The organism is Thalassotalea sp. LPB0316 (genome assembly GCF_014898095.1).
Lineage (GTDB): Bacteria > Pseudomonadota > Gammaproteobacteria > Enterobacterales > Alteromonadaceae > Thalassotalea_G.
Genome location: NZ_CP062946.1, coordinates 1153429 through 1211099 on the forward strand (window position 1 = coordinate 1153429; position 57671 = coordinate 1211099).

Genomic DNA, 57671 nt, shown 5'->3' on the forward strand with positions numbered 1-57671 from the left:
CAACTAGGCCAGAGATTGCACCCATGGCAAATACACCGGTATACGAGCCCCCTTTTTGCTTGTTACTCATTTCATTGAGTTTATTTTGCCAACTTGATGGCAGAGATAAGTTGAACAACCCAAACATCGACAGTGCGAGGAAAATAAACAATACGCTTAGCACTATTAAAACAACGGGATGCTGGAACATCGCTTGAAATTGCGCACCGGCAAGCGCAACAACAACACCTAAAGCGGTGTAAGTTAACGCCATGCCTTGAACATAGAAAAATGACAAACTAAAAGCGCGTTTGGTTGATAACCCTTCACCTTGGCCAACAATAATCCCCGTTAGAATAGGATACATTGGGAACACACAAGGGGTGAATGACAACAACAAACCACCAGTAAAAAATGCCAATAAGGTGATCAGCAAACTCTCGTTTTTGAGCATATCTAATAATTCAAATTGCTCTGAGCTTTTCGCTGCATTAACTTTTTCTGTGGGTTCTTGCTCTGCTTGGCTAGGTGAGTTTGAGCTCAGCGCAGCCAAAACATCCTTGGTCGAGTGTTCAACCGGATCGAGTTCAATCGTTTTTACTACCGGTGGGTAGCAAAGGCCTTTTTTCGCACAGCCTTGATATTTTACCTGTAGTGTTGCGCCCGCTTTTGCTTCTTCAATATTGATATTGAATTTGAGCGAATCAGGGTAGATTTGCTGAAGCCCAAAAAATTCGTCTTCGTGTTCAATACCTTCGGGTAGGTTAACGGGTGAAATTGAGCTATTAGTTGGCGTGAACTTGAATTGATGGCGATAAAGGTAGTAGCCGTCTTTGACATTAAAGGTGATCTCTAATTGATTATCCTTTTGGTAGTAATCAAAAATAAAGGCTTCATCAACTTTTAAAAACTCATTATCGTTGCTAAAAAGCGATACATTAGAGGTGTCAAAAATAGGGTTTTGTGCCACAGCACTCGAACAACTAACTGTTAATGCTAACAGCCAAATCTTAATAATATTTTTCATACAGCTACTTTAAAGACTCAGTAATCCAGTTTAAATATGCGTGATTGCCAGTGTCGATATTGATGGCAATGATCTCAGGTACATCGTAAGGATGCAACTGCTCAATAGCCTGTGTTAGATCGCTCACTTTACTCGCTAAGGTTTTGATGATCAGTTGTTGCTCAATATCTTGGTGAACTTCACCTTGCCACATATAAACCGAAGTCATTTGCGGAATAATATTTACGCACGCCGCGAGCTTTTTGTTCACTACCCTATGCGCCACTTCTTTCGCTACTTCCTGTGACGGGCACGTACACAATACAATTTGATACATTTTACGTTAAACCTTTGGCTAGCCTATCTGCCTTAATTTAAAGGTATTTTACACAGCTAACGGCTTTTTACTATGCTCATAAATTGGCCTAGTGGTTGAAATAGACCTGTAAAGCCTCATATTTGTTTCAGGTTAAAGGAGTTTTTATGTTTCCCATTTTATTTTTGTTGTTCGTTCTTGTTCCTATTATTGAAATAAGTGTGTTAATTCAGGTCGGCAGTATTATTGGTACTTGGCCAACCATCGCGATAGTGATTTTAACCGCTTGGCTTGGGGCAAAGTTTGTTAAACAACAAGGTATTGCAACCTTGCGTAGTGTTCAGGAAAAATCGGCGCGTGGTGAAGTGCCGTCAGAAGAGATCATCAGCGGCTTTTTACTGTTAATTGCCGGTATTGTGCTAGTGACGCCGGGATTTGTCACCGACGCGATTGGCTTATCATTGCTAATTCCAAGTGTTCGCAAAGGCTTAATTAGTAAAGTTCAACAGCAAATTCAGGTACAGGCAACCAGCCAATCAAGCTTTCATGCGCACTTTCATCAGGGCAATACCTACGAGCACGACCCTTTTGAAGAGCAAAGCTTTAATCAACGCAATTCAACTAAACCGTCGCAAATAGGCCAAACGATAGAAGGCGAATATGAGCGCAAAGAATAATTTTTTTGCGCCATGACTTGTATTGTATTTTTTTGCCCACATTAAATGAATCAAACAAATTTTTTATTTAACACTAACCATTCTCGGAGAGAACTAAATGAGCATTCGTCCATTACACGATCGCGTAATTATCAAACGTAAAGAAGTAGAGTCAAAGTCTGCTGGCGGTATTGTATTAACTGGTAGTGCTGCTGAAAAATCTACTCGTGGTGAAGTAGTTGCTGTAGGTAACGGTCGCATCTTAGAAAACGGTGACGTGCGTGCGTTAGACGTAAAAGTTGGTGACCAAGTGATCTTCAACGAAGGCTACGGCGTGAAGACTGAAAAAATCGACGGTGAAGAAGTACTGATCCTTTCTGAATCAGACATCTTAGCAGTTGTAGAATAATAGCATAAGTATAGAACGTCATCCTCGCGAAGGCGGGGATCTCACACTAGAGATTCGACACTAAATTAGAAAGAATTTAAGGAATTAGAACAATGGCAAAAGACGTACTATTTGGTAACGACGCTCGCGCTAAAATGTTAGCGGGTGTAAACATTCTTGCTGACGCAGTAAAAGTAACATTAGGCCCTAAAGGCCGTAACGTGGTTTTAGACAAGTCATTCGGTGGCCCAACAATCACTAAAGACGGTGTTAGTGTTGCAAAAGAGATCGAATTAGAAGACAAGTTCGAAAACATGGGCGCGCAAATGGTTAAAGAAGTGGCGTCAAAAGCAAACGATGAAGCCGGTGACGGTACAACAACGGCAACTGTTTTAGCACAATCAATCGTTAACGAAGGCTTAAAATCAATTGCCGCGGGTATGAATCCAATGGATCTTAAGCGCGGTATCGACAAAGCTGTTGCGGCGGCGGTTGAACAGTTAAAAAACATCTCTACGCCATGTGCTGACAATAAAGCGATTGAGCAAGTAGGCACAATTTCAGCAAACTCAGATTCATCAGTCGGTGAAATCATTGCAACTGCAATGGATCGCGTAGGTACTGAAGGTGTTATTACCGTTGAAGAAGGTCAGTCGTTAGAAAACGAATTAGACGTTGTTGAAGGTATGCAGTTTGACCGCGGTTACTTATCGCCATACTTCATGACCAACCAAGAAAACGGTACGGTTGAGTTGGAAAATCCATTCATCTTATTAGTGGATAAGAAAGTATCTAATATCCGTGAATTACTCACCACATTAGAAGGTGTTGCAAAAGCCGGTAAGCCATTATTAATCATTGCAGAAGATGTTGAAGGTGAAGCCTTAGCAACATTGGTTGTTAACAACATGCGCGGCATCGTTAAAGTTGCTGCCGTTAAAGCGCCTGGTTTTGGTGACCGTCGTAAAGCAATGTTACAAGACATCGCAACATTAACAGCCGGTACGGTAATTTCTGAAGAAATCGGTATGGAATTAGAAAAAGCAACGTTAGAAGACTTAGGTCAAGCAAAACGCGTAGTCATTTCTAAAGACAACACAACGATTATCGACGGTATCGGTGAAGAAGCTGACATTCAAGCACGTGTTGCGCAAATTCGCGGTCAAATTGAAGAATCTACTTCTGACTACGACAAAGAAAAACTTCAAGAGCGCTTAGCTAAATTAGCTGGCGGTGTTGCGGTAATTAAAGTTGGCGCAGCAACTGAAGTTGAAATGAAAGAGAAGAAAGATCGCGTAGACGACGCATTACACGCAACTCGCGCAGCGGTTGAAGAAGGTGTAGTTGCCGGTGGTGGTGTTGCACTAGTTCGCGTTGCTGACATGATCAAAGACCTTAAAGGCGACAACGAAGATCAAAATCACGGTATCAACGTAGCACTTCGTGCGATGGAATCACCACTTCGTCAAATCGTCTCAAACTGTGGCGACGAAGCATCAGTTGTATTAAATGAAGTACGCAACGGCGAAGGTAACTTTGGTTACAACGCAGGTAACGGCACATACGGCGACATGTTAGAAATGGGTATTCTAGACCCAGCGAAAGTAACGCGCAGTGCATTACAATTTGCAGCGTCAGTTGCAGGTTTAATGCTAACAACTGAAGCAATGGTTACTGATTTACCTGCTAAAGATGCACCAGCAATGCCTGATATGGGCGGCATGGGCGGCATGGGTGGCATGGGCGGCATGATGTAACCCAACACTTAAAAAGTTGATTAAATCTGGGAGCTCAATGAGCTCCCTTTTTTTATTCAAAGGATATCTAAATACATATAAAGGCTACGAAAGGTCACCTTTGAACATTATAGCCGTTAGCACTTACGATACTCGCGAATAGTTATCTATTTGATTGAGCATCCGAGAGTCGTTGTAAATTTTGACTGAGCGCTAGTTCTAGCTCGGGTAGTAACGCGGCATGTCGTTCACCAATAATGTGATAGGCATTGAACTGGTCAATTAGGTAGCTTTGAAAATTAAGCGCAATTTCTGGCGCTAATTGATTACTCGGTTTGTAATAAATACCGTAGCTACCACGTTTTCTTTTGATGAGTTCTGGAATTAAAGCTAAGTGTTCTATTTCAATAACTTGACCAGAAAAGTCGGTCGGTAGATACGACTTCAATAAATGCGCTGTGCGTTTCGAGGCAAAGATATCAGGGCTAGTATGTAGCACACGCTTGTCACAGGGCACATTTGGCGCGCATATTAAATACATATCAGCTTTAGTTAATTTGGGCTTTACTAATATCACTCCTTCAATTTCTTGAACCGATTTATCAACGCGAATTAAATCACCATCGATTAACCCTGAACTCACTGACAAAAGACCTCGCTCCGAGGTCATATTGATGAACTCAACGTCAATACCAATATCGTTATAGGTTTTTATGATGAGTGGTTTATAAGTTTCTGCATCAGGGTGTGAAATATAGCTGATCAACATTTGCTCGGGTTTTTCAACCGCAAATGTTTGCCATGTAAAAGCGCTTAAAATCAAAATAAAAAAGACAGAGCGCATCAGGAGTGTGTTTGTGTATTGACCATATCATTAAAAATAGTCAATGAATCAAAAAATAGAAAGGGCGATTGCTCGCCCTTAGCCCCTATATGGTATTAATCATCACTCTTGTGTTTTATATTTTTCAAACCAAGCGAGTGTATTTTCTATTTTCGCTATCATGCGTGATGGCTTGCCTGCAATGCCATGTGGTGCACCCGGTACCTTAACTAAAACTGTATCAACTTTGCGTAGCTTTAACGCCTGATAAAACTGTTCAGTCTGCGCCATTGGCGTACGTAAATCTTCTTCACCTGTCATCAGTAATGTCGGGGTTGTGACATTGCCCACTAAAGACATAGGTGAGCGTTGCCAGTAGTGCTCCACGTGTTCCCATGGCATGCCTGGGAATTGTGTTGGTATTTGGCCTAAACCACTATCGGCCGTTAATACCTTGCTCAACCAGTTAATCACAGGTTTTACTACTGCAGCTGCGGCGAAACGGTCGGTTAAACCAATCGCGTATGCAGTAGCAATACCACCGGCGCTGCCACCAGCGATAAATAAGTTCTGCTCGTCGATAAAACCTAAATCAACCATGGCATCAACGCCTGAGTTGTGATCGGCAAAATCTTCTTTTGAACTGTACTTATATTTTAATAACATGGCAAAGCGCTCACCGTAAGAGCTACTACCGCGGTGGTTGTCGTAAAACACCACGTAACCTTGCGCGGCAAATCGCTGTAATTCAGCGCTAAAGTGCGGGCCATAAGCTAAGTGAGGACCACCGTGAATTTCTAATATTAGCGGATATTTTTTGCTTGGATCAAAATCGGGTGGTGTGATGTACCAGCCTTGTATAGGCTCACCATCAAATGAAGATTTATAGTTAATTTCATGAACTTTACCAAGCTGCTTGTGAGCAAGTAAGTCTTCATTGAGTGCGGTTAGCTGGGTTACTTTTGCTTTGGTGTTAACGAACGCTATATCAGCTGGGCGCTCCGAACTACCATGGGTAAAAGCAATTTTGCCAGATTCGTTGGCACTAAATGAACCACTGATATACGGACGACCTAATGTAGTGCCAGAAAGTGAATCGGCTAAGTCTTTTATTTTGCCTTTGTGGTTGATTGTCGCAACTTTACGCTTGCCAAAATCATCATAACTAAAGGCTAAACTGTTTTTTGAAATCCACTGTGGATTAGTGACTGAGCGATCAAAATCTTTAGCCAGTTCTGTTACCTCTTTCGACGACCACTGCATGATGTGTAATTTAGCATTGCGGTAAGGATTTAACGCGTTTGAGGTTTTTAAATAGGCGAGCTTTTTACCATCGGCTGAAAAAGTTGGGTTGTACTCTCGGCCCGGTGCATCGGTCAGTTGGCTTATGTCACCCGTTTTAACATTGACCGAGAATAAATTACTTTCGAGAGTTTGATATTCCCAGTCGTCAACGCGATTTGCCGAGAAGATAATTTCTTGGCCTGAAGTATGCCATGCAAGCTTGCCGCGATGATGATAATTGCCACTCGTTAATTGACGCGGTGTGCCGCCTTCACTTGGAATCACAAAAATATGATCATAGCCAGGTTTTACTAAACCTTGGCCGTCGCGTTGGTAGTATGCTTTGTCGATAACAATAACTGGCTCGGCCCACTTTGCCCCTTTAGGTTTAGCTGGCATGCTCGCTAATTTAGTCGCTTTATCCTTGACCCGTTGACTAAACGCCAACCATTTACCATCTGGCGACCAAGTTAAGCTCGAAATACCACCTTGTAATTGGCTAACTAATGCCGTTTTGTTTTCGCTTAGATAGTGAACGTGAATTTGCCAACTACCAGATAGGTTACTGACAAACGCCAACTTCGTGCCATCTGGTGACCAACGAGGCTGTGAATATTGTTTGTCGTCTGAAAACAGTGGTAACTGTGACTGTGACTTAGCATCAATTAACCACAAATTACGGTTTTTGTTGTCGGTCATGATGTCGTTGGAGTTGCGAACATAGACAACTTTTGCGCCGTCAGGCGATAATTGAGGATCGCTTGCGTACTCTAAATTAAAAATATCCGTTGCTTGAAATGTATCCGCAGCGTTGGTTTGCGCGGTAAAAAGAATCGCACCCAAAAGTGTTAGTGCGACCAAAGGGTTTGTCATTGGTTTGCTCCCAAAAAATAGATGGCGCTTATTATTGTAGTGCTATTGGTTTATTTTCCTAGCGTATTAACCGCAAAAAACATTCTGTTGAACGTGCAAGCTATTGGTTTATTTTGTTTTGTTATTATCCATGGTGTTTTGGGTTACACTCTTTTACACTTCGATAACAAAGTTAAAAGAAATGCCCGTGGTATTTTTTGTCAAATGTCATGATAACTCAATTTATTAGGGATAGCAGGATGCACTACAAAGCAATGATTACAGGCGTAATGGTAATGTTGGTCGTTGGTTGCAGCCAAACGACGGATGTGGTGCAGCAGACTCAGGCAAACCAATTGGCTATTTCGAGCGTAAAAGATGCGCCGTTTTATTATCCCAGTGGTGCGCGTTTTGCCATTGAGCCTAGGTTTGTCACTAGTGAGCTTGTCAGCCAAGCGCAGCAGCAAGCGCTTTATCAGGCGACCAGCTTATATCTTGAACAGGCGTTACGCGAGCGCGGGTTTATTTTAGTTTCGGCTGAACAATCGCCTGATTTTGTTGTCAAATTTGCCGTTGCGTTGGCAAAAGATTTGTCTGACGAATCAATTAGTGAACATTTTGGCTTGACCCCCGGTCTCTCTAACAATGAAGCGCTTAACAAGGCAAGCCTGCTAATTGCGATTGACGACGCTAGCAGTGGCCAGCGTTTTTGGCGCGGTGCAGCTCAAGGCTTTGCTAAAGAAGATGCGAGCAAGGCTTATCGAGCAGAGCGATTAAAGGCAGTTATTAACAAAGTATTAATGCAATTTGAAACCTAGCATTTACATTTGAATACAGATTTTCTGCCAAATTCTGTTTTAATGTGTAGTAGGTTAACGAGGTGAATGAAATGAAAAAATTAATCACAACTTTATTAGCAACTGTTGCAATAGCAGCGTCAGGCGTTGTATTCGCTGGTACTGCAGAGGTTACGTGGACCGAGCCAGATAAATACACCGATATGCGTCCTGCCAATGAAACCAAAGGTGGCTTTATCAAGCGTACAACGACGAGCTTAGAGAAGCACATTACTAAAATGGCTGGTAATTTACCTGAAGGTTATACCTTAAAAATGGATATCACTGATGTCAATTTAGCGGGTGAAGTTCAGTTGCGTCGCACGCAACTTATTCGAGTGGTTGATCGAGTATTTATTCCAAGTATGGCATTTAGTTATCAATTAACCGACGCTTCAGGTGAAATCGTCAAAGCAAGTGAAGAAGTAAAAATTAAAGATATGAACTTTATGGATTCGCAAGCTGCAACTACTCGCTACCGCAATCAAAGTTACAGTTATGAAAAAGCAATGTTAGACAAGTGGTTCTACGATGAGTTTTCAGATGTAATCGTTAAGTAGTTCGAACGTTACGCGATTCATAAAAAAAGCTGTGTTAAACACAGCTTTTTTTGTGGTTGTTTTTCAGGCGCTTAATAAAGCCATAACTAGTTCGCGCTATAACTCTCTTCAAAATTGGCCAATACTTGAAACAGTTGCTCAATTTTTTTCACCAGTGAAATCAGCAATTGTTGATCTTGGCTTTGTTGCCACTTTAATAAGTCATCCGCTACTTCTTCAACATACGGCTGAAAGGTATCGGCCTTGGCGTTAAAGCCAGCATCTTCGGTAAATATGGCACTAAAACCGGCTTTTTTCTGTTCGCGTAAATCTGCTAACGTGGCATCTGCGGTGAGTGACTTTTTTAAAATAATTGAAATATTATCGATAAGTTGTTGGTTGATAGCTGCTGTCATATTCTGCATCATCTGGGGGAAGTCTGTGCGGTATTATGCCAAAACTAATGACAAAGTGTTAGTTTGACCTGTGAATGCGCCGTGGTCGTCATGTTTTTGCAGTCATCGAAAAAAATCTCTGCTAGGATTGAAATAAGCCATTAATTTAGAAAGTTAATTTATGTTATCGATCAGTCGTTGGGTCATCTTTTTTTCGCTTTTTTGCAGTTCCTTTGTACTCATAGCAAAGGAACAATCAGATGTCTCACTCAAAGAGCTATTAAATAAACCTGAGACAACAATATCACAAGATAGTGCGACACAAGCGGATGACGTTGTGCTTGATGACTATCAACGCGGTCAACCACAAAGCTCGTTGAGTGGCTTTTTATCTGCGTTGCAGCAATATGACTATGAGTTGGCGACTCATTATATGGACTTTCGCAATTTATCGCCCGACACCAAAGCAATAGCGCCTGAAGAACTCGCTAAAATGTTTCACGTGGTGCTGCGTCGAACGATCTGGATTGACACAACGGCAATAAGTGAAGAGCCGTTGGGTAATTTACAAGATGGCTTGCCGTCCTATCGGGAGCTGTTTGGCACTATCGCTACCCCTTCTGGTGATGTTCGCCTGTACTTGCAACGCATTCCAAGAGCGTCAGATAAAGCGAGAATTTGGAAAATCTCGAATGCTACTGTCGATAAAATCCCGTATTTGAGCCAACAATATGCCTATTCTGAATTTGGTGAGTGGCTTTCTGAACACACACCAAACTATGATTTTCTGGGTGTTGAGCTATGGCAATGGTTATATTTTTCAGCGGCGTTAATTTTTTACTATTTTGTTTCTCTGCTGATCACTTGGTTGGTAAGCAAAGGGATTTCACGGGTGCGACCTAATACCCATCAAGAGTTTTATCGTTTTTTACGTGGTCCAGTGACCATATTATTAACGATTGAGCTATCGCGTTTATTTGTTGCCCAATCAAACATCACAATAGCCGTACAAGCGATCATGGACGGAGCAACCTTACTCGTTTTTGCTTGGATTTGGTTATTTGTGCGTTTGATTGATTTATTCAATATAAAACTTAAGGCGCGATTTTTAGCGCAAGATAAACCGCTAGCGATTTATTTGTTAAGACCGGCAAGTACGGTCGCGAAAATAATAGTTGTGATCACCGGTTTATTGCTTTGGTTTGAAAATTTAGGGTTTAGCGCTACCACTTTACTGGCCGGTTTAGGTATTGGTGGTTTAGCTATCGCGCTTGCCGCGCAAAAAACGGTTGAGAATATTATCGGCGCAATTACCTTATATACCTCAGCGCCTGTTAAAGTTGGTCACGTTTGTCGGTTTGGCAATGTTTTTGGTGTGGTTGAAGAAATCGGTTTGCGCGCGACAAGGATTCGCACCCTAGATCGCACAGTTATCCATATTGCCAATGCTCAATTTGTCGACTTACAACTCGAAAATATTTCTGAGCGAGAAAAGATAGCCTATCGCCCTGAAATTATCCTCAAGCCATCTGCTTCTGCGCAGCAAATTGAACAGCTACTGAGTCAAATCAAAAACTTACTAATAGCGCACCCAGAAATCGCCGACGAGCCACTTCGCGTGGTGTTTAAAGGCTTTAGTTTGCAAGGGCTACAACTTGATATTTTAGCGTATGTTAGCACGACTGATTACGATCAATATTTAGCCGTAACCAACGAGCTAAACCTCGCGTTGACTTCGGCTTTAGCCGATTGCCATTGTGAGCTTGCCAATATCCAGATGGTCGATGGGCAGGCATAGTAACGCCTCAATATGAGGCGTATTAAGCTTAACTAAAATTAGCGAAGAATGAGCGCCAGCTAAACTTTAAACGTCCCGCCCATTATTAACTTGTGAGGTGCTGGTTATTCGCAGCCACCTCCACCATCATCGAAAAAGCCACCTGAACTATTGCTACCACCTGAGCCCCCAGTTTCAAAAATATTTATGCTGAAAATGATTTTTAATACAATAACAAACAAGCAAAAACCGACAATCAAAGGGGCTAAAACACTTTCAAATAAACTATCAGAATTTAAATCAACAGCTTCGTAAGATAGACATAAACTAGCAAAGATAATTAACCAAAACTTCATTTATTCTTCCTCCATGATTTTGGCACTATAAGCACCTAACAATAGTAACAATAGTAACAATAGTAACAATAGTAACAATAGTAACAATAGTAACAATAGTCATATTTATAAGGAAAACGGAGTTTTACTGGGCTCGCCGGCAATTTCACTGACCACTTTAGGCATTAGAAAGCCCGGTAAAATTGCCATGGTTTGCTTGATGATCGTGCGAACTTGCTCGGTGGTTAAGTCAAAGTGAGCCGCGCCTTGGACTTTATCGAAAATATGCAAGTAATACGGCTGAATGCCAATATCAAATAAGTCTTCACTTAACTGACTTAAGATCTCTGCGCTATCGTTTACGCTTTTTAGCAAGGTGCTCTGGTTAAAGACCGGAATACGCGCATCAGTAAACTTAGCGACGGCTTTAGCCAGTGCCAAATCAATTTCATTACTGTGATTGATGTGCAGAACAACCGCAACTTTAAGGCGCGATTTTACCAAGCGTTCAACTAACCCAGATGTTACCCGCGCAGGGATAACAACAGGTAAGCGCGTGTGAATGCGCAAGCGTTTAACATGTGAAATCGTTTCTATTTCACTAATTAACCAAGCCAAGTGCTGATCGTTAGCCATTAGTGGATCGCCACCACTGAATATCACTTCATTGATTTCACGATGATTTTTAATGTAATCAAGGGCTGACTGCCAGCGCTGTTTATTTGGGCTGTTATCTTGATAGGGAAAGTGACGGCGAAAGCAGTAGCGACAGTTAACCGCACAACCGGCTTTGACTATCATTAACACGCGGTGTTTGTATTTGTGCAGTAGCCCTTCGGCAACGGTATCGTGCTCTTCAAGCGGATCAGCAAAATAACCTGTTTGCTCAATAAATTCATCACTACGGGGCATGACTTGTGCGAGTAAAGGATCGTCAATTTGGCCTTTTTCCATTCTTGAGATAAAAGGCAAGGGCACCCGTACAGGGAAAAGTTTGCGCGCGCTAAAATGTTCTCGATAACTTTCAACGTCTAAATCAAGCATTTTTAACAGCTTTTGTGGATCTGTCACCACATTTGCCAATTCTTTTTGCCAAGAAGTGTGCAAATCACTGTTAATTTGAGTTATTATCTCGGGCATTTGAAAGACATCTCCGTTTAAATTACGAGAACAATTATGGCGACTTTTAGTACAAACCAATTTAAAGCCGGGCTTAAGATAATGCTTGACGGCGAACCATGCAACATTCTTGAGAACGAATTAGTAAAACCGGGTAAAGGCCAAGCGTTTAACCGCGTTAAAATTCGCAAGTTAATCTCAGGTAAAGTATTAGAGAAAACTTTTAAGTCAGGTGAAAGTGTCGATGGCGCAGACGTAATGGACACAGATTTAGCGTATTTATACGCTGACGGTGAATTCTGGCACTTTATGAACAACGAAACCTTTGAACAAATTGCCGCTGACGACAAAGCCGTAGGCGACATGGAGAAATGGTTAGTTGAAGGCGACGTTTGTACCATCACATTATGGGACGGCTCACCCATTGCGGTAACGCCACCAAACTTTGTTGAGTTAGAAGTGACTGAAACAGACCCAGGCTTAAAAGGTGATACCGCTGGCACTGGTGGTAAACCTGCAACGTTAAGTACTGGTGCTGTTGTCCGTGTACCGCTGTTCGTACAAATTGGTGAAGTGGTTAAAGTAGATACCCGCTCAGGCGAATACGTTTCTCGCGCTGGTAAACAATAATAGATACACAATATATTGATAAAAGCCTGCAGTTAGCAGGCTTTTTTGTTATTTGCTACGTAGAGTTATCCAATATTAAAGTTTGTATGATAGGTATTACGTATCATTGAAAAGCGAAACTTTGCCCATACCTATAGGCATACACTATTGGCATGCTTCGATTGCTGTGAAAGCTGAGGTTTAAACTATGCAACCCGCATTAGAGATCACTGGATTAGAAAAAGTATACAAAGGGGGCTTTAAGGCCCTTAAAGGTATCGATTTATCTGTCGCGCAAGGCGACTTTTTTGCTTTGTTAGGGCCTAATGGCGCCGGTAAATCAACAACGATTGGTGTTATTACCTCGTTGGTCAATAAAACGGCGGGCGAAGTGAAAGTCTTTGGTCACAGTATTGATAACGAACTCGAAGCGGCGAAAAGCTATATTGGCTTGGTTCCTCAAGAGTTTAACTTTAACCAGTTTGAATCGCTGACGCGAATTTTAGTCAACCAAGCAGGTTATTATGGCGTGCCGCGAGATTTAGCGCATCAACGCGCAGAAAAATATTTAAAGCAGCTCGATTTGTGGGATAAGCGCGACAACGCTGCCCGCATGCTCTCAGGCGGTATGAAGCGCCGCTTAATGATCGCACGGGCATTAATGCACGAACCCAAAGTGTTGATCTTAGATGAACCAACCGCTGGCGTTGATATCGAGCTGCGCCGCTCAATGTGGGAGTTCTTAATTGAACTCAACAAGCAGGGTATTACTATTATTTTAACCACGCATTACCTCGAAGAAGCGGAAATGCTTTGTCGCAACATTGCGATTATCGACAGCGGTGAAATCGTCAAAAACACCTCGATGAAAGCGTTATTGGCGACGTTAGATATTGAAACTTTTGTTTTAGATGTAGAACAACTGCCCGAGTCATTATCACTTGAGGGCACGTACCGCGTGGTTGATGGCAACACTATTGAAGTTGAAGTATCGAAAGCTGAGTCACTCAACGGTGTCTTCGCTCAGCTTTCAACACAAGGCGTTGAAGTTAAAAGTATGCGTAACAAAAGTAATCGCCTAGAAGAGTTATTTGTTCGATTAGTTAACAGCAAAGAAGGAGCGCAATAACATGCAAAATCAAAACAACTTTATTGCGCTTAAAAGCATCATGCATAAAGAAGTACATCGCTTTATGCGTATTTGGGTGCAAACATTAGTACCTCCAGCAATTACCATTAGTTTATATTTTGTAATTTTTGGCTCGCTGATTGGCGCTCGTATTGGTCAAATGGGCGGCTTTGATTACATGACCTTTATCGTTCCTGGCTTAATTATGATGAGTGTCATTACTAACTCATACTCTAATGTTGCCTCATCATTTTTTAGTGCTAAATGGCAGCGCAATGTTGAAGAAATGCTGGTTGCGCCAGTACCTAACTGGGTCATTGTCGCAGGCTACGTTGGCGGTGGTATGGCGCGTGGTATCTTGGTTGGTTTGATTGTCACTGTCATCGCCATGTTTTTTACTGATATTCAAATTCACAATATTTGGGTGATTTTGATAACCGTGAGTTTAACCGCAGCCGTTTTTGCGTTAGGTGGTCTAATAAACGCTGTTTTTGCTGGCAGCTTTGATGATATCTCGATTATTCCTACCTTTGTCTTAACGCCGTTAACCTATTTGGGTGGCGTGTTCTATTCTTTAAGCTTGTTACCGGAGTTTTGGCAAGGGGTGTCCAAGCTTAACCCAATCGTCTATATGGTGAGTGCGTTTCGCTACGGCTTCTTGGGTTATCAAGATGTTAGCTTAACGACATCATTTATTGTGATTGGCGTGTTTATTGTTAGCTTATACGCGATTGCGATGACGTTAATTTCACGTGGCATAGGACTGAGAAGCTAATGAGTTTTGGTGATTCTAAAGCGATTGTTTCAAATCAAGAGGGGATTCACGACAAACTTGAAGAAATCGTGAAAAAGCACTTGAGTCACACGTTTGAAAAGCCCTATTCACAGCACACGTTAGCGGTTTTCAATGCGCTTGATAAGGAAGTAAAACAGTTTGACGGCGAGGTTATTCTAGATGCTTGTTGCGGAGTTGGCCAAAGCACGCGTATTCTGGCGAAACGCAACCCACAAGCTTTAGTCATTGGTGTCGATAAATCAGCCCACCGTATCGAGCGCAACGTTGATGAGCACATAGATACGAGTTTGGCTAATTTACCCAATGTACGCTTGGTAAGAGCTGATTTGAACGACTTTTATCGCTTGGTTGCGCAGGCTAATTGGCCAATAAAGCAGCACTATATTTTGTATCCCAACCCATGGCCTAAAGCAAAACACATCCAGCGTCGTTGGCATGGCAGTGCAGTTTTGCCGCAAATACTCGCCATTGGTGAGCGCATAGAGCTGAGAAGCAATTGGCCGCTATACTTGCAAGAGTTTGCCAAGGCTGCGGAATTCGTTGGTGGTTTTGAAACTGAGTTTAAGCAAGTGATAGATGATGAGCCGATAACGCCATTTGAAGCGAAATATCGGGCGAGTGGCCAAACGTGTTTTCAACTGGTATTAAGCCGACAATAAGCGGTTAAATTCACTAATATTTTGTCAGTTTAGCAATGTTATTCGTTATGTGTCGTTAAAGCTGTTGCGAAATTTTATTAAAATCAATCGGTTATAAGTTGGCGTGTATTTTGATTCTCTGTTATATGAATTAAGGAGAGAATCATGCAAACACAGATAAAAAAACATGTATTAAAAAATGCACTTATCGGCTTGTTAATGTTGGAAATGATGTTGATCATCAGCGTTAATTTCATTCGTTAGTTGATAAAAAAAACAAGACTTTTTATCAAAATTTTATTACAGTGCCGCTCTTATAGATCAAATGTATTGTAGCTATTTAGCGATGTAACCTAAGTAAGGATACTTTTTAGAAAGCTTGTTGGTAAGTTTTCGTGTCGCTTATCAAGGTATACCAATTGAAATATTGATTTTTATTGGTATCAAACAAGGTTTTAATTAGTTTTGCGTACTGTTTTAAATAAAATGAACCCTACGTCGCGCCGAGCAAGTGCGTCGCAAGAATCATTACATAGAATTTTCACCATTCCTGAAGCGCCAGATTCAACGCTTGGCGTGATCGAAAAGGAAATGTCTGAAAACTTATTAGGCTTTCTTGGTCAGCATATTGTCGCTGTTGAAAAGCCGCTTAATGAGATCGAAAAAGACTTTGCCTGTTCTGCATTGCCAGAAGAGCCCGAGTTTGTTTCCGATCATATGCATCACTTACTTGAAAAACTTGTTGCTCAATCAGTTCATACCTCAAGCCCTAGCTTTATTGGGCACATGACTTCAGCCTTACCTTATTTTATTTTACCATTGTCAAAGTTGATGGTTGGTCTCAATCAGAATTTGGTCAAAATCGAAACCTCAAAAGCCTTTACCCCGCTTGAGCGTCAAGTGCTTGGTATGATGCATCGTTTGGTTTATGGCAATCATGATGAGTTTTATCAGCAATGGATGCACAGCGCCGATCACTCACTTGGTGCTATGTGCTCAGGCGGTACGGTAGCGAACCTCACCGCGTTATGGGTTGCTCGCAATAACTTACTCAAAGCGGATGGTGACTTTAAAGGCGTTGCTCGCGAAGGTCTATTTAATGCATTGAAGCACTATCAATATGACGGCTTAGCAATTTTAGTGTCTGAGCGCGGTCATTATTCCTTGAAGAAATCGGCTGATGTTCTCGGTATTGGCCAAGATAGCGTTATTGCTATTCCAACCGATGAAAACAACAAAATTGATCTGCAAAAACTCGAGCAAAAATGCCAAGCGTTAACCGATAACAACATTCGAATTTTAAGCTTAGTCGGCGTTGCTGGTACTACTGAAACTGGCAATATCGATCCGCTTAAAGAAATGGCAGCAATCGCTCAACGTTTTAACTGTCATTTCCATGTTGATGCTGCTTGGGGCGGCGCAACGCTATTATCGAATAAACATCGCGGTTTAATGGATGGCATCGAACTAGCGGATTCGGTCACCATTGACGCGCACAAACAAATGTATGTGCCTATGGGCGCGGGTTTGGTGGTCTTTAAAAACCCTGCATCGGTGGCTGCGATTGAGCATCACGCAGAATATATTCTGCGTAAAGGCTCAAAGGATTTAGGTTCTCATACCTTAGAAGGCTCGCGACCAGGTATGGCGATGTTGGTATACGCGAGCTTGCATATTATCAGCCGCCAAGGCTATGAAATGCTGATCAACCAAAGCATTGAAAAAGCCCATTACTTTGCCGAACAAATTAATAATCACCCCGAGTTTGAGTTGGTTACCTCGCCAGAGCTGTGTTTATTGACGTATCGTTACGTGCCAAAAGAAGTACAAGCCATGCTTGAGATTGCTTCTGACGAACAGGTTGAGGTGATCAATAGCTTATTGGATAAGCTCACTAAGTTTATTCAAAAGCGTCAGCGTGAAAATGGTAAGTCATTTGTTTCGCGTACGCGTATTGAAGTGAGTCGCTACCAAGGCAAGAAAGTACTGGTTTTTCGGGTGGTATTGGCAAACCCATTAACTACGAAAGAAATTCTTAACGATATACTTGCTGAGCAATGTGAGTTGGCAAAAGAATCACAGCAATACTTACCTGAATTACTCGCCCACGTAGCAAATACATAAAGCTTGAAGGCGATAACGCTAAAAGGCTGTAACCTATACCGCCATTCCGCTTTATCGCATTCCGGCCTTCCCGCCTTCCAGCAGTTCTATTATCAGTTGCGAGTAAACTGAATATTGTCTATGAGGCGTGCTTTACCGCAGTGGGCAGCTGCTAAGATAACTAGATTGTTATCGTCGTCGCTTGCTGGGTTTAAGGTACGAGCGTGACACACGTGAATGTAATCGGTTTTCATACCGCTCTCATCAATCTTTCTCGCAGCTTGTCTTGCTAAACCAATAAAATCGGTATCTTCTCTTGGTGCTTGTTTGATTTGCTCAACTAACCAGCGCATTTGCTGGTTGAGTGTCGGCGCAATGACCTTTTCTTCAGCTGTTAAATAGTTATTGCGTGAACTCATCGCTAAGCCACTTGCTTCGCGTTTTGTTTCAACAGGAATGATCTCAATAGGCATCGATAAATCTTCGACCATCGTTTGGATCACTTGGACTTGTTGATAGTCTTTTAAGCCAAAGCAGGCGATATCGGGTTGCACTAAGTTAAACAGCTTACACACCACCGTTGAAACCCCGCGAAAATGACCGGGGCGGCTCTCACCACAATAACCTTCAGAAACGTTAGGTACTTCAACAAAACTCTGTTTATCTAAGCCTTTCGGGTAGATAATTTCAGGTGTCGGCGTGAACAGTAAATCGGTGCCTTCGGCAATCAGCTTCGCTTGATCGTCTGCTAGTGTGCGCGGGTAAGAGTCGATATCTTCATTAGCACCAAATTGCATCGGGTTAACAAAAATACTCGCAACAATTTTATCAGCGTGCTTTTTCGCTTCGGTTACTAATGAAATGTGGCCTGCGTGCAAGTTGCCCATCGTCGGGACAAAACCGATTTTTAAGCCTGCTTGGCGCCACTGACTGATTTGCTCGCGCAATGCTTCAATACTAGAAACTGTTTTCACGATTTTGTCTAACCTTTAATTTTTTCTTAAGATTTTTATTTAAAAATGTGCTCTTCACCAGGGAAGTTACCGTTGCTGACTTCACTGATATACAACTCTACAGCCTTTTTAATATCGCCGGTATCAACGAGGAAGTTACGTGAAAATTTCGGCATATAACTGCATGAAATACCTAAGGCGTCGTGCATCACCAATATTTGACCGTCAGTGTCTTTACCTGCGCCTATACCGATGGTTGGCACAGTTACCGCTTCAGTAATCGCTTTGCCTAAATCGGCTGGTACACATTCAAGTACAATTAACTGTACGCCCGCAGCTTCGAGTGCTTTTGCTTCCTCAACCATAGCTTGTGCTTGTGATTGCTCACGGCCTTGTACTTTAAAACCACCAAAGACATTGACCGACTGTGGCGTTAAGCCTAAATGCCCACAAACTGGAATGCCGCGCTCAACTAATGCTTTAATTGTGTCGGTTAGCCATAAACCACCTTCCATTTTGACCATGCTCGCGCCTGCTTGCATGAGTTTAGTTGCATTTTCAAATGCCATTTGTGTTGTCGCGTAGGTCATAAACGGCATATCGCCAATGATCAGCGTGTTCTCAACACCAGCGCGCACACAACGGGTGTGGTAGGCCATATCGTCAATCGTTACGGGTAAGGTGTCGTCTTGGCCTTGTAAGACCATGCCGAGCGAATCTCCAATTAAGATAGCGTGAATACCAGCTTGATCAAAAAGCTTTGCAAAGCTTGCGTCATAAGCCGTGATTGTTGAAATCTTTTCACCTTGTTCCTTCATTTTTAACAAGGTAGACGTGGTGATTTTTTTTGCCATTGGAATTTGCCTTAAGCCTGTAGATTAAATCTGGCTGTTATTGTAATTAAATTCGGATTAATTGCTACTGAGAATTGTTAGCCCATTGCGCTCAATCTTGTCACTAAATGTTTGTAACTTGCTGCCATCGGGTAGTATAAGATCGGGTGCTATTTCAGCTAAGGGCAGCAGAACAAACTCGCGTTCACACATGCCGTAATGGGGTACAACAAGGCGCTCGGAATTGATAATTAAGTTATCAATTAACAGGATGTCTAAATCGAGTACGCGCGCGCCCCAGCGATTACCCTTAATACGTTCACGGCCAAATGCGAGTTCAATGGCTTGCAGAGCATCGAGTAGGGCAATGGGCGTTAATGAGGTTTCAAGCGCAACCACCGCGTTGACATAATCAGGCTGATCTTGCGGCCCCATCGGTTTACTACCGTATAAGGAAGAGCGTTTTACCAACTGCGTGTGCTCAATAGTATTGAGCGCTGTGATCGCTTGTTCGACTTGGTCGATTGGCGCGTTTAAATTACTGCCAAGTCCGATGTATACCCTAGCCATTACGATTCACTTGTTGATTTGCTATTCGGGCGGCGTTTGCGTCGCATTTTCCGGCGCGGCTTCGCACTTCTACCTGTTGTTTTGAGCATCTGGCTTTGTGTCGCTTGTGGTGCATCTTGAAAGTCAGTCCACCATTTAGCTAATTCTTTTACTGAGTCGTCAGCAAATTCAGCGCGTAGTAACAGGAAATCATAGCCGGCTCTAAATTTAGGGTGCTCTAATGTTTTATATGCGCGTTTTGGCTCTCGCTTTTCAAAGCGCTCTTGTAAAATCCAAATATCTTTAATGACTAATTGAAAACGCTTGGGTATGGCCACTGATTGCTGCTGCTCACTCATTAACTCGTGATAGGCTTGGAAGAAGGCATCTTGTGGCAAGATATCACTTGCGGCTTTAATTGAGGCAATGCGCTTTTGTAGCGGGAACCACAAAATAGCTGCAAACAAAAATGCCGGTGTCACGCGTTGCTCATTGGCAATGCGAATATCTGTGTTTTCTAGTGCTTGGAGAATAAACTGGGCGATTTGCTCGCTCTCATCGAGAGAGAAATTATCGTTTGCACAAAGCGCTCGTTCTACCGATGGGAAGAAGTGTTCGAATAAATCGTACTCGCGCAACATATGATAGTTAGCGACGGCTTTACCGCTAACAAATAACTTTAAAAACTCTTCAAACATCCGCGCCGCGGGAATGTTCGACAGCAGTGATGCAAGCGGTTTGATCGGTGCATGCGTTTCTTCGCTTATGGTCATATCCAGCTTGGTCGCAAAACGAATCGCGCGTAACATGCGCACAGGATCTTCTCGGTATCGCGTTTCAGGATCGCCAATTAAACGGATCACGCCTTGCTCGATATCGTGAACACCGCCAGCAAAGTCGTAAACGTTAAAATCTTTGGTCGAATAGTACAGGGCGTTAATGGTGAAGTCTCGGCGCTCGGCATCTTCATCGATTGTTCCGTAAATGTTATCTCTTAATAACATGCCTTGATCACTTTGCTTAGAGATCTTTTGGTTGTTACCTGAGTTATCATCGTGATGACCACGGAAAGTTGCGACCTCTATAACTTCGCGACCAAAAACAATATGCGCCAAGCGAAAGCGTCGGCCGATCAATCGGCAATTGCGAAATAGCCCTTTAATTTGCTCAGGCGTTGCATTAGTGACAATATCAAAATCTTTTGGCGCTAGGCCCAGCAAAATATCACGCACGCCACCGCCGACAAGGTAGGCATCAAAGCCGCCTTTATTCAAACGATAAAGCACTTTCAACGCATTGTTACTGATCAGCTGGCGTGAAACAGGGTGCTGATCTCTTGGGATAACAATCGGTCCTTGAGAAAAATCGTGAGCTACTTTGTCGTTGGTTGAGTTGAGTAGCTTTTTGCAAAAATTGATAACGCTTTTAATGAGATAAAACCTTGCTTTTGAGGCGATAAATTACGCGCAATAATATACTAGCTGGCTAAAAAATAGAATGGTTAATCACGATTTCTTGTTGCTTGGGAATGGCAGTAAACTGAAAGTTTTTGACAGACCATGCAACAATTTCTTCCGGCGACAAATCTTCCAAGCCTGTTTCTACCGATTGACCAAGGAATTGCAACGCTTGAATAAGGACGGATTGTGGTCGTAAGTTATTAATCGCCGGCGCTTTATTTTGTTTGCTCAGCTTATAACCTTGCTCGGTTATTGCCAGTGGTATGTGACCAAGTACCGGAGGTTGATGGCCAAAAGTGGCAAACAGACTAAGTTGTCGAGCACTGGGCTCGAGTAAATCACAGCCGCGAATAATATGGCTGATTTGCTGATAAATGTCATCAACGACGACGGCGAGTTGGTAGGCAAAAAGGCCATCTTTGCGAAATAAGATGCAATCTTCACTGGCTAATTTGTTATCAATTTCCACTCTACCTTGAAATAGGTCGTTGAATTGGTTGATTTTGTAGTGATTAATATAGCGAATCGCACTATTGTGCTTACTGTGATTGAGTAATTTACAGTGACCGTCGTAAATACCGCCGCGTTGTTTGATTTGAGCGCGAGTACATTGGCAGTAATAGCTCAGGTGTTCAGCCTTGAGCTGTGATAAGGCGTCGAGATAATAATTTGATTGCTGGCTTTGGTAGAGGACTTGCTCGTCCCAATACAGGCCATAGGTTTCTAGTGTTTTTAAAATTGCCTCACTCGCCCCTGCTTGCTCTCGAGGAGGATCGATATCTTCTATCCGAACGAGCCATTGACCATGGTTTTGTTTGGCGTGAAGGTAACTGGCTAGCGCGGTAACTAGTGAACCGAAGTGAAGTAAGCCTGACGGCGAAGGCGCAAAACGACCACGGTAATTACCCTGTGGTCGTTCAGGTAAAGCTAGTTTCATTGAAACTGGATTAGCCGGCGAGTTGACGCTCTTTAATTTCTGCTAACGTTTTACATTCAATACACAAATCAGCGGTTGGGCGTGCTTCTAAACGGCGAATACCGATTTCAATGCCACATGAGTTACAGAAACCAAAATCATCTTCTTCGATAAGTTGTAATGTTTTTTCAATTTTCTTGATGAGTTTGCGCTCGCGGTCACGAGTGCGCAGTTCTAAACTGAACTCTTCTTCTTGTGCTGCGCGGTCTACAGGATCAGGGAAGTTTGCAGCTTCGTCTTTCATATGAGTTACGGTGCGGTCAACTTCTTCGCGTAACTGAGTGCGCCAAGCTTCTAAAATGAGTTTGAAGTGCTTTAACTGTTCTGCACTCATATATTCTTCATTTGCTTTTTCTTGGTATGGTTCAACACCAGCTAGCGCTAAAATACCTAGAGCTTTTTTGTTTGGCATGCGTAATCTCCTAATGCTTCATAGCCCTTAAGGTTGCTTCACAGACCCCTTAAGGTTGCAATTGCCAATAAAATACAGGCTTAAATTATTTAAAACGCCTATATTGTGCTTGTTTCACAACAATTCAAGTCTCTGGAGAACTTTTTTATTATTAGTTTTTGTTGCAAGGAACAAGGTTTTTATCAAGTAAACTGCATGTTCGTCAACTCTAATCGACAATAAATTTATTTTTATCTTTTAAATCAATACGGTAACTGGTGCAACCTGTTCAATTGAAATCGCAGCATTAGATTCAGCGAAGTGGGCTTTATAGGCAATGATTTGCACGCCTGCTTGGCTAGCCTGTTTTATTAGCTGTCCGTAAATCGGGTCAATATGGCATGCAGGCTTCACATTCTTGATCCCGTTGTGCATAACAAAGAATAGTAAACAAGCTTGGTGGCCAGCTTCGACCATAGCGATGAGTTCTCGCAAATGCTTTTGACCACGCGTCGTTTTGGCGTCAGGGAAATAACCCTGGTCATCTTCTAGTAAGGTTACGCTTTTAACTTCAATATAGGTTTTTTGCCCCCTTTTATTGGTAATTAAAAAATCTATTTTGCTTTTTTCTTCACCGTACTTCACTTCGCGTTCAATAGCTTCGAATTCGCTAAACTCCTGAATTTGGCCTGTTTTTAACGCCTCATCAACAAAGTCATTGGCTTTGTGGGTATTTACACAAATTAAATCGCCATTGGCTTTTTCGGTAAATTCCCAGCTAAACGGGTATTTTCTCTGCTTGTTACTTGAAGTGCTATACCAAATGCGATCGCCTTTTTCGGCGCAACCTGTCATTGCGCCTGTGTTGGCAACATGAATTGTGGTTGTCGTGTTATCTGCGAGCGTCACGTCGGCTAAAAAGCGCTTATAGCGTTGAATTAAAGTTGCTTGTTGCAGGGAAAGAGAAGTCGTCATCATTACTACTTTTGGTTTTGATTAAGAATTGGCTATTTGGAATAAACAAGTTAGGTAATTCGCAGGTGCTAGCCTAATTGTTTTTTTCGATTATGTGAATCTAATTAATTAATTTTCTAAAATTTCAATCGCTTCCTACACTGAAAAGGTTCTAAATCGACGTGTTTTAAAATTTTAGAAAAACGGTAAACGACAACTGAGTTGACTTACCTAATAAAAATACAACTTAAGGTGAAAGTTATGAGTAAAATGTCGAGTATTAAAAAAACCGTGTTAGCAAGCTCGCTAACACTGGTCTTTGCTTCTGCAAGTTTGTACGCGGGGCAAGAGATTTCAAAACCTAAAGGCGCTAAAGGCAGTGGCCATGTTGCTATGGGCCAAGCTAAATCAAACCAGTTTTGGTGGCCAGAGCAACTCGATTTATCGCCACTACGCTCACAAGATAGCCGTTCGAATCCACATGGCGCTGACTTTGATTACGCTAAAGCTTTTAGTGAGCTTGATATGGCGGAATTGAAGAAAGATCTCAATAAGTTATTAACCACTTCACAAGATTGGTGGCCAGCTGACTGGGGTAACTATGGACCGCTATTCATCCGTCTTGCTTGGCACAGTGCGGGTACCTATCGTACGTTAGATGGTCGCGGTGGCGGAGATGGTGGTCAAATGCGTTTTGATCCACTCAATAGTTGGCCAGATAACGGCAACCTAGATAAAGCAAAACGCTTACTTTGGCCGTTGAAGCAAAAATACGGTGCAAGCATTTCTTGGGGCGATTTAATGATCTTAGCTGGTACTGTTGGCCTAGAAAACATGGGCTTTCAAACCTATGGTTTTGCCGGTGGTCGTGCTGATGATTGGGAACCAGACTTAGTTTACTGGGGCCCAGAAGTTGAAATGTTAGCCAGTGATCGCGAAGAAAAAGACGGTAAATTACAACGCCCGTTAGGCGCGACTCATATGGGGTTAATTTACGTTAATCCTGAAGGCCCTCGCGGTAAACCTGATCCTATTGGTTCTGCGAAAAACATCCGCATTGCCTTTGGTCGCATGGCGATGAGCGATGAAGAAACGGTTGCCTTAATTGCCGGTGGTCACACATTCGGTAAGATGCACGGTGCTCATAAACCTTCAGAATGTGTTGGTAAAGAGCCCGGCGGCGCAGCAATCGAAGAACAAGGTTTAGGTTGGAAAAATAAATGTGGTAAAGGTCATTCTGAAGATACCGTTACTAGTGGTTTAGAAGGGGCTTGGACTCAAGCGCCAACGCAGTGGACAACCCTATACCTACAAAACTTACTTAACTTTGAGTGGGAACAAACTCGTAGCCCAGCTGGTGCAATTCAATGGATCCCAACTGATGAGTCATTGCGCAAATCGGTACCTGATGCCCATGTTGAGGGTAAGTTTAACTCACCTGTGATGACGACAGCTGATCTAGCATTAAAATATGACCCGGCGTACAAGAAAATTGCTGAGCACTTCTTAGCAAACCCTGAAGAGTACCGCTTAGCATTTGCTAAAGCATGGTATAAGTTAACTCACCGTGATATGGGCCCGCGAGCGCGCTACTTAGGCGATAACGTACCAACTGAATCGCTTATTTGGCAAGATCCAGTACCAAGTGTTACTCACAAGCTGATCAATGATAAAGACGCGAGTAAGTTGAAAAAAGAAATTTTGAAAACAGGCTTAAGTGTTGATGAGTTAGTACGTACAGCTTGGGCGTCAGCGGCAAGCTTTAGAGCATCAGACATGCGCGGCGGTGCTAATGGTGCGCGCATTATGCTAGCGCCTCAAAAAGATTGGGCGGTAAATAACCCTAAAGAACTTGCTAAAGTATTAGGCCAGTTAAAGTCAGTACAGCAGAAGTTCAATAAGTCATTGCCGAAAGGTAAACGTGTTTCAATGGCTGATGTTATTGTGCTAGCAGGTGCTGCTGGTATCGAAAAAGCCGCAAAAGACGCGGGCGTTAAGGTTTCAGTGCCATTTACTCCAGGTCGTACTGATGCAACTCAAGCGCAAACAGATATTAAGTCGTTTGATTTACTTGAGCCAAAAGCAGACGCGTTTAGAAACTACTTCAACCGTGACGAAAGCTACCGCTCACCAGCAGAAATGCTAGTTGATAAAGCTGACCAGTTAAATTTAACAGTGCCTGAAATGACCGTGTTAGTTGGTGGTTTACGTAACTTAGGTGCGAATGCTCAAGGTAGTACTCACGGCCAATTAACCGACAAAGTTGGTACATTATCAAATGACTTCTTTGTTAATTTGTTAGATATGTCAACAACGTGGAAGCGCTCAAAAGTTGAAGGTTTATACGAAGGCTTTGACCGTAAAACGGGCAAGAAGCTATATACAGCAACTACCGTTGACTTAATCTTTGGCTCTAACTCTGAATTACGCGCAATTGCAGAAGTTTACGCTTACGATAATGCGAAGCAAAAATTTGCTGAAGACTTTGTTAAAGCGTGGCACAAAGTGATGCAGTTAGACCGCTTTGATTTACGTCATCAGCTGTAAACGCTAATTCGTTTATCAAGCCAAAAAAACGCATACCTAGGTATGCGTTTTTTTATTTCTTAGAATAAGTCGTTTACGGTAAAACCAAGGCCAACCCGCGTTTGATTGTGATTGTAATCAATTAAGCTTTCACCATAACCGGTAAAGACATTAGCGTAGCCTTTGAGTTTGCCATAAATAGGGAAGGTCACACCAAGCTCGCCCGAGCCGTTGTGAGTGGCAAAGTTATAACGGCCAATAAAACCAAAAGCGAGAGTATTCCACTGGTAACTCATCGCTAGCTCATAATGCCCCATATAGTCGAGAATATCAGGGTTGTCGTCGCCATCGGGATCTAAAATAAATTCCTTTTCTTTTTCTTTAAAGCGATACCAAGGTCTTAGCGATAGCGCAAAATCATCTTTTTCCCATAGGAAGTTCAGATAAGCCCTGTTCCAACTGCGAGACAGCAACTGTGATTTACCATTAGATTGATGTTCAACCCCCACGAGTAGCAATGTGTTACCACCAAAAGGTTGCCAGTCTAACGGTAGGCCGTAAAAAAACTCAGGTTGGTAGTTAGTTTCTCTAAATGGCTTTGAAATGTTGTGAGAGTATATTTGCCACCATGCCTCAATGGTAAAAGCAAAATACAAGGCGTCGCCTTCAATAAATAAGTCCCGAGTATTGAGTGGTAGTTTAATACTAAGCTGAAACTTAGTTTCTAAATCTTCAAAGTTTTCGTTATACCCAGGCACGAGCTTATAGGCGTCTGGATTCATACCACTTGAGGTTAATACTGGCATCACATAGTTCATGCGGTGGGGAGTAATCACATAAGGTTCAAAGGCAGATTTTTTTTCTTCTTCAATACGCTTTGTTAGCTTACCTTTTTTATTGGGTGCTTTAGCTACTTTAGTTAGCGAAGGCTCACTCACTTCCAGCGTTTTATCCTTGCTGTTCAGCGTTTTGGGTTGGCATTGCTTACGCATTTCTTCTAGAGTTAAGCTTCTATCGCCTGTTTGATATAAAGCTAACACACATGCTTCTTCATTTGTCGCGTGGGCAAAAGTTGGCGATAATAAAGAGAAGAGGCTAATGGCCAAGCAATGTTGTTTCATAACGATTTAATATTTATTGAAAAGTTGTCAACATTGTAAGCAATTACACGACAAATAAACATAAAGTGGCTAAAAATTCGTGATCTTTCTCGGATGTTCACTTCATACAATCATCAAGATACATTCTTAGGATACTGTGCATGACATCAACTCAACCTAACATCTATTTAACTTACACACCTAAAGCTAAAGACTGGCAACAAGAAAAACGCGAACAGCTTGTTGGCCAAGATATTTATGTTTACGTGAGTGAAAAGGATCCCTATCTGTTGCGTCAGGTACAACAGGCTGGCAGAAAAATTGAGGCTATGGGGCTCGAAAAAGCGGTTTTGGCTGGCGACGCTTGGAATGATGAAAGCCAGTGGGCATTTGCCCTAGGTTTTACTGCTGTTGGCAAGTTAACTGCCGTTGAGTTTTGTGGTCCCAATGCGAAATCGTTAACAGATAAGCTAGCGGTATACGCTTGGAGCCGTGATTTAACGAATCAAACGCCAGCAGAGCTTTATCCTGTGAGCTTGGCGAAGAAAACCATCGACTTTTTAACAGATCTAGCGCCAGATCATATCAGCGGCACCTTAACAACGGGTGAAGCACTTGAAGATGCTGGTTGGACAGGTATTTATCACGTTGGTATGGCAAGTCAGCATCCACCGTGTTTGCTTGAAATCGATTACAACCCAACGGGTGATGAAAACGCACCAGTGGCGGCTTGTTTAGTCGGTAAAGGAATTACTTTCGATAGCGGTGGTTATAGCATCAAACCAAGCGCAGGCATGTTTGATATGAAATGTGATATGGGCGGTGCGGCAGTGGTTGCCGGCGCGTTCGCGCTCGCGATTAAACAAGGCTTTAATAAACGCGCTAAGCTATTTTTATGTTGTGCAGAAAACATGATTGCCGGCCATGCCTATAAATTAGGTGATATTTTAACGTATAAAAATGGTGTTAGTGTAGAAATCGCCAATACTGATGCGGAAGGTCGTTTAGTACTGGCAGATGGTTTAATGGCGGCGGGTGAGACGGGCACGCCACTGATTATTGATGCGGCAACGTTAACCGGTGCAGCGGTGTTAGCAACTGGTGGTGAATACACCGCGATGTTTTCTTTAGATCAGGAGTTAGCCGATAAAACACAGGCAATTGCGCGTCAGGTCAAAGAGCCGATTTGGCAATTACCGCTTGAGCCATGGCACCAAGAAAAATGTCCATCGGCATTTGCAACAACAGCTAATTCAACCACGCAAAAAGGCGGTGGCGCTGGTGGTGCAAGCAATGCTGCGGGCTTTTTATCGCGATTTGTACCAAATGAAGGTAAAGGCTGGGTACACTTGGATATTGCTGCGGCCTACAATGCCAACAGTAATGCGATGTGGGCGGCCGGTGCAACGGGCTTAGGTATTGCTACTATTGCCCAACTCATGCATGACAGCTAAACAATTTATTGTTTAGTTTTTAAGTAGTTGGCAAGCCACTGCTCGGCAGCTTTGACATCGCTAAAAATATGGTATTTGGTGTTACAACGCTCATATACGCGACTAAGCTGCATTTGCTGAATATCGGCTTGCTGACTGTCTTGAAGCACGGTGGCAAGCGCTGCCATATTTTTTTTCATCCGCTCTTTGGTCAGTGCAATTAACTCTTCTTCTGCTTCAGGAGAAAAAACGCCACCACCGTGAAAACAAGCAATGCAGCCCCACGGTTTGTCTTTGATTTTTTCTACTGCATCAAGTGTTTCCGACTTATATTCAAGCATAGTTTCAAAATCAAATGGGCCTGAAGCATCAACAAATAGAATGTTGCCCTGTGCGGTTATCTTGTATGCCTGCTCTGTCATTATGCCTCCGTCAATCCCTGCTTTGGTTGAATTTTGACCGGACCATAGCAGTATCAAGTTTCTTTGAACTTGCCAAGTAAGCAGGTTTTTTGAATTTCGCAACTTTTTATTTGTTGTCTTTTCAATTAATTATTAAGAGCCCAAGTATGAATAGCTTGGTATTGTACGCCGCTAGCCGTTGAAACCGAGTGATATAAACTAAAACTTGTCGCTGTAACTTGGCAGGGTAAAACGCTCCTCAATACCACGTCACTTGGCAGTGCTTTGGCCTTGCGAAAGATGCTTATATGCGGGATAAACCGATTGTGCTGATTGACAAAACCGAGCTTTGCCACTACCTCGTTGATTATATTGGCAAGTTGACTAAGTGGTGCCGGAATATGCTTGAGCCCCAAATAAGCAACTTTTGGCTTGTTAAATAATCCTAGGTGAGCCAATTGATAATTGAACGATGATATTGGCTTGGTTGCTAATCTGTTGCTGATTTCACCAATTAAAATAGCTTGAGCATCAAGTTCAACCTCACCTAAAAAAAACAGGGTTAAATGATAGTTTGCTGAAGGGATCACGCGCATACCTTGGTGATGAATTAACTCGGCACACTTAGCAATGTATTGTTTACTTGCAGGGGCAATATCTAGCGCTATAAACAGTCTAGCCATGGTTTGCGTTTATCATTTTATCTCGGTTTTGATAGACTATGTTAGCTTTTAAAACGAGGCAAGTCGTGTTTCCAATTGAATCTATAAAATCGCAGGTATTAACAAGCCTTGCTCAGCATCCGCTAACATTATTAGTTGCTCCTCCAGGTGCCGGTAAATCAACGGTTTTGCCTTTGTGGTTGCTTGAAAAGCCGACACAGGGCAAAACACTTTTGCTTCAACCGAGGCGTGTTGCTGCTAAAAATATTGCCTTATATTTGGCAAAGCAATTAGGTGAGCCGGTTGGCCAGCGTATTGGTTATCGCCTGCGCAATGATACCAAAGTTAGCTCGGCAACCGAGCTTGAGGTGATCACAGAAGGGGTCTTGATTCGTTTGATGCAAGCCGACCCAGAGCTCAGTGATGTGAGTTGTATTTTATTTGATGAATTTCACGAGCGCTCAAGCCAAGCCGACTTTGCCTTTGCCTTAGCGCGCGATATTCAAGATGGCTTGCGCGACGATCTTAAGCTCATGTTAATGTCGGCAACACTGGCAACTCAAGAGCTCACCGAGCAATTGCCCAATGCCAATGTGCTAATAAGTGAAGGTAAATCGCATCCGGTTGAAATAGCGTATGCGCCTTGTCCAACCCAACAGTTTTGGCGCGATCATTTAATTCAATGCACCAGTCTGGCCGTTAGCCAGCACACGGGGACAGCATTGGTGTTTCTGCCAGGTCGAGCGGACATTGAAAAAGTCGCCCAAGCGTTAGCTCAAAAACTACCCAACCTTGAAATCGCCTGCTTATTTGGCGATATGCCCCTTGCTGATCAACAAGAAGCCATATCACCAGCGCAATCTGGTTCAACAAAAGTAGTTCTAGCTACCAATATTGCTGAAACCAGTTTAACTATTGATGGCGTAAATTTGGTAATCGACTCCGGCCTCGAAAAGCAGGCGATCTTTGATCAAAACACCCAAACTAACCGACTCAGCCTGACTAAAATTAGTCAAGCATCAGCTATTCAGCGTGCAGGCCGTGCAGGGCGTTTAATGGCCGGTAAATGTTTACGGTTATACGGACAAAGTGATTTTGAACGTATGGCAAAGCACTCGCCATTAGCGATGTTACAAGCTGATATCGTCCCTATTGCCCTTGAGGCTAGCAGGTGGGGCGTAGCAGCACTCAAGCAATTACCACTATTAACCTTGCCTAAAGCTTTTGTTGAACAGCAAGCATGGCAAACACTTGCACAACTAGGTTTGACTGATACTCATCACAAATTGACCAAACATGGCGATGCCTGTGCAAAGCTTTCGTGCCATCCGCGCTTTGCTCATATGATAGAGCGGGCTTATCAGGCAGAGATAGCGGGAGAAACTGGCTTTACCTTATTAGCCTGTATTGTCGCCGCGATGTTAGAGCAAAAAGATATTTTTTCAGCATCAATAGGGCGCAACAACGCAAGTTTGCATCAACGGATAGATTACTTGATAAACCAAGGAGAAAAGCGCTTTGGCTTTATTTTTAAACAGATAAAGCAGCTATTTGCTCGTTATCAAGGTGAATGTCAAAGCACATATCAGCAATTGCCTATATCGTTAACAGGTGTTTTGGTTGCGTGGGCTTTTCCCGAGCGCATTGCGAAAGCGCGCAATCAGCAAGGCAGTTATGTCTCATTATTTAATAAAGGCTATCAGCTTGATCATGAAGATACCTTGTGTGAGCATGCGTTTTTGGCTGTCGCGCAACTTAGCCAAGTAGAGCAAAAGCTAACTATTCGTATCGCGTGCCCAATCTCACTCGAGCAAATAAAACAGTGGCAGCTGGCCAAGCAGTATACGGAGTTAGTGTGCGCTTATGATGCCAAGCTAGATAAAATTACCGCCAATGAATGCCAGTTATTAGAACAATTAGTGATCAGCCGAGCCGCGCAAAGCCAAGCGTTAACCCAAGAGAGTGTTGCTCAACTATGGCGGCAGCAAATAGCGCAGCAAGGGTTAGCATGGCTTGCTTGGTCTGAAGCAGCAGAGCAGGTTAAATTGCGTTGGCAATGGCTCAATCGTTTTCAACCACAACTTGGCTTACCCGAGCTAACCGAACCCTATTTACTAGCAGAGCTCGATACCTGGCTATTACCTTATGCGAGTGAGTGCCAAAGCAAAAAAGCACTTGATCGGCTCAAGCTTGAAGAATTACTGCTTCACTTGCTTGACTATCAGCAACAGCAGTTACTGGAGAAGTTGGCGCCAACTTACTATGTCGGCCCAACGGGGCGAAAGTGTCGGATCACTTATGACTTAATCAATCCACCTAAAGTGTCATTGCCGATGCAGGAAATCTATGGCCTTGCTCAATCGCCACAAATTGGTGATATTGATCGTGGTAAAGGTGTGGGTTTAGTACTTGAACTCATGTCGCCGGCTAATCGACCGATTCAAATAACGAGTGATCTCAGCCAGTTTTGGCAAGGCAGTTATAAAGCGGTGCAAAAGGATATGAAGGCCAGCTACCCTAAGCACTATTGGCCAGATGATCCCGCAAACGCAGTGCCAACCAACAAAACTAAACGCTTTATCAAAAACTAGCGTTTGTTATTGGTTTGCACTATCGAGTAACATAATTAAAAAAATAGATTGTACCGTTAATGGCATCACCGAGTAGACCCCCGAAAAAATCACCGTCAGCTAAAACGAAAAAGCAAAGTAGCGCTGAGCAGTCGTCACCGCATAAATGGTGGGGCAAGAAAGGGATTTATTTCCTGCTTAAATTAGCGCTAGTGTCGACGATTTGTCTTGTTTTTTACGGTATTTATTTAGATGCCAAAGTCAGGGATACTTTTGAAGGGCAGCGCTGGCAAGTACCGATTCAAGTATTTGGTAAAACGCCGGTATACAGCCGTGGTGATCCGTTATCGATTAGCCAATTGACGCGTTATTTAAAGCTAAGTCACTACCACAAAGTAACTAAGGTGAGTAATCCGGGTGAATATGCGGTATCGAGTAAACGCGTGATTATCTATCGTCGCGCGATTACACCTCATATTGCTAAATCGACCCCTGATCCGTTAAAGATCACAATCGATGTTACCAAGGGCAAAATCAGTGAGATATATCACGATAATACACCTGCCGATACGGCGGTATTAGAGCCGATTCTCATTGACCGCATCGTACCGAAAAGTAATGAAGATAGGGTTATCACCCCATTGCAAGAAATCCCTGAACAGCTAATTGACACTTTACTATTGGTTGAAGATCGCGATTTTTATTTTCACAAAGGCATTTCACCCCTAGGTATTTTGCGTGCCTTGTATGCCAATATTGTTGCCGGCCGCACCGTACAAGGAGGATCAACCTTAACCCAACAACTCGTTAAAAACATGTATTTAACGCGCGATAAAACCATTTGGCGCAAAGTCAATGAAGCCTTAATGTCGCTGATTTTAGAATATCGCTACAGCAAAGATCAGTTGCTTGAAGCCTATATGAATGAGGTTTATTTAGGTCAACATTACGCCAATGGTATCTATGGTTTTGGTTTGGCGGCAGACTTTTATTTTGGCAACTCAATTAATCAACTATCCGCTAGTCAGATGGCGTTGCTAGTTGCTCAAGTAAAAGGGCCGAGCTATTACGATCCGTGGCGTTACCCTGAGCGTGCACTTGAGCGCAGAAACTTAGTGTTAAAGCTGATGTTTCAGGCGCATATTATTGAGCGAGAAGAGTATCAATTTGCGGTAAATAGTGAGTTGACCGTGCGCGAAAACCGCCGAATCAGCAAACAAAAATATCCAGATTATATTCAGTTAGTTAAACAAGAGTTACGTGATAATTTGCCGCAAGACGCGTTACTTTCAGGCATTAAAGTCTTTACCGGTTTTGATGTTATCGCACAGCAAAAACTGACACAAACATTAGACAGCAGCTTGCAAACCCTTGAGAAAGAGCGCGAGCAAACTGACTTGCAAGCCGCAATGATAGTGACTGACTTCAATACTGGTGAAATTGTTGCCCTATCTGGCGGTAAATCATTAGGTTATGCTGGTTTTAACCGAGCGCTTGCCGCAAAACGACAAATTGGCTCACTAATAAAGCCTGTGATTTTTGCCGCCGCATTAGAGCGCTATCAGCAATACAATTACGGCACTATTCTCGCGGATAAACCTTTAGTGCTAGTGAGTGATAGTGGCCAGGAGTGGCGACCAAATAATTACGATGATAAGTTTAGAGGCCAAGTGAGCTTGTTTGATGCCTTGATCTATTCGCTTAATGTGCCAACGGTAAATTTAGGCATGACGCTAGGGCTTGAAAATGTCGCTTCAGCATTGGCGTCATTCGGTTATCAGCTTGACGCTAGCGAACTCAGACCATCAATGTTGCTCGGCGCATTAAATATGACGCCTTATGAAATCAACCAAGTCTATGTCACCTTGGCAACGCAAGGGGTTTATCGCCAAACTCATGCCGTTAAAAAAGTGATTTCCAGTTATGGTGAAACCCTCTACCAACATCGCTCAAACGAAGCGGTTATTCTCTCTTCACAAGCGGGGCAATTAGTTGATTACGGCCTACAACAAGTCACCAAGCAAGGCAGTGCACGCGCACTCACTTGGCGAGTTAAAGGTGTTAACTTAGCCGGTAAAACGGGGACAACCAACGATCAGCGCGATACTTGGTTTATCGGTTACGACAATCGTTATTTAGTGACCACATGGTTGGGTAAAGACGATAATCAACCGACCAATTTAACCGGTAGTAGTGGCGCTTTGGTATTATTTAGTGAATTCATCAAACGCCTTGGTGCGCAAAGCCTACCAACGCAATATCGCGATGACGTCGCCTATGCTTGGTTCGACAATAAAGATGGCACATTATTAGCGAAAAAGTGTGATAACAGCAGCCAATATTTAGCGTTTAAAGCAAGTGTTGCCAAAGGACTTAATTGCAGTAAAACAACAGTCGCTGAATCCGAAGAGCAGCCAAAGAAGAAATCGTGGTTTGAACGTTTGTTTGGTAAAAAAGATGGTGAATAAAAGGTTATCTTATGTAGCCATCTTGGATGAAAAGAGATACCCGACTGCTCGGGTATGACGTTGCTCTTGAGGGATACCCGACTGCTCGGGTATGACGTTGCTCTTGAGGGATACCCGACTGCTCGGGTATGACGTTGCTCTTGAGGGATACCCGACTGCTCGGGTATGACGTTGCTCTTGAGGGATACCCGACTGCTCGGGTATGACGTTGCTCTTGAGGGATACCCGACTGCTCGGGTATGACGTTGCTCTTGAGGGATACCCGACTGCTCGGGTATGACGTTGCTCTTGAGGGATACCCGACTGCTCGGGTATGACGTTGCTCTTGAGAGATACCCGACTAATCGGGTATGACTCTTACCGTCATTACCGCGAATGCCTACATGGATGTAGGTAAGTGGAATAATGCAGGAGCAATTATCGATGCGGTAATCTCAACGTGACTTATAACTTGGCAAAACAGCGATCTGCTGCTGCTAAGGTAGCTTCGATTTCTTCATCGGTATGTGCTGTTGATAAGAAACTCGCTTCAAATGCTGATGGCGCAAGGTAAACACCTTCATCTAACATTAAGTGGAAGAAGCGCTTGAACTTCTCAGCATCACACTGTGTTGCCTGTTGGTAAGTGGTTACGGTTTCTTCATCGGTAAAGAAAAAGCCAAACATAGCACCAGCGTAGTTAATACTTAGTGATACACCATTGCGCTCTGCCGCAGCTTTAAAGCCCATCGCTAGCTTTTCTGTTGCCGCTGATAGTTGTGTGTGCTTGTCGCCAGTCGATAACTCGTTTAATGAAGCTAAACCGGCAGCCATCGCGATTGGGTTGCCCGATAAAGTCCCTGCTTGGTAAACAGGGCCAACCGGTGCGATGTATTCCATAATTTCAGCTTTACCACCAAATGCGCCAACAGGCATACCACCGCCAATCACTTTACCTAACGTCGTTAAGTCAGGTTTTACATTGTAAAACGCTTGTGCGCCGCCTAAAGCTACGCGAAAACCGGTCATCACTTCGTCGAAAATTAATACACTACCGTATTGATCACAGATGTCGCGCAAGCCCTCTAAGAAACCCTCAACTGGTGGGATACAGTTCATGTTACCGGCAACTGGCTCAACAATAATACAAGCGATTTCATCACCTAATTCAGCAAAAATTTGTTTTACTTCGTCAAGGTTGTTAAAGCTTACTGTTAACGTGTGCTGGGCAAATGATTCAGGAATGCCCGGCGAGCTCGGTACGCCAAGCGTTAATGCACCAGAGCCTGCTTTCACTAATAGTGAGTCAGCATGACCGTGGTAACAGCCTTCAAACTTTAAAATTTTGTCGCGGCCGGTGTAACCACGCGCTAAGCGAATTGCCGACATAGTCGCTTCAGTACCCGAGCTAACCATACGCAGCTTTTCCATTGAAGGCACAAGTTCGCGTACTTTTTCGGCCATGGTAATTTCAAGTGCGGTTGGCGCGCCAAAACTTAAACCGTTTTGTGCGGTATCAATGACCGCTTGCTTAATTGCTGGGTGGTTGTGACCTAAAATCATAGGCCCCCATGAGCCTACGTAATCAATATATTTTTTACCATCGGCATCATAGATATAAGCGCCGTCTGCTCTTTCAATAAAACAAGGCTCGCCACCTACGCCATTAAAGGCGCGAACAGGTGAGTTTACGCCACCTGGAATAATGTGCTTTGCCGATTCAAAAAGTTGTGCTGATTTTTGCATAATGTGTCGCTTATTATTTGTTGGTAAACCAAGTAATTGGCTTTTCATACTGGGTTAGTTTGTCTTCCACGCCAAGTGTTAGGGCAAAAAGGGCCATGCGTACTAACACGCCATTTTGCGCTTGGCGGAAGATAGCTAAATTTTGTAAGTCGTTCAGGTCGGTATCTAGCTCGTTCGCTTCTGGACGAGAGTCACGAGGCAAAGGATGCATGATCACTGTGTGATCTTTGCAGTATTGCTGATAGATTTTCTTATTCAAACTAAAATGACCGCGATATTTATCCGCTTCTTCAGGTGAAGCAAATCGCTCTTGTTGAATACGGGTTTGGTAAATGACATCACAACCTAGATTACCTTCAATTTTGTCAGTGATTGTGACTTTATGACCAGCGTTTTCCAACGTTGAAATAATGCTATCAGGCATTTGCAGCGCGTCAGGGGCAATCATGGTAACGTGAATGTTTTTGTACAAACTTAACAACTTAGATAGAGAATGTACGGTACGACCGTGTTTAAGATCACCCATTAACGCAATATTTAAGTTATCTATGCTGCGCTGATGAATAGACATTTCAGATTTTATCGTGAATAAATCTAATAACGCTTGGGTTGGATGCTCATTAGCACCGTCACCGCCGTTGATCACCGGCACACTTGAGCCTTGGGCAAACTCTGACACCGAATGCATCTGCGGATGGCGCATTGCAATGACGTCAGAATAACCACTGATAACTTGTGCGGTATCGTATAGTGATTCACCTTTGGCAAGTGATGAATTCTCTTGGCCAACCGTTTCCCTAACAAAGCCACCGAGTAAATTAAACGCCGTACCAAAACTTACTCGAGTACGAGTACTCGGTTCAAAAAACAGGTTGTTTAAAATGGCACCTTCAAGCACATGACAGCGCTTTTGCCTTGCTGCATATGGGATCATTGCTGTTGAAACTTGTAGGATTTTTTCAATCGCCTCACGGTCAAACTGTGAAACGGATAAGATATGACTACCTTGGAAATTCATCATTGTGTAACGCCGTAAAAAGTCGCTTAAATTGGCTCACAACAGGCCATAGGCCAAGTGAAAATTGCGGCGAAATATAGCATAAAAAAGCAACCATGAGAATGGTATTAGTGCCAAACGCTAGATAATAAATTATCGACTATAATCAAGTCATGGTATGAACAACTGTTTAAGAGGCGACATTGCGAGCGATATTATATCTTGCTTTATTTCTAGCTATGCTCTTTGTGCCAGTTGTACAAGCTATAGATGTCGTGCGCTACCATATTTCGAAGAAAAACGCCGATGCTAAGCAGTCGTATTACATCGATATGTTGCACCTCGCTCTCGAAAAATCAAAAGATATTCACGGTGAGTATGAATTTACCCCTGTGGTTTATGAAATGCCGCAAGGTAGAACATCGATTATGGTTCAGCTAGATCAGGGCATTGATGTTACTTGGCGAGTGACTAGTCAAGAACTTGAGGAACGTTTGCAGGCTGTTTATGTACCGCTACTCAAGGGCATGATGGGGCATCGAATTTTCATCATTAACCAAAGTGATCAAAGTCGTTTTTCACCAGATATGTCATTAGAACAGTTGCGAAAAATGAGTGCAGGCCAAGGCTACGATTGGCCAGATAGCATCGTATTACAACACAATGGTATAAATGTCGTTGAAGGTGGGACAGATAAACTCTTAACTATGTTAGCTCGACGCCGGTTTGATTACTTTCCAAGAGCCATTCACGAACCTTGGACAGAAATTATCGATAAACCTGAATTTATTGTCGAAAAACATATTTTACTAAGATACCCCGCGCCGTTTTATTTTTTTGTCAATAAAGACAACACCAAGCTTTATCATCGCATCAACAACGGTCTTGAAATTGCGATTGAAGACGGTAGCTTTGATCAGCTATTTGAAAACCACCCTATTACTAAAGAAGTTTTGAAAGCTGCGGCAATTAGCGAGCGTAAAGTCTTTCAGCTTACCAACCCCATTCTTTCGGAGCGTTCTCAAGCCCTGCTCAAAGAGCCTCGTTACTGGCTCAATCTATCAAGCCAATAAAAAACTAGTGAACTTAATGCGCTACTGATATGATGTTTCAAAGTTGTTAAAGCAACTATAACGTATTAAAAAATAACAATAATAAATAGGGACGAAAATGCGTGTTATAGCGTGGTTATTGCCGTTGTGCTTGCTCGGTTGTGGCAGCACGATAAAGAAAAAAGATGTTCAGTCACTTACCAACAGGCCAGATCAATTTGTTATCTCTGAAGAAGAGCAAAGCCTGATTAATCGCTCAAATAAATTGCACAACGACCTAGTCAAACAAGGGCTAATTGTTCGCAATAAAGCCGCTAACGATTATATTGCCCATATGGCGCAAAAAATTGAGCCAGAGTTTGATGCTCATATCAATATTAACTACTTCATTTTACGCGATTCCTCACTCAATGCTTTTGCACTGCCCAACGGCAATATTTATCTCAATGCTGGATTGATCAATCAGTTGGCATCAGAAGATGAGTTAGCGCTGATTTTAGCCCATGAAATTGCTCATGTTGTTGAGCGCCATGGCTTAATTAAATTGATTGATCGCAAGCAAACGGTCGTAAGTTCACACGTTGTTGATTTGATGTTTATGGGCACAGGCCTAATTTACTTTGCCGCGATCAATGACTTAGCGTCGTTTAGTCGACAGATGGAAGAGCAGGCTGATGAACTGGCGATCGAGTATTTAGCCAATACTGATTACGATTTGTCGCAAAGTATTAATGCCATAGAAAAGCTTGTTTTAGAAAAGCACGGTAAAGAGCTAGGCTCAATTTGGAGCTCTCACCCCGATATCAGCGCGCGAGCACAAGCTGGTCGAGAAAAAATTAGCCAGATGAATTGGCAAGCAAAAGCTAAAGATCAACATCCAGATTATGAAGTATTTCGCTCTTCGCTAACCGAATTAGTGATCAAAACTAGACTGCGTAATAAGCAATTTGAGTTGGCAGAAGACTTGGTAAACAGAGAATTAACCATTCACCCTGATAACGCACTTATGTATTACTACCTAGGTGAAGCAAATCGTCTTAAAGCTGCTGAAACAAAAGCTTATGCCCGTGAGTATGCGTGGCTCTACGATCAAGACTACGACGATGATTTAATTACAACGCTTGAGCAAAACGACAGTGAATTTTTTGACAAATCGCAACGCTATTTTGAAAAGTCAGTCTCACTAAATTCGAGCTTGAGCCTACCCTATAAAGGACTCGGTTTGTTGGCGCTCGATCAGCAAAACAATCAGCAAGCAAAAGCTTATTTGCAACAGTATCTCTCATATAGCAACGTTAAAGATCGTCGTTATATCAACTCATTACTCAGACAATTAGAAGGATAAAAAAAATGCGTGTAATGTTTAAGTCGTTGTTTGTGCTAGTAGCCGTTATTTTGGTTTCTGGCTGTGCGCAAACAACTGTTCGCCATCACCAAGACTTTGAGAGCGTTGCTCGAAATGTCCAATCGGTGGTTTTATTGCCAGCTCAAGTTGAAATTGAGCAAATCAATTTTGATGGCGACAATACGCCACTTGAAGAAAAGTCAGCGTTAATTCGCAGCCAAATTGAAGCTATTGCTGAATTTAAATTAGCAAGTGAATCACTTGAAGTTGTCGAGTTCGACTTTGCTCAAGCGATTGAGCAAGATGAAGAGTTTGCATACGCGATTACCCAAGCTAAAGAAGCCTGGGAAACAGCCAAGGGTGAGCTTTATGAGCAAGGCTTGGTGTCAGAGAAGGAAAAAGCCAACTTCCAAGCAAGTTTAGGCAGTGCACTTAATATTATTGCTGACAAAACCGGTGCCGATTCGGCATTGTTGATTCAATACTCAGGTTTTGAAAAATCCAGCGGTATGATCGCCAAAGACGTAGCTTCAAGTGTTTTAGTGGGGGTTTTAACTTTAGGCGCCGTAGTGCCAATTCAAGCAACCGAAGGTGCTTTTATCGATGTTGCATTAGTTGATACGAATAGTGGTAAAGTTATTTGGGCGAACCGCAAAGGTGGGACAACTGCTGATGCAACGCCTGCTGAAATAGTGTTTGGTGAATTACCCGATTTAACTTGGAAAAGTGAATTAACGAATAAGCCGGTTGAAAGTACGGTAGTAGAAACCGTTTCGCCAAAAGTGCCTGACGTTCAATAATCAATGATTAAGCTGATTTAGCTTGGTACGAAAAAAGCCCGACAACAAATAAGTTCTCGGGTTTTCTTATTTTAAAAGCTTGGTTTCAAGTAAACTAAAATCACCACTGCAAAAAGAATCAATACTGGTACTTCATTAAAAATGCGGTAAAACCTGCCCGAGCGGGTATTTTTATCTTCAGCAAAGGTTTTTAACAGCTTAAAGCAATATAAGTGATAGGCCACAAGCAGCACAACTAAGGTGACTTTAATATGTAGCCAAGGACTCGCGGCAAACCAGGCCATGCCGTAAAAGTGAATCAAGGCAACGCCAAGTAAAATCGTTAGAATTGCAAAAGGCGTGACAAAATAAAGTAATCGGCGCTCCATTCCTTTGAGGTGGTTGGCAATATCTTGGTTGTCAGTTTCGGCGTGATTAACGAACAGCCTTGGCAGATAAAAAATACCGGCAAACCAAGCGACCATAAAAATTACGTGGAAGGCTTTAAGCCAGAGTAAGGTTGTCATTAGGTGAGTTTTCCTTCGTGTAAATAGCTGCGAATTTGCTCAAAGCTAATCATACCAACAATGTTGTTTTTATCTTGCTGGTAAATATAAACACCGCCGCAGCGATCGTTTTTCAGTGCTAAATAAGCCTCTGCCAGTGTATCTTGAGACGATATTGGCTTTAATTGATAACAATCAATTTTAGAGACGTTATTTTTCAAAATGTGCTGATGCCAATAGAACGCGGGCTCGTTGTCTTCATCTTGCTCATGACTAATCACATAAGTGTCGTGAGAGGTTGTTAACGCTTCTTGCTCGGCACTTTCTTTATCGGTATTTAAAATTAATAACTGCTCTTGCATTACACCAATTACGCCAATGCGCTGTAACGAAGTTTCTAATGGCGTTTTGCGATACGGTAAATTTTGCAGATTCAACTGCATAATGAATATTGAACGGTTGTTAAACATTTGCCCAGATAGTAAACAAGCCGTGGTGATCACTATCATCGCTGGTACCACGACCTCAAGTTGATTCGATAACTCAACCACCGCTAACAAGGCGGCAAGGGGAGCGTTTAAAGTTGCCGCCATAAAACCAGCCATTCCCATTAACGCCATATCATTGGCAACGTTTGGCGCATCAATAAACGGGCTAAAAACAATAGAGGTGGCAATGCCTGTAAGTGCTCCGATTGCCAGAATAGGGCCGATCATACCACCGGGAATACCTAAGCCAATGGCAAATAAGGTCATGAGAATTTTGGCGCACAACAGATAGGTAATAATGCTCCATTGATTTTGTACATCAAGGCTAAGTGCTGTTGCTACTTCAGCGTGTAGTGGGTCAATGGCAATAGGGGCGAATAACGCAAACAAGCCAGTGATCACGGCAGCAAACCCTAAGCGAATAACGATTGACCAGTTTTTAAATTTATCCAGAATATAAATCAGTGCATGGTTAAACGCTGAGGCTAGTGCGCCGAGTAACACGCCTAAAATCACTAAATAAGGGTAGATTGAAGGCTCAAGCGATAAGGTGGTAAAAAATTCAAATTCATGCACGCGGCCATACACGCCACTGGTCACCATAGAGCCAATAATTGAGGCGAGCATAATCGGAATAAAAATATGAATTTTGTATTCGCGCAAAATCACTTCCATCACGAACATTACTGCCGCTATGGGGGTATTAAAGGTGGCGGCGATGGCTGCGGCGATACCACTAGCACACAAGGTACGGATACTATTATTTGGCAAGTTTAACTGATTGCCAACATAACTTGCACCAGCGGCGCCAATGTGAACAGCTGGCCCTTCTCGGCCAACAGAAAAGCCTGATGCCAACGCGACTGCACCGCCCCAGAACTGGTTCAAGGTATTGCGAAATGGAATAACGCCGTAAGCAATTTTCAAGCGATGTAAAACAAACGGAATGCCCGAGCGAATATATTGATAGCCGGTAAGCCAAGACATAGCTAAAATCAGCGAAACACCAGCGATTGGGATTAAAAAACGACTTAGCGCTTCAAAACTGGTATAGTGGCTAATTTGAGATTTAAACAGTTGCTCTAAGCCGTCAATGGTGAGCGTAAATAGAATAATCAGCAGCGCAGCAAATAAACCACCAAAAATCGCCAGTAAGCACAACTGCCAAGACGTTTGTGGTAGTGCTAATCGTTTTTTAAATGCGCTAACGGTATTCATCACAGTTTTATTATGCTTTTTGGGGCATTGAGAAGTTAGGTACATAATACGTTAATAATGAATTGGTTAGCAAAAATAAATCTAAGTGTTGTCGTACAAAGGCTCGGGCCGTTCCGCTCAGCGCTACTGTTAATCTCACTGATTGCCGTGAGCTTTTTCAGCGGTTATCGCATCGGTAATTACTACAATAACTACCAAGTGAAAACGATTGAGAATCAGGCCGCGCGCTTAACGAGTTTGTATGACATTCAACAACAACAAGCCTCTCGTATTAATACCTTGCTGGTAGAACTCGAAGTTGAACGTCTAGCCAGTGAACAGGCCGCTAGTGCCTTAAAAGCATTGCAGGCAGAGCACTTTGCGGTAAAAAAAGAGCTGGCATTTTATGAAAAAGTGATGGCACCCGAAAAGCAAGCCGATGGTTTGGTTATCGATAGTGTGGCGATTGTACCAACCCAAAGTGAAAATCATTATCGCTATCAGGTGGTATTAGTACAGCAACAAGCCAACAAACGCTATGCTAAAGGCTATATTGAATTGTCGTTAAAGGGCAGTCAGGCGAAAAAGCCAGCGCAAATAAACCTTGCTGAGTTGGCAAATATCGATCAAAAAGCACGTTCGTTTAGTTTGCAATACTTTCAAATTCTTGAAGGGGAATTTACCTTGCCTGAGGAATTTAGCCCTGAACAGCTTGATGTCTCGGTCATTTTGCCTAAGGGCAAGTGGCAAAAGTATCAACGCATTGACCAAAGTTACGACTGGCAACAAATTAATTCTGGGCTATAGCTAAAAGTTACCAGTAAAAAGTTTCCAGCTTATAACGACAAATACTTGATTAAATTAGTCAGGTTTAAGATAATTCGCAACCATTGAAATTGAGAAGTAAGAAATCCCATGTCATCAACTGAATTACCTATTAAATTTACTGATGCAGCCGCTAGTAAAGTGTTAGCCCTGATCACTGAAGAAGAAAATCCAGCGCTTAAGTTACGCGTGTATGTAACCGGTGGTGGTTGTTCTGGTTTTTCATACGGCTTTACGTTTGACGAAAAAGTCAACAACGGTGATATGACGGTGGAAAAAGCTGGCGTAACGCTAGTGGTTGACCCAATGAGCTTGCAATATCTTGTTGGCGGTGAAGTTGACTACATTGAAGGCTTAGAAGGTAGCCGCTTTTTAGTTAATAACCCGAATGCAACCACCACTTGCGGTTGTGGCTCGTCATTCTCAGTGTAATAAGCCATTCTTACTCACATGAAAAACCAGCTTCGCGCTGGTTTTTTTGTTTTTAGCTTACGCAAACCTTTGAGTGAGATACTATTTCGCTAGCTTCCTTGTGGTTAGTTATAAAATATAGTTTCTTCTTGTGTATTTAATAGCTACACTATATTTGTGTAACTAATAGATATACAGAGATGCGATATGGCAAATAAAACGGCACCCATTAATATGCGTGTAGAACCCTCAGTCAGAGATATTATTGATGCAGCGGCAAATTTAATGAAGTTGGATCGTTCTGTCTTTATTCAGCAAGTGGTTTTGAAAGAGGCGCAAAAAATCCTGACAAATCAGCGAGACTTTATACTTGATGAACAAGCCTTCGAGGCATTTGAGCAGGCACTTAATAACGATCCAGTAAAAAGCGACGGTATTAATGATTTATTGAGCAGGAAATCACCTTGGAAATAACTGCCCCTCATTTGCTCGAAGACAAACACAACTTACGCGGGTTTTGCTGTGGTAAACAAGCGCTAGATAGCTGGCTTTATAACAACGCCTTAAAAAATCACCAACGAAATAATTCAAAAGTCTATGTTGTAACCAATGGCAACCACGATGTTATTGGTTATTACGCTGTCGCCATGGGCTCTGTTCAGCGTAACAGTGCGTTATCGAGTTTGAAAAGGAATAGTCCAGACCCTATCCCTATGGTTGTATTAGCTAGACTCGCTGTTGATCAAAACTACAAAGGTTTAGGTATTGGTGCGGGCCTACTGAAAGACTGCATGTTGCGCTCAGTTCAAGCAATGGACGTAATTGGTGGTGCAGGCGTACTTGTTCATGCTATTGATGAAGAAGCAAAGCAGTTTTATAAGAAGTTCGGCTTTAGTGAATCACCTATCGACCCTATGGTTTTAATGGCGCGAATAGTTGATATAAAAGCGTCTATTTGATCGCTAGCAACTGTTATGTGCAGTTGGGAAACTGAGCTTAGAAGCAACACTCTTTAAAGACCAAACTCTAAATCAGAGGGGCTAGATTTTTACTCAATAATGTTAGCCTAGATAAATTAAACACTGATAAAGTTAAGAAGAGCCCCCGCAAAGGTTACACTAACAATGGTTAATATTAGGACTTTATTGAAAATTTCTCTCACATCTGTTTTAAGACCGTTGTTAAGTAAGTTACTTTCTATTTTATTTATTAATTTTGCTCTTTTGATCCCTTTTTTGTCTAGAAATTCAATGCGCGTTAAGCCGAAGACAACATCTATTTCCATTCGATAATGAGTACTATCACTCATATCTACTATCAAAAATTTGCGACCAGAATTATATTCTTGTATTTCAAGTTGATAACCGTCTTCTTTCGCTTCTTTTATCGAGCTAACAACAGCTTTGATGGTGCAATCTGTTAAATACATGCATTGGCGGGGCATTAAAATAATGATTAAAGCTAAACAGTATATTTCAATCGATGTTGAAAAAGACACGGTTGGGTGTTCAAAATATATTTGTAAACCTAGTTTTAATAATAGGGCAGCGAAGAAAGAATAATAAACAATTGCAAGTATGCTCACTTTAAACTGTTTTTGGTCAGTGTTATTTAATGCCAGTGAATAAAAATATAAACAATATAAGCAAGCTGGGATAATTAACACCGGATACGAAAACATGTTTATTATTTCATTGTCCATATAAGTCTCCCTTTAGATAACCTTTCCTGATTGTTTGTATGGCAGTCTGACCTAAATAAATGTGACGCGGTTATTTGTTAAAAAACTATAAAATAACAAGGCCGAAGTAAAAAGTTCCCAAAGTTAGCAACAAACCTATGATACCAAAGTACCCCCATGTATAACTTCGCTTAACCCCCATTGCCGACATGCAAGGTAGTAAATTGTTGTCAATTGATTTAGTTAATTCTTGCGAGCCATGGCCTGCTATTTCGATACTGCAAAATTTATTACCAACTCTACGGGCAGGAATTACTTTTATCGTTTTATATCCCTCGTTGTTCTCATAACCGTCAATTGAAAATGTATACGCTTCATAACCATCGACTGTAAATTTCAGTGATTCAAAATGATAAGTTATCTTATTGATAGTAAAATAACGCTTAAGGCCATCACATACTTGCTTTGCTGTATAGCCTGTAACGATATTAGCGATATTTATAATATACATTGGGTGGGCTAACACGAGAAAAATAGCCCAACATAATGCCGGCGATATTGAGGTTGAGTTGCTCCATGCTGTGGCGCCTACACATACAACTAATGCACAGCTAATTCGCCAACAGTGTAAATATTTACTTTGAGTAATAATCAAACGATTATTGTTAAAGCACTGAATCGTACTGTAGAGAACTAAGAAATAAAGGAAAACCCCAGAGCATATAATTAGTAATTTATAAGTTTCGATCATAAAACTCACGCCTATTTTTGATAAAATGGTTCAGAATTACCGTAGGGTTCATGTAGATGCTGCGGCCTAGAATTTTTTCATTGCGTTATAAATATAACAGCAAATAAATAAATCAAAGCATATACAAGTGTTGCACCTACTAGCGTAATACCGGCTTGTTTGTGCTTATAAATAGCTAAATTGTTTAACGCAACTGGTAATTCCGCCTCTAATAACTTCGTTAATGGCTTGCCATTCGTTTCCGCGACTGTTATTCGACAGATAAATTTTGACGGAGCTGAGTATACGGTTATCAAGCCCGAGCCTATAGCGCCTTCAGTATCAGTTATTACAACTGAATTGTCGGTTTGAAGGTGATTTATATCACGCTGTTTTAGAAGTTGGTTTATGCCGGTGATAATCTCGCCACTCGAATAGCCATAGATCACGCCACTAAAAAGTTTTTCTAAAGTAAACGGGAGCATCAGCAATATCAATATACATAGCTCCAAAAGGAGTCCTCCCGAATAAGCTATCCAAGCTGAAGTTGCAACACCTGTGCAATAGTCAAGATAGCGAGTTTGAGAGAAAAACAGCTTATCGCTAAAATAGAACTTTACCGAAAAGTAACCATATAGAAGCGCGGGAACACAAAGTAAAATATCCATAAAATCAACACCTCTACCTTAAAGTCTAGTTACACTCATATTACTCGCCCAAGGCGCACCACTATCATTGGCTAGCCACTTTGTATATTTGATAAGGCTAAGTACATTGCTTTGATATATAGACGTGTAGTCATTTAAGGATGCCTGATTGAAGCTCACAATAAAAAGCCCATACTTTGAAAAAACTTGATGGCTAATAATATGAGGCTTGTAAATAAGAGGTGTCTCGATAAGTATTTCAAAATGAGCTTATTGTTTGGCTTAAGATTTAACGTCTGTTGAAGGGTCGTAATCTCTCTTAATATTTTCTTATCAAATGTTGAATTTTTTACACCCAAAAAACGAACTTTAGCAGAGTAAGGTTCATTTTTTTGTGTCGCATCGTTAATTGAATCAAAAGCCAATTCTAGTTTTTTATCTTGCTTAATGGTAAAGCGATAAACATCGTCCTCGTCGCACAACTCGTCACTATCATTTTTTTTAGGTTCTTCAATGCGATAACCACTGTTTTTAGCATATTCGTTAAATAAGGTTAATAAATCTGATTTCTTCAAACCATCAACACTGTAGCAATCTAAGTCTTTATATGTTTCATGAAGATTCTTACGGTTAAGTAAAACAACGATCATCATAAATAACACACCATATATTCCGGTTTGCAACATCAAGAACAAATATGCAAACCCGTAGTACCAAAAAACTGCCCGCAAATAGGAAAAAAAGATTCGCTGAGTTAATAATATATAAGTTTCTATTAAGATGATTGGTGCGATTAATAAAATAAAACTCAGATAAATCAGCATGTATCACATCCTTTGAAACCACAGAACAAATAGTTAATGAGGTAAGCACACCCCATTTGCTATTTCATCTTTATAAACAACCTGTTAACTCATCAATAACACAATGAAAGCAGGAAAGGTGTAAAGACATGTAAAGAAAATTCGTTCTTGCACATCCGTCATCGCTTAACTCAATAATATTCTGCAACATTTTTATCGCCTATTTGCTCAATAGTTACGTACAATACCAATTGAATAAATACTTGACCGACTCAGAGCTACGTCAGGGAAGTTAGAATAAAAGAAATTTATGCAGGTGTAGTCATTCTACATCAAGTAAATTTGTGAAATTATCACTTTTCTGACGAGCTCCCAAGGGCGAGTTTAAAAGACTTTTATGCTTCGTTACTGATTTTGATAAGGGAATAACCATTATCTGCAATCAAAGCCTTGCCTAAAAGCCTTTTAAATCTCGCTGAGTGATCAAATATTTAATTCACTTGGTATAATTCAGCGTTTAATATCGTGCAATAAAATCGCCTATGTTTGAGGTAAAAGGAGAAGGTATGAGTGGTTTAACTCGAAGTCGACAATGGTTGGATAAAAGGCCTTATGTACTCGCGGCTTTGATTAGTCTCATCTTAATTATTTGGATGCTCTCTGGCGGTGAACAACATACCGAAACACAAGCGACAGAAGAGCCAGTTACAGAGATAACGCCGAAAGTTAAAGTCCAGCGTTTTAGTGCTGAGCTTGTTGATAATACGGTTGAATTGTACGGTCGAACTGAGCCCGATCGAGTCACTACGATTAAAGCCGAAGTGGCGGGTAAAATTTTAAATGTTCATGCCCAGCGCGGTGCTTTTGTTAAGCAAGGCCAAGTGATTGCCACTATCGACATGAACGATCTCAAAAGCAGGCTAGCACAAGCCAAAGCTTTATTAGCACAGCGAGAACTAAACTATCAAGGCGTTCAGTCACTCCAAAAAGAGGGCTATCAAGGTCGCCTGCAATTAAGTACGGCAGAAGCAGAACTCGCTGATGTTAAAGCACAAATTGCGGCACTGGAAATCGCTATTGATAACACTCAAGTCACCGCGCCATTTGATGGCGTACTTAATACCCGTTATGTTGAACAAGGTGATTACGTGAAAGTTGGCGACCAAATTGCGATGCTTGCTGATTTACAACCAATTGTGGTTACAGGCTATGCCACTGAGCATCAAATCAGCCAGCTTATGGTTGGGCAATCGGCTAATATTGAGTTGCTAAACCACCCAGCAGCACAGGGGAAAATTCGCTATATCGCCAGTGTTGCTGACCAAAAAACCAATACCTTCAAAGTTGAAGTTGCTGTTGATAACAGCCAAGGTCAATGGCGCGCAGGCCAGTCAGGCACCTTGCAAATAGCGCTCAATAAAACACCGGCAATTAAAGTGTCGCCCGCTTTATTGGCGCTAGATGAGCAAGGTAATATTGGTATTAAAACTGTTGAAAATGAACACGTTGTTTTTAGTGAAATCAATATTGTTAAGAGCGAAAGCGATGGTATTTGGCTCAGTGGCTTAGGCGAGAACGCCGATATCATTGTGCTCGGCCAAGGCTTTGTTCGCGGTGGCGATAAAGTCGACCCCGTAATGGCAGAAAGCGAGTAAACACTATGTTGTCGATTATTGAAGGCGCTTTATCCCACACTCGCTCAGTGCTCTCGATCTTTGTTTTATTGATTATTTCCGGCGCCATTACCTACGCCAATATTGCCAAAGAATCGAATCCTGATATCACCATTCCAACCATTTATGTGTCTATGGTGCACGATGGTATTTCGCCAGAAGATGCGGAGCGGATGTTGGTTAGGCCAATGGAAAATGAGCTTAAATCGATTGCCGGTATCAAAGAAATGAAATCAAACGCCGGTGAAGGCCATGCATCGGTCACTCTTGAATTTATTGCCGGCTTTGATCCCAAAGAGGCGTTAGCTGATGTTCGCGATAAAGTCACCTTAGCGAAAGCCAAATTGCCAAACGAAACAGAAGAGCCTGAAGTCCACGAAGTGACAATGGCCAATCAGCAACCGGCAATTACGGTTATTTTATCGGGCCCAGTAACCGAGCGCGGCTTGGTCACCTTAGCGCGCAACCTACGCGATAAGTTAGAAACCTTAGAAGAAGTGCTAGAGGTTGATATTGGTGGTGATCGCGAAGATATGGTTGAAATTATTGTCGATCCTTTACTGATGGAAAGCTACGGTTTAGATTCTGGCGATATTTATAACTTAGTTGAGCGCAATAACCGCCTAGTACCAGCCGGTACGATGGATACGGGCAAAGGCCGATTCGCGATTAAAGTGCCGTCGATTTTTGAAACCGTGCAAGACTTACTCGACCTACCGATCAAGGTTGATGGCGATAAAATTATTACCTTTGCCGATGTCTCTAAAGTGCGCCGAGCCTATAAAGATCCTACTTCATTTGCCCGCCTTGATGGTCATCGCTCAGTGGCAATTGAAGTGAAAAAACGCTCGGGCGAAAACATTATTCACACCGTCGATAAAGTGAAAGCAATTACTGCTCAAGAGCAGCAAAAATGGCCATCGCAAGTTGCTGTTACCTATGTCGGTGACCAGTCTCGTGAAGTAAAAGAAACGCTAAACGATCTGCAAAATAACGTCTTTTCAGCCGTGTTGTTGGTGGTCATTGTGGTGATTGCCGCGCTCGGTGTTCGAAGTGCCATGTTGGTTGGCTTTGCTATACCTGGCGCTTTTTTAACGGGCATTTTAGTGATCGCAATGTCAGGCCTAACCATCAATATCGTGGTGTTGTTTGGTTTGATCATGGCTGTCGGTATGCTAGTTGATGGGGCTATTGTGGTTACCGAGTTTGCTGACCGACAAATGAGCGAAGGGGTTCACCGTAAACAAGCTTATAAAATGGCATCTAAACGCATGGCTTGGCCAATTATTGCCTCAACTGCAACCACCTTAGCAGCCTTTGCGCCGTTAATGTTTTGGCCGGGCATGATGGGCGAGTTTATGAAGTACTTGCCGTTTACCCTCATCGCGGTGTTAACAGCATCATTAGCAATGGCACTGATTTTTGTGCCTGCTATTGGTACGGTATTTGGTAAAGCGCGCGTGGTCTCAAGCGAAGAGCGCGAACAAATGATCCAAGCCGAAGAGGGCGATATTCGCAGCTTAAAAGGCTTTACTGGCAAGTACGTTGGCTTGCTAACTAAAGCGATTGAACGACCAAAAACCGTGGTGTTAGGTACGGTGCTTGTCGCCATTTTAGTGATGTTTGCTTACGGCAAAAGCGGCTTGGGCATGGTGTTTTTCCCTGATGTTGAGCCTAACAGTGCGACTATGGTGGTGCGCTCGCATGGCGATTTATCGATGCGTGAAAAAGATGAAATTATGCAAATCATCGAGCAACGGATTTTACCGATTAGCGATATTGAAACCTTGTACACGCGAACCGGTGGTAATGATCAAATTGGTAGTTTTCAGGTTAACTTTAAAAACTGGCAAGAGCGTCGTCCTGCCGATCAAGTGATCAGTGATATTCACAGCAGAACCAAAGATTTAGCCGGCGTTGAGATTGAAGCGCGCAAAAATAGCCCTGGCCCACAAAGTGGTAAAGATCTGATCATTGAATTGAGCTCGCGTTTTCCCGACAGGTTAGATGAAACCGTGAAAACTATCCGTAATGCTTTAGTCGCCAACGGCAACTTTACTGATATTGAAGACTCAAGTTCAAAACCGGGCATTGAGTGGCAACTCAAAATTGATCGCGCTAAAGCAGCAACCTTAGGCGCTGATGCAACTTTGGTTGGTTCAACCGTTCAGTTAGTCACTAACGGCTTGAAACTCGGAGAGTATCGCCCAGATGACGTTGACGATGAACTCGATATTCGCGTGCGTTTCCCTGAAGAAAAACGCCATCTTGGCAGGCTTGATGATATTCGGGTAAAAACGGCTAATGGCTTAGTGCCAATTACGGGCTTTGTTGAGCGCAGTGCGGCAAATAAAGTTGATACCATTCGCCGAGTTGACTCCAAGCGCGTCGTATCAGTTAAAGCTAACTTGGTAACAGATGCTCAGCTAATCAAAGAACTACCTAAGTTAAAGGCGCAATTCCCATCGCTTAACATTGATCCGAGCGTTGATATTGTTATCAAAGGTCAAAATGAAGATCAGCAAGAATCGCAAGACTTCCTAGTTAATGCCTTTGGTGTCGCGCTCTTTGTGATGGCGATTATTTTAGTCACCCAATTTAATAGCTTCTACCAAGCGTTTTTGATTTTAAGTGCTGTAGTTTTCTCAACCGTTGGCGTGTTCCTTGCCTTGATGATAGTTCAGCGCCCCTTCGGTATTGTGATGGGCGGTATTGGCGTGATTTCGCTTGCCGGTATCGTGGTCAATAACAATATCGTGTTAATTGATACCTACAATGTATTGCGCAAACAAGGCTATGAAGTGGTGGATGCGATTTTGCGAACTGGCGCACAACGCCTGCGTCCCGTCTTATTAACCACTATCACGACTATACTCGGCTTATTGCCTATGGTATTACAAGTTAACTTAGACTTTTTTAACCGCACAGCGGTGGTTGGTTCACCGTCAACCCAGTGGTGGGCGCAGTTAGCAACAGCTGTGGCTGGCGGCTTAGCTTTTGCCACGATTCTTACTTTGGTGATCACCCCTTGTATGTTGGCATTAAAAGATTTAAGGAAGCAAAAGGTGCGTAAAGCGCCGGTAGTACAAGAAATTAATCAACCCCAAAAAATAACAGACGTTGCTTAAACGTCGAACATTGGAGTGAATTTTGTTGCAGTCAAAACTTTCGAAAGCCGTAGCCTTAACCTCGGTATTTATTGCTAGCCTGGCGTTATCAAGCACCGCACGGGCAATTACGCCAGAAGATAAAGTTGTGCTTGAGCAATTAAAACAATCAAGCCTTAAATCTGATTTGTCATATGAGTTGATTGAATCGCTTACAACAGAAGTGGGCAATCGCTTAATGGGGACAGAAGGCGATAAACGCTCGATTGAATGGGCAGTGAATAAGATGAAAGCGCTAGGCTTTGACAAAGTATGGACTGAAGAAGTCAAAGGCACGTATTGGCAACGCGGCCATGCGCACGCTCAAATTGTTGCGCCATTTCCACAAAAAATGGTGGTATTAGCGCTCGGTGGCAGTGTGTCTACGCCACAAGGTGGCCTTGAAGCTCAGGTTGCTCACTTTGAAACCTTAGCTGACTTAAAAGCGGCGCCAGATAACAGCTTAAACGGTAAAATTGCCTTTGTTTCGTATCGCATGACTAAGCATATTGATGGCAAAGGCTATGGCCCAGCAGTGGGCACTCGTGTTACCGGTGCCAGTGTTGCTGCGCAAAAGGGCGCTTCCGCGTTAATTATGCGCTCTGTCGGCACAGACAATAACCGCACTGCACATACTGGCGTGATGCGCTATCAAGAGGGAATTGCGAAAATTCCAGCGGTTGCTTTATCAAATCCTGATGCCGATTTATTAGTGAACCAGTTAAAACGCAACAAACCTGTTACCTTTAAGTTGGCAGTAGAAACGATTACTGGCCACGGCCAATCTGCGGTTTCGGCTAATGTTATCGGCGAGATTACCGGTAGTGAATTACCTAATGAAATTGTTGCTATCGGCGCTCACCTAGATAGTTGGGACGTAGGCACAGGTGCTTTAGATGATGGCTTAGGCATTGGTATGACGATGGCGGCAGCCGCGCAAATTGCCCAGTTAGAAAGCAGACCCAAACGCACCATTCGAGTGATTTTATTCGCCGCTGAAGAAGTCGGGCTATTGGGCGCAAAGCAATATTTAGCCGATCGAAAGGACGATGTATCTGATCATGTGTTAGGTGCTGAGTGGGACTTTGGCATGGGGCCAATTTATAAAATGACCCCAGGTGTTGGCGCCAATGCGCTTAATTCAATTCGCGAATTTGCCCAAATCATCGCGCCACTAGGTGTCTCTTTATCGCCGATGAATAATGGCGTGGCGCAATCAGATATGAGTTTACTCACCAAGGCAGGCATGCCAAGTGTTAACTTTGCCCCAGATGGTACGGATTATTTTGATTATCACCACACAGAAAATGATACCTTGGATAAAGTGAACCCTGATGATCTAAAAATTAACACGACGATTTACACCTTGTTCGCTTATTATGCCGCACAAGCGCCGGTTGATTTTAGAAAGTAAGATTAAAGGCGGTAAGGCTTTAAGGCGATATGGCCTTAAGGCTTTCCAGCATTACCGCTTTCCAGCATTCCAGCATTCACGCTTTCCAGCCTCATCGCTTCGTTGTTAGCCTTGCATTAGTAAGAACTCGATGATTTTATTCATATCGAGATCAAAGTCATCTGCTTTTACCCCTTTAACAATAAAATCTTCGGTGTTGGTTAAGTCAATATCTTCGGTCATCACATAACGGTTGTCATCAACGTTAAAAAATGACCGAACTTTCGGGCGAATTGGATCGGCTTGGTTTCTCGCTTCCACGATCGCTAGCTTATGAGAGTTGAGTTCAACCAGCGAGCCAACAGGGTATACGCCCATGCATTTGATAAATTGATCGACCAGTTGAGCGTCTAAATGTTCATCTTGGGCAAGCTTGCGCAAAATGCTGAAAGCCTTGATATGAGGATAGCCATCTTTGTAACAGCGGTCGGCAGTTAGTGCATCGAAAATATCACAAATAGATACCATGCGGCCGTATTTGGAAATATCTTGAGCTTGAATGTTATACGGGTAGCCAGTGCCATTTAAGCGCTCGTGATGAAGGGCGGCAACTTCCAAGCTCAACTCCGAAACCCCCTGTGTTTGCGAGATAATATCTATCGAGTGATTAACATGAGTTTTCATCACGTCAAACTCTTCGGCGGTAAGCTTCCCTGGTTTGTGCAAGATATTGTCATCGATTTTAATTTTACCGACATCGTGTAAAAACGCGCCAATGGTTAATTGTTGCACCAATGGTTTATCAAAACCCAAATAACGCGCGAAAATGGTCATTAATATCGACACAGACACTGAGTGCTCAAGCAGGTATTCATCTTTATCGCGAATATTGATGACACAAGCTAACGCATCTGGGTTTTTAAAAACCGTGTCTATTGTGTTATTGGTAATATCTATTATCGGTTCGACATTGATTTCTTTGCCGATGGCGACATCTTTAAGGATTTGCCGCTGAATATTCTTCGATTCGTTAAATATCTTTTTCGCTTTTTTGATCTCGACTATGACTGGGCTTTGCGGCTTTTTATCGGGGGGAGTGAGATCGGGACTATCCTCGTCGGAGGTTTTGGTTTTCAGCGCTTTGTCGGTATCAACAAGTACCGAAATCACCCCTTTATTTGCTAATAGGGTGATGACTTTAGGCGTTTTAATATGGCCAGCACTTGTTAACGTGTATGTCCCTTTTTGCTGAACAATATCAATAACGTACTCACCAATGGTTAAGTCTGGTAGCTGTTTTTCTATAATCATTGGCGAATTTACTGCATCCCGTTTGAACGAAACTGTGGACGTACTTTAATATAAGATATAACTTTTAATATAAACCCAAAGTGTTGAGCTGACAATCACCTGCTTGTGAACGCTTTATTTCAGTTGGTATTTTTTAAACAAGCGTAAACTTTTTCATTTAATGGCCGATAAACTAATTATCCACTAGTTGAGAGTATTGTTATGTTTCGTATTTTTTCTTTGATCTCGATGTTTTTGTTAGCCTTTTCTAGCTTTGCTCAAAATATGCAGGCGGTACAAATTTACACAGACGATATGCTATTAGACTTGATCAAAGAGAACAAGCACCTATCGCAAGTCGTACTTGATGAATGCCAATTGGTGCAAGATATTGAAGCGCGAGCGGTAAAAGCGGAAAAACCATCCTATCAATTTTTATGGGGTGATATGTTGGCATACGGTGTGTGTGTGAAAAAAGATATTGCCTTGGGTTTGCGCTATATGCAGCTTGCAGCAGATCAAGGTTTACCTGAAGCGTTAGAACAACTTGGCCGCTATCACCACGTTGGTAAATTTATGCAAGTTGATATCGACAAAGCAATTATCTATTTAAAAGAAGCTGCCAGTGTTAATAATTTAAATGCTCAATTACGCTTAGCTGACCTTTATAACCAAGGATATGGTAGCCCGTTAGATTTTCCTGAACTCTACTCACAACTGCACCACGCGTTAACTGATGACAAAAAGACGCACCAACAAATTGCGCTGCAACTAGCGAATTTGGCAGATAAAATGCCCTCTCATGTTGTGGCTCAAGCGAAAAAAGAGCGTTACTAACCCCCTTTGACCGTTAGTTAAGCCAGAGATGCCGTATCAAGTACGGCATGACGAATTGTTGTTATGTAAGTCAGAGATGCCGTATCAAGTACGGCATGACGAGCTGGAATCATTACCGTGTAGACGGTAAGCTCTCTCAACTAGCATAATAAATTAGCGTCATTACCGTGCAGATGGTAATCTCAATCAGTAGGCACAGTAAATAAGTGTCATTACCGTGCAGACGGTAATCTCAAGCAGTAGGCACAGTAAATAAGTGTCATTACCCTGTAGACGGTAATCTCAAACTACAGCCATCAAGGTTGGATTATCTGTCCAATTACACGATTTAATACAAATTTAATTCCGAGTGTTAGTTATTGAGGTATAATTAAAAAAAACGAAAGAATTAGATTAAGTGACTATACAAGATCCTCACTTCGACCGAGAAGCTAAAAAATACGAAAAACCTATCGCGAGCCGCGAGCTTATTCTCGAGCTGATCAGCCAAGCAACAACACCGTTAACCTTTAAAGGTGTTTGTCAGGCAACCGGCATTTTTGAAGAAAGCGATAAGGTGGCATTAAAAAGACGCTTACGAGCTATGGAGCAAGCTGGTCAGCTCGTGTTCAATAAATTCAAACAGTATGTTATCCCAGCCAAACGCGATGTCATCACAGGGCGTGTGATTGGTCACCGCGATGGTTATGGCTTTTTCACGCCAGATACCGGTGGTAAAGATTTCTTTATCTCATCTCACGAAATGCAACGGGTTTTTCACGGCGATGTTGCCGAAGGTATGCTGCTTGAGCGCACCGATAAAAAAGGCCGTAAAGAAATTCGCATTCTCAATGTTATTGAACCGCGTAAACACGGGATTGTTGGTCGCCTTTTTAAAGAGCACAATATTACGTTTGTTGTGCCAGACGACGCCCGCATTCAACAAGATATTTTAATTCCGCCAGAGCAAACCATGGGTGCCAAACACGGCCAAATGGTGGTGATTGAAATTATCCAACGACCGTCAAAACACCGCAATGCCATGGCAAAAGTGATTGAAGTGCTAGGCGATCATATGGCGCCTGGCATGGAGATTGAAATTGCCTTACGCGAACACGATTTACCCCATGAATTTTCAGCTCAAGTCAAAGCGGAAGTCGCTACCTTAAGTGATGAAGTCACGGAAGAGGCGAAAGTACCTCGGGTTGATTTGCGCGATTTACCGCTAGTAACGATTGACGGCGAAGATGCGCGTGATTTTGACGATGCGGTTTATTGTCAGCCAAAGAAAAGCGGCGGCTGGCGCTTGTGGGTCGCGATAGCGGATGTTAGTTACTACGTTAGACCTAATACTGCGTTAGATGATGAAGCGATTGCCCGTGGTAATTCTGTCTATTTTCCATCACAAGTGATTCCGATGTTGCCGGAAAAACTGTCAAACGGCCTGTGTTCGTTAAATCCTGATGTCGATCGCCTGTGTATGGTCTGTGAAATGACCGTTAGTGCCTCTGGTAATTTATCTGGCAGTAAATTTTATCCGGCGGTAATGCGCTCTAAAGCGCGTTTTACCTACAC

General features: G+C 42.5%; 53 protein-coding genes (2 of these 53 only partly in view). 27 read left to right on the forward strand and 26 right to left on the reverse strand.

The genetic code is table 11. The features are described 5' to 3' along the window. On the reverse strand, positions 1 to 1006 hold the 5' portion of the coding sequence (locus tag LP316_RS05110) for a protein-disulfide reductase DsbD (RefSeq protein ID WP_193023006.1). Its footprint begins 815 nt before the window's first position; only the first 1006 of its 1821 coding nucleotides appear in the window; it begins with the start codon at positions 1004 to 1006; its stop codon lies off the left edge, out of view. 4 nt (positions 1007 to 1010) lie between these two features. Beyond that, positions 1011 to 1322: a divalent-cation tolerance protein CutA gene (gene cutA / locus LP316_RS05115; protein ID WP_193023008.1), complete on the reverse strand. Its 312-nt coding sequence runs from the start codon at positions 1320 to 1322 to the stop codon at positions 1011 to 1013. A gap of 146 nt (positions 1323 to 1468) precedes the next feature. Here cutA and LP316_RS05120 point away from each other — a divergent pair, with 146 nt between their 5' ends. The 3 genes from LP316_RS05120 (at position 1469) to groL (ending at position 4102) form a co-directional block, all read left to right on the forward strand. Further along, positions 1469 to 1978, forward strand: a complete 510-nt coding sequence (locus LP316_RS05120) for an FxsA family protein (RefSeq protein ID WP_193023010.1) — start codon at positions 1469 to 1471, stop codon at positions 1976 to 1978. Positions 1979 to 2075: 97 nt separating this feature from the next. Continuing rightward, positions 2076 to 2366 carry a co-chaperone GroES gene (locus tag LP316_RS05125; protein ID WP_193023012.1) on the forward strand — a complete coding sequence of 97 codons (291 nt, stop codon included), beginning with the start codon at positions 2076 to 2078 and terminating at the stop codon, positions 2364 to 2366. Between the two features lie 92 nt (positions 2367 to 2458). After that, positions 2459 to 4102 carry a chaperonin GroEL gene (gene groL / locus LP316_RS05130; RefSeq protein ID WP_193023014.1) on the forward strand — a complete coding sequence of 548 codons (1644 nt, stop codon included), beginning with the start codon at positions 2459 to 2461 and terminating at the stop codon, positions 4100 to 4102. Between the two features lie 142 nt (positions 4103 to 4244). Here groL and LP316_RS05135 read toward each other — a convergent pair whose 3' ends face one another. Together LP316_RS05135 and LP316_RS05140 are read right to left on the reverse strand one after the other, a co-directional pair. Next, positions 4245 to 4925 carry a hypothetical protein gene (locus LP316_RS05135; RefSeq protein ID WP_193023016.1) on the reverse strand — a complete coding sequence of 227 codons (681 nt, stop codon included), beginning with the start codon at positions 4923 to 4925 and terminating at the stop codon, positions 4245 to 4247. Between the two features lie 102 nt (positions 4926 to 5027). Then, positions 5028 to 7061, reverse strand: coding sequence for a S9 family peptidase (locus LP316_RS05140; RefSeq protein WP_193023018.1), 2034 nt, complete (start codon positions 7059 to 7061; stop codon positions 5028 to 5030). Between the two features lie 239 nt (positions 7062 to 7300). On the opposite strand from LP316_RS05140, the gene LP316_RS05145 reads away from it, so the two are divergent. Continuing rightward, positions 7301 to 7858, forward strand: coding sequence for a DUF4136 domain-containing protein (locus LP316_RS05145; protein WP_193023020.1), 558 nt, complete (start codon positions 7301 to 7303; stop codon positions 7856 to 7858). A 71-nt stretch (positions 7859 to 7929) separates the two neighbouring features. Next, positions 7930 to 8436, forward strand: a complete 507-nt coding sequence (locus tag LP316_RS05150; RefSeq protein ID WP_193023022.1) for a DUF3016 domain-containing protein — start codon at positions 7930 to 7932, stop codon at positions 8434 to 8436. Positions 8437 to 8522: 86 nt separating this feature from the next. On the opposite strand, the gene LP316_RS05155 is transcribed toward LP316_RS05150, so the two are convergent. Continuing rightward, the gene (locus tag LP316_RS05155; protein WP_193023024.1) at positions 8523 to 8831 is read right to left on the reverse strand and encodes a hypothetical protein; all 309 of its coding nucleotides are present in this window, start codon (positions 8829 to 8831) and stop codon (positions 8523 to 8525) included. A gap of 160 nt (positions 8832 to 8991) precedes the next feature. On the opposite strand from LP316_RS05155, the gene LP316_RS05160 reads away from it, so the two are divergent. Beyond that, positions 8992 to 10608: a mechanosensitive ion channel family protein gene (locus LP316_RS05160; protein WP_193023026.1), complete on the forward strand. Its 1617-nt coding sequence runs from the start codon at positions 8992 to 8994 to the stop codon at positions 10606 to 10608. A 104-nt stretch (positions 10609 to 10712) separates the two neighbouring features. Here LP316_RS05160 and LP316_RS05165 read toward each other — a convergent pair whose 3' ends face one another. Next, positions 10713 to 10943, reverse strand: a complete 231-nt coding sequence (locus tag LP316_RS05165) for a hypothetical protein (RefSeq protein ID WP_193023028.1) — start codon at positions 10941 to 10943, stop codon at positions 10713 to 10715. 105 nt (positions 10944 to 11048) lie between these two features. Beyond that, positions 11049 to 12062 (reverse strand): EF-P beta-lysylation protein EpmB, encoded by a 1014-nt coding sequence (epmB, locus tag LP316_RS05170; RefSeq protein ID WP_193023030.1) that lies wholly within the window; start codon positions 12060 to 12062, stop codon positions 11049 to 11051. A 36-nt stretch (positions 12063 to 12098) separates the two neighbouring features. Between epmB and efp the strand changes: the two genes are divergently transcribed. The 5 genes from efp to panP all read left to right on the forward strand — a co-directional run bounded on the left by efp (position 12099) and on the right by panP (position 17337). Further along, positions 12099 to 12671 carry an elongation factor P gene (gene efp, locus LP316_RS05175; protein ID WP_193023032.1) on the forward strand — a complete coding sequence of 191 codons (573 nt, stop codon included), beginning with the start codon at positions 12099 to 12101 and terminating at the stop codon, positions 12669 to 12671. A gap of 187 nt (positions 12672 to 12858) precedes the next feature. Further along, positions 12859 to 13779 (forward strand): ABC transporter ATP-binding protein, encoded by a 921-nt coding sequence (locus LP316_RS05180; protein WP_193023034.1) that lies wholly within the window; start codon positions 12859 to 12861, stop codon positions 13777 to 13779. Between the two features lies 1 nt (position 13780). Then, positions 13781 to 14554 (forward strand): ABC transporter permease, encoded by a 774-nt coding sequence (locus LP316_RS05185; RefSeq protein WP_193023036.1) that lies wholly within the window; start codon positions 13781 to 13783, stop codon positions 14552 to 14554. Then, the gene (gene trmB / locus LP316_RS05190) at positions 14554 to 15234 is read left to right on the forward strand and encodes a tRNA (guanine(46)-N(7))-methyltransferase TrmB (RefSeq protein WP_193023038.1); all 681 of its coding nucleotides are present in this window, start codon (positions 14554 to 14556) and stop codon (positions 15232 to 15234) included. Before LP316_RS05185 ends, trmB begins: the two co-directional genes overlap by 1 nt. 465 nt (positions 15235 to 15699) lie before the next feature. Beyond that, positions 15700 to 17337 carry a pyridoxal-dependent aspartate 1-decarboxylase PanP gene (gene panP / locus LP316_RS05195; RefSeq protein WP_193023813.1) on the forward strand — a complete coding sequence of 546 codons (1638 nt, stop codon included), beginning with the start codon at positions 15700 to 15702 and terminating at the stop codon, positions 17335 to 17337. A gap of 92 nt (positions 17338 to 17429) precedes the next feature. Here panP and panC read toward each other — a convergent pair whose 3' ends face one another. The 7 genes from panC to sfsA all read right to left on the reverse strand — a co-directional run bounded on the left by panC (position 17430) and on the right by sfsA (position 23453). Beyond that, positions 17430 to 18290, reverse strand: a complete 861-nt coding sequence (gene panC / locus LP316_RS05200; RefSeq protein ID WP_193023040.1) for a pantoate--beta-alanine ligase — start codon at positions 18288 to 18290, stop codon at positions 17430 to 17432. A gap of 35 nt (positions 18291 to 18325) precedes the next feature. After that, on the reverse strand, positions 18326 to 19123 hold the full coding sequence (gene panB, locus LP316_RS05205; RefSeq protein WP_193023042.1) for a 3-methyl-2-oxobutanoate hydroxymethyltransferase: 798 nt from the start codon (positions 19121 to 19123) through the stop codon (positions 18326 to 18328). Between the two features lie 57 nt (positions 19124 to 19180). Continuing rightward, a complete protein-coding gene (folK, locus tag LP316_RS05210) occupies positions 19181 to 19672 on the reverse strand; it encodes a 2-amino-4-hydroxy-6-hydroxymethyldihydropteridine diphosphokinase (RefSeq protein WP_193023044.1) in 492 nt (163 codons plus the stop codon). Next, positions 19672 to 21081 (reverse strand): polynucleotide adenylyltransferase PcnB, encoded by a 1410-nt coding sequence (gene pcnB / locus LP316_RS05215; protein ID WP_193023814.1) that lies wholly within the window; start codon positions 21079 to 21081, stop codon positions 19672 to 19674. The genes folK and pcnB overlap by 1 nt, the downstream gene beginning before the upstream one ends. 55 nt (positions 21082 to 21136) lie before the next feature. After that, positions 21137 to 22048 carry a tRNA glutamyl-Q(34) synthetase GluQRS gene (gene gluQRS, locus LP316_RS05220; RefSeq protein ID WP_193023046.1) on the reverse strand — a complete coding sequence of 304 codons (912 nt, stop codon included), beginning with the start codon at positions 22046 to 22048 and terminating at the stop codon, positions 21137 to 21139. Between the two features lie 10 nt (positions 22049 to 22058). After that, entirely contained in the window at positions 22059 to 22499 is a 441-nt protein-coding gene (dksA, locus tag LP316_RS05225) for an RNA polymerase-binding protein DksA (protein WP_193023055.1), read from the reverse strand. Positions 22500 to 22736: 237 nt separating this feature from the next. Continuing rightward, positions 22737 to 23453, reverse strand: a complete 717-nt coding sequence (gene sfsA, locus LP316_RS05230; protein WP_193023057.1) for a DNA/RNA nuclease SfsA — start codon at positions 23451 to 23453, stop codon at positions 22737 to 22739. Positions 23454 to 23693: 240 nt separating this feature from the next. Between sfsA and katG the strand changes: the two genes are divergently transcribed. Beyond that, positions 23694 to 25979, forward strand: a complete 2286-nt coding sequence (gene katG / locus LP316_RS05235) for a catalase/peroxidase HPI (RefSeq protein ID WP_193023059.1) — start codon at positions 23694 to 23696, stop codon at positions 25977 to 25979. A 59-nt stretch (positions 25980 to 26038) separates the two neighbouring features. On the opposite strand, the gene LP316_RS05240 is transcribed toward katG, so the two are convergent. Continuing rightward, a complete protein-coding gene (locus LP316_RS05240; protein WP_193023061.1) occupies positions 26039 to 27079 on the reverse strand; it encodes a phospholipase A in 1041 nt (346 codons plus the stop codon). A gap of 140 nt (positions 27080 to 27219) precedes the next feature. Between LP316_RS05240 and pepB the strand changes: the two genes are divergently transcribed. After that, positions 27220 to 28512: an aminopeptidase PepB gene (gene pepB / locus LP316_RS05245; protein WP_193023063.1), complete on the forward strand. Its 1293-nt coding sequence runs from the start codon at positions 27220 to 27222 to the stop codon at positions 28510 to 28512. A 5-nt stretch (positions 28513 to 28517) separates the two neighbouring features. Here the strand turns inward: pepB and LP316_RS05250 are convergent, their stop codons facing one another. Both LP316_RS05250 and thpR read right to left on the reverse strand, forming a co-directional pair. Further along, complete coding sequence (locus LP316_RS05250) at positions 28518 to 28913, reverse strand: hypothetical protein (RefSeq protein ID WP_193023065.1); 396 nt, start codon at positions 28911 to 28913, stop codon at positions 28518 to 28520. 125 nt (positions 28914 to 29038) lie between these two features. Next, the gene (thpR, locus tag LP316_RS05255; RefSeq protein WP_193023067.1) at positions 29039 to 29575 is read right to left on the reverse strand and encodes an RNA 2',3'-cyclic phosphodiesterase; all 537 of its coding nucleotides are present in this window, start codon (positions 29573 to 29575) and stop codon (positions 29039 to 29041) included. Between the two features lie 38 nt (positions 29576 to 29613). On the opposite strand from thpR, the gene hrpB reads away from it, so the two are divergent. Together hrpB and mrcB are read left to right on the forward strand one after the other, a co-directional pair. Further along, positions 29614 to 32145 carry an ATP-dependent helicase HrpB gene (hrpB, locus tag LP316_RS05260; protein WP_193023069.1) on the forward strand — a complete coding sequence of 844 codons (2532 nt, stop codon included), beginning with the start codon at positions 29614 to 29616 and terminating at the stop codon, positions 32143 to 32145. Between the two features lie 59 nt (positions 32146 to 32204). Further along, positions 32205 to 34592: a penicillin-binding protein 1B gene (gene mrcB, locus LP316_RS05265; protein ID WP_193023071.1), complete on the forward strand. Its 2388-nt coding sequence runs from the start codon at positions 32205 to 32207 to the stop codon at positions 34590 to 34592. Between the two features lie 444 nt (positions 34593 to 35036). On the opposite strand, the gene hemL is transcribed toward mrcB, so the two are convergent. Then, positions 35037 to 36317: a glutamate-1-semialdehyde 2,1-aminomutase gene (hemL, locus tag LP316_RS05270; protein ID WP_193023073.1), complete on the reverse strand. Its 1281-nt coding sequence runs from the start codon at positions 36315 to 36317 to the stop codon at positions 35037 to 35039. Between the two features lie 13 nt (positions 36318 to 36330). Further along, positions 36331 to 37338: an aspartate carbamoyltransferase gene (locus LP316_RS05275; RefSeq protein ID WP_193023075.1), complete on the reverse strand. Its 1008-nt coding sequence runs from the start codon at positions 37336 to 37338 to the stop codon at positions 36331 to 36333. 179 nt (positions 37339 to 37517) lie between these two features. Between LP316_RS05275 and LP316_RS05280 the strand changes: the two genes are divergently transcribed. The 3 genes from LP316_RS05280 to LP316_RS05290 all read left to right on the forward strand — a co-directional run bounded on the left by LP316_RS05280 (position 37518) and on the right by LP316_RS05290 (position 40511). After that, entirely contained in the window at positions 37518 to 38387 is an 870-nt protein-coding gene (locus LP316_RS05280; RefSeq protein WP_193023077.1) for a hypothetical protein, read from the forward strand. 97 nt (positions 38388 to 38484) lie between these two features. Further along, a complete protein-coding gene (locus tag LP316_RS05285; RefSeq protein WP_193023079.1) occupies positions 38485 to 39711 on the forward strand; it encodes a M48 family metalloprotease in 1227 nt (408 codons plus the stop codon). A 5-nt stretch (positions 39712 to 39716) separates the two neighbouring features. Then, entirely contained in the window at positions 39717 to 40511 is a 795-nt protein-coding gene (locus LP316_RS05290; protein ID WP_193023081.1) for a hypothetical protein, read from the forward strand. A gap of 71 nt (positions 40512 to 40582) precedes the next feature. Here the strand turns inward: LP316_RS05290 and hemJ are convergent, their stop codons facing one another. Beyond that, positions 40583 to 41017 (reverse strand): protoporphyrinogen oxidase HemJ, encoded by a 435-nt coding sequence (gene hemJ, locus LP316_RS05295; RefSeq protein ID WP_193023083.1) that lies wholly within the window; start codon positions 41015 to 41017, stop codon positions 40583 to 40585. After that, a complete protein-coding gene (locus LP316_RS05300) occupies positions 41017 to 42702 on the reverse strand; it encodes a chloride channel protein (protein WP_226960838.1) in 1686 nt (561 codons plus the stop codon). Before LP316_RS05300 ends, hemJ begins: the two co-directional genes overlap by 1 nt. 57 nt (positions 42703 to 42759) lie before the next feature. Between LP316_RS05300 and LP316_RS05305 the strand changes: the two genes are divergently transcribed. From LP316_RS05305 to LP316_RS05320, 4 genes are all read left to right on the forward strand, one after another. Then, the gene (locus tag LP316_RS05305; RefSeq protein WP_193023087.1) at positions 42760 to 43488 is read left to right on the forward strand and encodes a DUF6776 family protein; all 729 of its coding nucleotides are present in this window, start codon (positions 42760 to 42762) and stop codon (positions 43486 to 43488) included. A 108-nt stretch (positions 43489 to 43596) separates the two neighbouring features. Next, on the forward strand, positions 43597 to 43938 hold the full coding sequence (gene erpA / locus LP316_RS05310; RefSeq protein WP_193023089.1) for an iron-sulfur cluster insertion protein ErpA: 342 nt from the start codon (positions 43597 to 43599) through the stop codon (positions 43936 to 43938). Positions 43939 to 44124: 186 nt separating this feature from the next. Beyond that, entirely contained in the window at positions 44125 to 44391 is a 267-nt protein-coding gene (locus LP316_RS05315) for a DUF1778 domain-containing protein (protein WP_193023091.1), read from the forward strand. Then, the gene (locus LP316_RS05320; protein WP_193023092.1) at positions 44382 to 44876 is read left to right on the forward strand and encodes a GNAT family N-acetyltransferase; all 495 of its coding nucleotides are present in this window, start codon (positions 44382 to 44384) and stop codon (positions 44874 to 44876) included. Before LP316_RS05315 ends, LP316_RS05320 begins: the two co-directional genes overlap by 10 nt. 116 nt (positions 44877 to 44992) lie before the next feature. Here the strand turns inward: LP316_RS05320 and LP316_RS05325 are convergent, their stop codons facing one another. The 4 genes from LP316_RS05325 to LP316_RS05340 form a co-directional block, all read right to left on the reverse strand. Further along, complete coding sequence (locus LP316_RS05325; RefSeq protein ID WP_193023093.1) at positions 44993 to 45619, reverse strand: hypothetical protein; 627 nt, start codon at positions 45617 to 45619, stop codon at positions 44993 to 44995. An 85-nt stretch (positions 45620 to 45704) separates the two neighbouring features. Then, positions 45705 to 46349 (reverse strand): hypothetical protein, encoded by a 645-nt coding sequence (locus tag LP316_RS05330; protein ID WP_193023094.1) that lies wholly within the window; start codon positions 46347 to 46349, stop codon positions 45705 to 45707. A gap of 77 nt (positions 46350 to 46426) precedes the next feature. After that, entirely contained in the window at positions 46427 to 46996 is a 570-nt protein-coding gene (locus tag LP316_RS05335) for a hypothetical protein (protein WP_193023095.1), read from the reverse strand. A 155-nt stretch (positions 46997 to 47151) separates the two neighbouring features. Further along, positions 47152 to 47799, reverse strand: coding sequence for a hypothetical protein (locus tag LP316_RS05340; RefSeq protein WP_193023096.1), 648 nt, complete (start codon positions 47797 to 47799; stop codon positions 47152 to 47154). A gap of 545 nt (positions 47800 to 48344) precedes the next feature. Here LP316_RS05340 and LP316_RS05345 point away from each other — a divergent pair. From LP316_RS05345 to LP316_RS05355, 3 genes are read left to right on the forward strand one after another with little or no spacing between them, the layout of a single operon-like run. After that, a complete protein-coding gene (locus LP316_RS05345) occupies positions 48345 to 49433 on the forward strand; it encodes an efflux RND transporter periplasmic adaptor subunit (protein ID WP_193023097.1) in 1089 nt (362 codons plus the stop codon). Between the two features lie 5 nt (positions 49434 to 49438). Continuing rightward, positions 49439 to 52579, forward strand: coding sequence for an efflux RND transporter permease subunit (locus tag LP316_RS05350; RefSeq protein ID WP_193023098.1), 3141 nt, complete (start codon positions 49439 to 49441; stop codon positions 52577 to 52579). 22 nt (positions 52580 to 52601) lie between these two features. After that, complete coding sequence (locus tag LP316_RS05355; RefSeq protein ID WP_226960809.1) at positions 52602 to 54011, forward strand: M20/M25/M40 family metallo-hydrolase; 1410 nt, start codon at positions 52602 to 52604, stop codon at positions 54009 to 54011. Between the two features lie 105 nt (positions 54012 to 54116). Here LP316_RS05355 and LP316_RS05360 read toward each other — a convergent pair whose 3' ends face one another. Next, positions 54117 to 55301, reverse strand: a complete 1185-nt coding sequence (locus LP316_RS05360) for an HD-GYP domain-containing protein (RefSeq protein WP_193023099.1) — start codon at positions 55299 to 55301, stop codon at positions 54117 to 54119. A 201-nt stretch (positions 55302 to 55502) separates the two neighbouring features. Between LP316_RS05360 and LP316_RS05365 the strand changes: the two genes are divergently transcribed. Beyond that, entirely contained in the window at positions 55503 to 56117 is a 615-nt protein-coding gene (locus LP316_RS05365; RefSeq protein ID WP_193023101.1) for a tetratricopeptide repeat protein, read from the forward strand. Positions 56118 to 56514: 397 nt separating this feature from the next. Then, on the forward strand, positions 56515 to 57671 hold the beginning of the coding sequence (gene rnr / locus LP316_RS05370; protein WP_193023103.1) for a ribonuclease R. It continues 1255 nt past the right edge of the window; only the first 1157 of its 2412 coding nucleotides appear in the window; it begins with the start codon at positions 56515 to 56517; its stop codon lies beyond the right edge, outside the window.

Bases quoted from the DNA above. Each gene is read 5' to 3' on its own strand.
- pepB (WP_193023063.1), top strand. From the start codon at position 27,220: ATGACATCAACTCAACCTAACATCTATTTAACTTACACACCTAAAGCT.
- hemJ (WP_193023083.1), bottom strand. From the start codon at position 41,017: ATGACAACCTTACTCTGGCTTAAAGCCTTCCACGTAATTTTTATGGTC.
- erpA (WP_193023089.1), top strand. From the start codon at position 43,597: ATGTCATCAACTGAATTACCTATTAAATTTACTGATGCAGCCGCTAGT.
- sfsA (WP_193023057.1), bottom strand. From the start codon at position 23,453: ATGACGACTTCTCTTTCCCTGCAACAAGCAACTTTAATTCAACGCTAT.
- mrcB (WP_193023071.1), top strand. From the start codon at position 32,205: ATGGCATCACCGAGTAGACCCCCGAAAAAATCACCGTCAGCTAAAACG.
- LP316_RS05250 (WP_193023065.1), bottom strand. From the start codon at position 28,913: ATGACAGAGCAGGCATACAAGATAACCGCACAGGGCAACATTCTATTT.
- LP316_RS05300 (WP_226960838.1), bottom strand. From the start codon at position 42,702: ATGAATACCGTTAGCGCATTTAAAAAACGATTAGCACTACCACAAACG.
- LP316_RS05125 (WP_193023012.1), top strand. From the start codon at position 2,076: ATGAGCATTCGTCCATTACACGATCGCGTAATTATCAAACGTAAAGAA.
- cutA (WP_193023008.1), bottom strand. From the start codon at position 1,322: ATGTATCAAATTGTATTGTGTACGTGCCCGTCACAGGAAGTAGCGAAA.
- hemL (WP_193023073.1), bottom strand. From the start codon at position 36,317: ATGCAAAAATCAGCACAACTTTTTGAATCGGCAAAGCACATTATTCCA.
- epmB (WP_193023030.1), bottom strand. From the start codon at position 12,062: ATGCCCGAGATAATAACTCAAATTAACAGTGATTTGCACACTTCTTGG.
- LP316_RS05140 (WP_193023018.1), bottom strand. From the start codon at position 7,061: ATGACAAACCCTTTGGTCGCACTAACACTTTTGGGTGCGATTCTTTTT.
- LP316_RS05340 (WP_193023096.1), bottom strand. From the start codon at position 47,799: ATGCTGATTTATCTGAGTTTTATTTTATTAATCGCACCAATCATCTTA.
- LP316_RS05160 (WP_193023026.1), top strand. From the start codon at position 8,992: ATGTTATCGATCAGTCGTTGGGTCATCTTTTTTTCGCTTTTTTGCAGT.
- groL (WP_193023014.1), top strand. From the start codon at position 2,459: ATGGCAAAAGACGTACTATTTGGTAACGACGCTCGCGCTAAAATGTTA.
- LP316_RS05365 (WP_193023101.1), top strand. From the start codon at position 55,503: ATGTTTCGTATTTTTTCTTTGATCTCGATGTTTTTGTTAGCCTTTTCT.
- LP316_RS05145 (WP_193023020.1), top strand. From the start codon at position 7,301: ATGCACTACAAAGCAATGATTACAGGCGTAATGGTAATGTTGGTCGTT.
- LP316_RS05155 (WP_193023024.1), bottom strand. From the start codon at position 8,831: ATGACAGCAGCTATCAACCAACAACTTATCGATAATATTTCAATTATT.
- LP316_RS05185 (WP_193023036.1), top strand. From the start codon at position 13,781: ATGCAAAATCAAAACAACTTTATTGCGCTTAAAAGCATCATGCATAAA.
- LP316_RS05305 (WP_193023087.1), top strand. From the start codon at position 42,760: ATGAATTGGTTAGCAAAAATAAATCTAAGTGTTGTCGTACAAAGGCTC.
- LP316_RS05335 (WP_193023095.1), bottom strand. From the start codon at position 46,996: ATGGATATTTTACTTTGTGTTCCCGCGCTTCTATATGGTTACTTTTCG.
- panP (WP_193023813.1), top strand. From the start codon at position 15,700: ATGAACCCTACGTCGCGCCGAGCAAGTGCGTCGCAAGAATCATTACAT.
- LP316_RS05180 (WP_193023034.1), top strand. From the start codon at position 12,859: ATGCAACCCGCATTAGAGATCACTGGATTAGAAAAAGTATACAAAGGG.
- LP316_RS05120 (WP_193023010.1), top strand. From the start codon at position 1,469: ATGTTTCCCATTTTATTTTTGTTGTTCGTTCTTGTTCCTATTATTGAA.
- thpR (WP_193023067.1), bottom strand. From the start codon at position 29,575: ATGGCTAGACTGTTTATAGCGCTAGATATTGCCCCTGCAAGTAAACAA.
- gluQRS (WP_193023046.1), bottom strand. From the start codon at position 22,048: ATGAAACTAGCTTTACCTGAACGACCACAGGGTAATTACCGTGGTCGT.
- LP316_RS05285 (WP_193023079.1), top strand. From the start codon at position 38,485: ATGCGTGTTATAGCGTGGTTATTGCCGTTGTGCTTGCTCGGTTGTGGC.
- LP316_RS05315 (WP_193023091.1), top strand. From the start codon at position 44,125: ATGGCAAATAAAACGGCACCCATTAATATGCGTGTAGAACCCTCAGTC.
- LP316_RS05150 (WP_193023022.1), top strand. From the start codon at position 7,930: ATGAAAAAATTAATCACAACTTTATTAGCAACTGTTGCAATAGCAGCG.
- LP316_RS05325 (WP_193023093.1), bottom strand. From the start codon at position 45,619: ATGGACAATGAAATAATAAACATGTTTTCGTATCCGGTGTTAATTATC.
- hrpB (WP_193023069.1), top strand. From the start codon at position 29,614: ATGTTAGCTTTTAAAACGAGGCAAGTCGTGTTTCCAATTGAATCTATA.
- LP316_RS05240 (WP_193023061.1), bottom strand. From the start codon at position 27,079: ATGAAACAACATTGCTTGGCCATTAGCCTCTTCTCTTTATTATCGCCA.
- efp (WP_193023032.1), top strand. From the start codon at position 12,099: ATGGCGACTTTTAGTACAAACCAATTTAAAGCCGGGCTTAAGATAATG.
- LP316_RS05290 (WP_193023081.1), top strand. From the start codon at position 39,717: ATGCGTGTAATGTTTAAGTCGTTGTTTGTGCTAGTAGCCGTTATTTTG.
- trmB (WP_193023038.1), top strand. From the start codon at position 14,554: ATGAGTTTTGGTGATTCTAAAGCGATTGTTTCAAATCAAGAGGGGATT.
- katG (WP_193023059.1), top strand. From the start codon at position 23,694: ATGAGTAAAATGTCGAGTATTAAAAAAACCGTGTTAGCAAGCTCGCTA.
- dksA (WP_193023055.1), bottom strand. From the start codon at position 22,499: ATGCCAAACAAAAAAGCTCTAGGTATTTTAGCGCTAGCTGGTGTTGAA.
- LP316_RS05330 (WP_193023094.1), bottom strand. From the start codon at position 46,349: ATGATCGAAACTTATAAATTACTAATTATATGCTCTGGGGTTTTCCTT.
- folK (WP_193023044.1), bottom strand. From the start codon at position 19,672: ATGGCTAGGGTATACATCGGACTTGGCAGTAATTTAAACGCGCCAATC.
- LP316_RS05275 (WP_193023075.1), bottom strand. From the start codon at position 37,338: ATGATGAATTTCCAAGGTAGTCATATCTTATCCGTTTCACAGTTTGAC.
- LP316_RS05350 (WP_193023098.1), top strand. From the start codon at position 49,439: ATGTTGTCGATTATTGAAGGCGCTTTATCCCACACTCGCTCAGTGCTC.
- panB (WP_193023042.1), bottom strand. From the start codon at position 19,123: ATGGCAAAAAAAATCACCACGTCTACCTTGTTAAAAATGAAGGAACAA.
- LP316_RS05135 (WP_193023016.1), bottom strand. From the start codon at position 4,925: ATGCGCTCTGTCTTTTTTATTTTGATTTTAAGCGCTTTTACATGGCAA.
- LP316_RS05165 (WP_193023028.1), bottom strand. From the start codon at position 10,943: ATGAAGTTTTGGTTAATTATCTTTGCTAGTTTATGTCTATCTTACGAA.
- LP316_RS05345 (WP_193023097.1), top strand. From the start codon at position 48,345: ATGAGTGGTTTAACTCGAAGTCGACAATGGTTGGATAAAAGGCCTTAT.
- LP316_RS05360 (WP_193023099.1), bottom strand. From the start codon at position 55,301: ATGATTATAGAAAAACAGCTACCAGACTTAACCATTGGTGAGTACGTT.